Source organism: Pseudomonas sp. EYE_354 (genome assembly GCF_023148575.1).
GTDB lineage: Bacteria > Pseudomonadota > Gammaproteobacteria > Pseudomonadales > Pseudomonadaceae > Aquipseudomonas.
In genome coordinates, this window is record NZ_JAHXNQ010000015.1 from 1 (window position 1) to 55,691 (window position 55,691).

The 55,691-nt window shown below is 62.6% G+C and carries 54 protein-coding genes and 2 riboswitches; of the genes, 23 read left to right on the forward strand and 31 right to left on the reverse strand.

Going from position 1 to position 55,691, the window contains the following annotated elements; genetic code table 11:
* The 5 genes from KZX66_RS19945 to cobW all read right to left on the reverse strand — a co-directional run.
* Nucleotides 1-507: contractile injection system protein, VgrG/Pvc8 family (locus KZX66_RS19945; protein ID WP_248082522.1), on the reverse strand; the 507-nt coding region annotated here is incomplete at its 3' end.
* A gap of 77 nt (nucleotides 508-584) precedes the next feature.
* The gene (locus KZX66_RS19950; RefSeq protein WP_248082523.1) at nucleotides 585-1,220 is read right to left on the reverse strand and encodes a VWA domain-containing protein; all 636 of its coding nucleotides are present in this window, start codon (nucleotides 1,218-1,220) and stop codon (nucleotides 585-587) included.
* A 53-nt stretch (nucleotides 1,221-1,273) separates the two neighbouring features.
* Complete coding sequence (locus tag KZX66_RS19955) at nucleotides 1,274-2,278, reverse strand: AAA family ATPase (protein ID WP_248082524.1); 1,005 nt, start codon at nucleotides 2,276-2,278, stop codon at nucleotides 1,274-1,276.
* A gap of 140 nt (nucleotides 2,279-2,418) precedes the next feature.
* The gene (gene cobN / locus KZX66_RS19960; RefSeq protein ID WP_248082525.1) at nucleotides 2,419-6,180 is read right to left on the reverse strand and encodes a cobaltochelatase subunit CobN; all 3,762 of its coding nucleotides are present in this window, start codon (nucleotides 6,178-6,180) and stop codon (nucleotides 2,419-2,421) included.
* Nucleotides 6,181-6,183: 3 nt separating this feature from the next.
* Nucleotides 6,184-7,245, reverse strand: coding sequence for a cobalamin biosynthesis protein CobW (gene cobW, locus KZX66_RS19965; RefSeq protein WP_282446004.1), 1,062 nt, complete (start codon nucleotides 7,243-7,245; stop codon nucleotides 6,184-6,186).
* A gap of 92 nt (nucleotides 7,246-7,337) precedes the next feature.
* A riboswitch (cobalamin riboswitch) is annotated at nucleotides 7,338-7,538 on the reverse strand.
* 41 nt (nucleotides 7,539-7,579) lie between these two features.
* Nucleotides 7,580-7,797, forward strand: a riboswitch (cobalamin riboswitch).
* Nucleotides 7,798-7,893: 96 nt separating this feature from the next.
* On the opposite strand from cobW, the gene KZX66_RS19970 reads away from it, so the two are divergent.
* The 4 genes from KZX66_RS19970 to cobM all read left to right on the forward strand — a co-directional run bounded on the left by KZX66_RS19970 (nucleotide 7,894) and on the right by cobM (nucleotide 10,004).
* Nucleotides 7,894-8,082 (forward strand): CbtB-domain containing protein, encoded by a 189-nt coding sequence (locus tag KZX66_RS19970; RefSeq protein ID WP_248082527.1) that lies wholly within the window; start codon nucleotides 7,894-7,896, stop codon nucleotides 8,080-8,082.
* 11 nt (nucleotides 8,083-8,093) lie between these two features.
* Nucleotides 8,094-8,798, forward strand: a complete 705-nt coding sequence (locus KZX66_RS19975; protein ID WP_248082529.1) for a CbtA family protein — start codon at nucleotides 8,094-8,096, stop codon at nucleotides 8,796-8,798.
* Nucleotides 8,795-9,187 carry a cobalamin biosynthesis protein gene (locus KZX66_RS19980; protein WP_248082531.1) on the forward strand — a complete coding sequence of 131 codons (393 nt, stop codon included), beginning with the start codon at nucleotides 8,795-8,797 and terminating at the stop codon, nucleotides 9,185-9,187. Before KZX66_RS19975 ends, KZX66_RS19980 begins: the two co-directional genes overlap by 4 nt.
* A gap of 70 nt (nucleotides 9,188-9,257) precedes the next feature.
* Nucleotides 9,258-10,004, forward strand: a complete 747-nt coding sequence (gene cobM, locus KZX66_RS19985; RefSeq protein ID WP_248082533.1) for a precorrin-4 C(11)-methyltransferase — start codon at nucleotides 9,258-9,260, stop codon at nucleotides 10,002-10,004.
* A 186-nt stretch (nucleotides 10,005-10,190) separates the two neighbouring features.
* Here cobM and nfuA read toward each other — a convergent pair whose 3' ends face one another.
* Both nfuA and KZX66_RS19995 read right to left on the reverse strand, forming a co-directional pair.
* Nucleotides 10,191-10,775, reverse strand: a complete 585-nt coding sequence (gene nfuA / locus KZX66_RS19990) for a Fe-S biogenesis protein NfuA (RefSeq protein ID WP_248082535.1) — start codon at nucleotides 10,773-10,775, stop codon at nucleotides 10,191-10,193.
* 94 nt (nucleotides 10,776-10,869) lie between these two features.
* Nucleotides 10,870-13,161 (reverse strand): fatty acid cis/trans isomerase, encoded by a 2,292-nt coding sequence (locus KZX66_RS19995; protein WP_248082537.1) that lies wholly within the window; start codon nucleotides 13,159-13,161, stop codon nucleotides 10,870-10,872.
* Between the two features lie 166 nt (nucleotides 13,162-13,327).
* Between KZX66_RS19995 and metH the strand changes: the two genes are divergently transcribed.
* Together metH and KZX66_RS20005 are read left to right on the forward strand one after the other, a co-directional pair.
* A complete protein-coding gene (gene metH / locus KZX66_RS20000; RefSeq protein ID WP_248082540.1) occupies nucleotides 13,328-17,038 on the forward strand; it encodes a methionine synthase in 3,711 nt (1,236 codons plus the stop codon).
* Between the two features lie 52 nt (nucleotides 17,039-17,090).
* Complete coding sequence (locus KZX66_RS20005) at nucleotides 17,091-17,309, forward strand: DUF2970 domain-containing protein (RefSeq protein ID WP_248082542.1); 219 nt, start codon at nucleotides 17,091-17,093, stop codon at nucleotides 17,307-17,309.
* Here KZX66_RS20005 and KZX66_RS20010 read toward each other — a convergent pair.
* The gene (locus tag KZX66_RS20010; protein ID WP_248082544.1) at nucleotides 17,306-18,373 is read right to left on the reverse strand and encodes an ABC transporter substrate-binding protein; all 1,068 of its coding nucleotides are present in this window, start codon (nucleotides 18,371-18,373) and stop codon (nucleotides 17,306-17,308) included. The genes KZX66_RS20005 and KZX66_RS20010 overlap by 4 nt on opposite strands.
* Before the next feature lie 422 nt (nucleotides 18,374-18,795).
* Here KZX66_RS20010 and KZX66_RS20015 point away from each other — a divergent pair, with 422 nt between their 5' ends.
* Nucleotides 18,796-20,454 carry a nitrite/sulfite reductase gene (locus tag KZX66_RS20015; RefSeq protein ID WP_248082545.1) on the forward strand — a complete coding sequence of 553 codons (1,659 nt, stop codon included), beginning with the start codon at nucleotides 18,796-18,798 and terminating at the stop codon, nucleotides 20,452-20,454.
* Entirely contained in the window at nucleotides 20,438-20,932 is a 495-nt protein-coding gene (locus KZX66_RS20020) for a DUF934 domain-containing protein (protein WP_248082547.1), read from the forward strand. Before KZX66_RS20015 ends, KZX66_RS20020 begins: the two co-directional genes overlap by 17 nt.
* Nucleotides 20,933-20,972: 40 nt before the next feature.
* Here KZX66_RS20020 and KZX66_RS20025 read toward each other — a convergent pair whose 3' ends face one another.
* A complete protein-coding gene (locus tag KZX66_RS20025) occupies nucleotides 20,973-21,377 on the reverse strand; it encodes a MerR family transcriptional regulator (RefSeq protein ID WP_248082549.1) in 405 nt (134 codons plus the stop codon).
* A gap of 71 nt (nucleotides 21,378-21,448) precedes the next feature.
* Between KZX66_RS20025 and KZX66_RS20030 the strand changes: the two genes are divergently transcribed.
* Entirely contained in the window at nucleotides 21,449-22,681 is a 1,233-nt protein-coding gene (locus KZX66_RS20030) for an NADH:flavin oxidoreductase/NADH oxidase family protein (protein ID WP_248082550.1), read from the forward strand.
* Between the two features lie 77 nt (nucleotides 22,682-22,758).
* Nucleotides 22,759-24,483, forward strand: a complete 1,725-nt coding sequence (gene poxB / locus KZX66_RS20035; RefSeq protein ID WP_248082552.1) for a ubiquinone-dependent pyruvate dehydrogenase — start codon at nucleotides 22,759-22,761, stop codon at nucleotides 24,481-24,483.
* 52 nt (nucleotides 24,484-24,535) lie between these two features.
* Here poxB and KZX66_RS20040 read toward each other — a convergent pair whose 3' ends face one another.
* On the reverse strand, nucleotides 24,536-25,093 hold the full coding sequence (locus KZX66_RS20040) for an NAD(P)H-dependent oxidoreductase (protein WP_248082554.1): 558 nt from the start codon (nucleotides 25,091-25,093) through the stop codon (nucleotides 24,536-24,538).
* 228 nt (nucleotides 25,094-25,321) lie between these two features.
* Here KZX66_RS20040 and KZX66_RS20045 point away from each other — a divergent pair, with 228 nt between their 5' ends.
* Nucleotides 25,322-25,558 (forward strand): hypothetical protein, encoded by a 237-nt coding sequence (locus KZX66_RS20045; protein WP_016979714.1) that lies wholly within the window; start codon nucleotides 25,322-25,324, stop codon nucleotides 25,556-25,558.
* Nucleotides 25,559-25,619: 61 nt separating this feature from the next.
* On the opposite strand, the gene KZX66_RS20050 is transcribed toward KZX66_RS20045, so the two are convergent.
* Nucleotides 25,620-25,958 carry a hypothetical protein gene (locus KZX66_RS20050; RefSeq protein WP_248082556.1) on the reverse strand — a complete coding sequence of 113 codons (339 nt, stop codon included), beginning with the start codon at nucleotides 25,956-25,958 and terminating at the stop codon, nucleotides 25,620-25,622.
* A gap of 180 nt (nucleotides 25,959-26,138) precedes the next feature.
* Between KZX66_RS20050 and KZX66_RS20055 the strand changes: the two genes are divergently transcribed.
* Nucleotides 26,139-27,032 (forward strand): LysR substrate-binding domain-containing protein, encoded by an 894-nt coding sequence (locus KZX66_RS20055; protein ID WP_248082558.1) that lies wholly within the window; start codon nucleotides 26,139-26,141, stop codon nucleotides 27,030-27,032.
* On the opposite strand, the gene KZX66_RS20060 is transcribed toward KZX66_RS20055, so the two are convergent.
* The 5 genes from KZX66_RS20060 to KZX66_RS20080 form a co-directional block, all read right to left on the reverse strand.
* Nucleotides 27,029-27,610, reverse strand: a complete 582-nt coding sequence (locus KZX66_RS20060; RefSeq protein ID WP_248082560.1) for a GNAT family N-acetyltransferase — start codon at nucleotides 27,608-27,610, stop codon at nucleotides 27,029-27,031. The genes KZX66_RS20055 and KZX66_RS20060 overlap by 4 nt on opposite strands.
* Before the next feature lie 8 nt (nucleotides 27,611-27,618).
* A complete protein-coding gene (locus KZX66_RS20065; protein ID WP_248082562.1) occupies nucleotides 27,619-29,874 on the reverse strand; it encodes an Orn/Lys/Arg decarboxylase N-terminal domain-containing protein in 2,256 nt (751 codons plus the stop codon).
* An 86-nt stretch (nucleotides 29,875-29,960) separates the two neighbouring features.
* A complete protein-coding gene (gene dnaQ, locus KZX66_RS20070) occupies nucleotides 29,961-30,701 on the reverse strand; it encodes a DNA polymerase III subunit epsilon (protein ID WP_248082832.1) in 741 nt (246 codons plus the stop codon).
* 82 nt (nucleotides 30,702-30,783) lie between these two features.
* Nucleotides 30,784-31,236, reverse strand: coding sequence for a ribonuclease HI (gene rnhA / locus KZX66_RS20075; protein ID WP_003173571.1), 453 nt, complete (start codon nucleotides 31,234-31,236; stop codon nucleotides 30,784-30,786).
* 47 nt (nucleotides 31,237-31,283) lie between these two features.
* Nucleotides 31,284-32,042, reverse strand: a complete 759-nt coding sequence (locus tag KZX66_RS20080; protein ID WP_248082564.1) for a methyltransferase domain-containing protein — start codon at nucleotides 32,040-32,042, stop codon at nucleotides 31,284-31,286.
* Nucleotides 32,043-32,107: 65 nt separating this feature from the next.
* Between KZX66_RS20080 and gloB the strand changes: the two genes are divergently transcribed.
* The 8 genes from gloB (at nucleotide 32,108) to KZX66_RS20120 (ending at nucleotide 42,989) form a co-directional block, all read left to right on the forward strand.
* Complete coding sequence (gene gloB, locus KZX66_RS20085) at nucleotides 32,108-32,875, forward strand: hydroxyacylglutathione hydrolase (protein ID WP_248082566.1); 768 nt, start codon at nucleotides 32,108-32,110, stop codon at nucleotides 32,873-32,875.
* A 98-nt stretch (nucleotides 32,876-32,973) separates the two neighbouring features.
* The gene (locus KZX66_RS20090) at nucleotides 32,974-34,380 is read left to right on the forward strand and encodes a lytic transglycosylase domain-containing protein (protein ID WP_248082575.1); all 1,407 of its coding nucleotides are present in this window, start codon (nucleotides 32,974-32,976) and stop codon (nucleotides 34,378-34,380) included.
* 201 nt (nucleotides 34,381-34,581) lie between these two features.
* A complete protein-coding gene (locus KZX66_RS20095; protein WP_248082577.1) occupies nucleotides 34,582-36,411 on the forward strand; it encodes an extracellular solute-binding protein in 1,830 nt (609 codons plus the stop codon).
* Nucleotides 36,408-38,246 carry an extracellular solute-binding protein gene (locus KZX66_RS20100; RefSeq protein ID WP_248082579.1) on the forward strand — a complete coding sequence of 613 codons (1,839 nt, stop codon included), beginning with the start codon at nucleotides 36,408-36,410 and terminating at the stop codon, nucleotides 38,244-38,246. Before KZX66_RS20095 ends, KZX66_RS20100 begins: the two co-directional genes overlap by 4 nt.
* Nucleotides 38,247-39,320: a microcin C ABC transporter permease YejB gene (locus tag KZX66_RS20105; RefSeq protein WP_248082581.1), complete on the forward strand. Its 1,074-nt coding sequence runs from the start codon at nucleotides 38,247-38,249 to the stop codon at nucleotides 39,318-39,320. It begins immediately after the preceding gene.
* A 1-nt stretch (nucleotide 39,321) separates the two neighbouring features.
* Entirely contained in the window at nucleotides 39,322-40,341 is a 1,020-nt protein-coding gene (locus tag KZX66_RS20110; RefSeq protein ID WP_248082583.1) for an ABC transporter permease, read from the forward strand.
* A 1-nt stretch (nucleotide 40,342) separates the two neighbouring features.
* Nucleotides 40,343-41,944, forward strand: coding sequence for an ABC transporter ATP-binding protein (locus KZX66_RS20115; RefSeq protein WP_248082584.1), 1,602 nt, complete (start codon nucleotides 40,343-40,345; stop codon nucleotides 41,942-41,944).
* A gap of 169 nt (nucleotides 41,945-42,113) precedes the next feature.
* A complete protein-coding gene (locus KZX66_RS20120) occupies nucleotides 42,114-42,989 on the forward strand; it encodes an AraC family transcriptional regulator (protein ID WP_248082586.1) in 876 nt (291 codons plus the stop codon).
* On the opposite strand, the gene KZX66_RS20125 is transcribed toward KZX66_RS20120, so the two are convergent.
* A complete protein-coding gene (locus KZX66_RS20125) occupies nucleotides 42,931-43,518 on the reverse strand; it encodes a LysE family translocator (protein WP_248082588.1) in 588 nt (195 codons plus the stop codon). The genes KZX66_RS20120 and KZX66_RS20125 overlap by 59 nt on opposite strands.
* Nucleotides 43,519-43,679: 161 nt before the next feature.
* Here KZX66_RS20125 and KZX66_RS20130 point away from each other — a divergent pair, with 161 nt between their 5' ends.
* Nucleotides 43,680-44,282, forward strand: a complete 603-nt coding sequence (locus tag KZX66_RS20130) for a TetR/AcrR family transcriptional regulator (RefSeq protein WP_248082590.1) — start codon at nucleotides 43,680-43,682, stop codon at nucleotides 44,280-44,282.
* Here the strand turns inward: KZX66_RS20130 and KZX66_RS20135 are convergent.
* Together KZX66_RS20135 and KZX66_RS20140 are read right to left on the reverse strand one after the other, a co-directional pair.
* Entirely contained in the window at nucleotides 44,279-44,908 is a 630-nt protein-coding gene (locus KZX66_RS20135; protein ID WP_248082592.1) for a ribonuclease T2, read from the reverse strand. The genes KZX66_RS20130 and KZX66_RS20135 overlap by 4 nt on opposite strands.
* A gap of 38 nt (nucleotides 44,909-44,946) precedes the next feature.
* Nucleotides 44,947-45,927, reverse strand: a complete 981-nt coding sequence (locus tag KZX66_RS20140; RefSeq protein WP_248082594.1) for a Gfo/Idh/MocA family oxidoreductase — start codon at nucleotides 45,925-45,927, stop codon at nucleotides 44,947-44,949.
* Nucleotides 45,928-46,055: 128 nt separating this feature from the next.
* On the opposite strand from KZX66_RS20140, the gene KZX66_RS20145 reads away from it, so the two are divergent.
* The gene (locus tag KZX66_RS20145) at nucleotides 46,056-46,418 is read left to right on the forward strand and encodes an NUDIX domain-containing protein (RefSeq protein ID WP_248082596.1); all 363 of its coding nucleotides are present in this window, start codon (nucleotides 46,056-46,058) and stop codon (nucleotides 46,416-46,418) included.
* A 72-nt stretch (nucleotides 46,419-46,490) separates the two neighbouring features.
* Here KZX66_RS20145 and KZX66_RS20150 read toward each other — a convergent pair whose 3' ends face one another.
* The 12 genes from KZX66_RS20150 to KZX66_RS20205 all read right to left on the reverse strand — a co-directional run bounded on the left by KZX66_RS20150 (nucleotide 46,491) and on the right by KZX66_RS20205 (nucleotide 55,041).
* The gene (locus KZX66_RS20150; RefSeq protein WP_248082599.1) at nucleotides 46,491-46,958 is read right to left on the reverse strand and encodes an SCP2 sterol-binding domain-containing protein; all 468 of its coding nucleotides are present in this window, start codon (nucleotides 46,956-46,958) and stop codon (nucleotides 46,491-46,493) included.
* Nucleotides 46,952-47,842, reverse strand: a complete 891-nt coding sequence (locus tag KZX66_RS20155; RefSeq protein ID WP_248082601.1) for a U32 family peptidase — start codon at nucleotides 47,840-47,842, stop codon at nucleotides 46,952-46,954. The genes KZX66_RS20150 and KZX66_RS20155 overlap by 7 nt, the downstream gene beginning before the upstream one ends.
* Before the next feature lie 10 nt (nucleotides 47,843-47,852).
* Nucleotides 47,853-48,848 carry a peptidase U32 family protein gene (locus KZX66_RS20160; RefSeq protein WP_248082603.1) on the reverse strand — a complete coding sequence of 332 codons (996 nt, stop codon included), beginning with the start codon at nucleotides 48,846-48,848 and terminating at the stop codon, nucleotides 47,853-47,855.
* Between the two features lie 9 nt (nucleotides 48,849-48,857).
* A complete protein-coding gene (glp, locus tag KZX66_RS20165) occupies nucleotides 48,858-50,084 on the reverse strand; it encodes a gephyrin-like molybdotransferase Glp (RefSeq protein WP_248082605.1) in 1,227 nt (408 codons plus the stop codon).
* Nucleotides 50,081-50,635, reverse strand: coding sequence for a molybdenum cofactor biosynthesis protein B (gene moaB / locus KZX66_RS20170; RefSeq protein ID WP_248082607.1), 555 nt, complete (start codon nucleotides 50,633-50,635; stop codon nucleotides 50,081-50,083). The genes glp and moaB overlap by 4 nt, the downstream gene beginning before the upstream one ends.
* Before the next feature lie 81 nt (nucleotides 50,636-50,716).
* A complete protein-coding gene (gene pdxH / locus KZX66_RS20175; RefSeq protein ID WP_248082609.1) occupies nucleotides 50,717-51,364 on the reverse strand; it encodes a pyridoxamine 5'-phosphate oxidase in 648 nt (215 codons plus the stop codon).
* Nucleotides 51,365-51,465: 101 nt separating this feature from the next.
* Nucleotides 51,466-51,882, reverse strand: coding sequence for a hypothetical protein (locus tag KZX66_RS20180; RefSeq protein WP_248082611.1), 417 nt, complete (start codon nucleotides 51,880-51,882; stop codon nucleotides 51,466-51,468).
* Between the two features lie 10 nt (nucleotides 51,883-51,892).
* Complete coding sequence (locus KZX66_RS20185; protein ID WP_248082613.1) at nucleotides 51,893-53,083, reverse strand: NnrS family protein; 1,191 nt, start codon at nucleotides 53,081-53,083, stop codon at nucleotides 51,893-51,895.
* A 154-nt stretch (nucleotides 53,084-53,237) separates the two neighbouring features.
* The gene (locus tag KZX66_RS20190; protein ID WP_248082622.1) at nucleotides 53,238-53,720 is read right to left on the reverse strand and encodes a periplasmic heavy metal sensor; all 483 of its coding nucleotides are present in this window, start codon (nucleotides 53,718-53,720) and stop codon (nucleotides 53,238-53,240) included.
* Entirely contained in the window at nucleotides 53,717-54,148 is a 432-nt protein-coding gene (locus tag KZX66_RS20195) for a hypothetical protein (protein WP_248082624.1), read from the reverse strand. The genes KZX66_RS20190 and KZX66_RS20195 overlap by 4 nt, the downstream gene beginning before the upstream one ends.
* Entirely contained in the window at nucleotides 54,145-54,723 is a 579-nt protein-coding gene (locus KZX66_RS20200) for an RNA polymerase sigma factor (protein WP_248082626.1), read from the reverse strand. The genes KZX66_RS20195 and KZX66_RS20200 overlap by 4 nt, the downstream gene beginning before the upstream one ends.
* An 18-nt stretch (nucleotides 54,724-54,741) precedes the next feature.
* Nucleotides 54,742-55,041, reverse strand: a complete 300-nt coding sequence (locus tag KZX66_RS20205; RefSeq protein ID WP_248082628.1) for a YXWGXW repeat-containing protein — start codon at nucleotides 55,039-55,041, stop codon at nucleotides 54,742-54,744.
* A 222-nt stretch (nucleotides 55,042-55,263) separates the two neighbouring features.
* Here KZX66_RS20205 and KZX66_RS20210 point away from each other — a divergent pair, with 222 nt between their 5' ends.
* The gene (locus KZX66_RS20210; RefSeq protein WP_248082630.1) at nucleotides 55,264-55,404 is read left to right on the forward strand and encodes a hypothetical protein; all 141 of its coding nucleotides are present in this window, start codon (nucleotides 55,264-55,266) and stop codon (nucleotides 55,402-55,404) included.
* Nucleotides 55,405-55,691: the final 287 nt, after the last annotated feature.

Genomic DNA, 55,691 nt, shown 5'->3' on the forward strand with positions numbered 1-55,691 from the left:
GACCTGTTCACGCTTGGGGTGTTCGCATGCCAATCTGAAGAAAAAGTCCTGGCCTTCCAGGTCGTGACGACCGCGCAGAATGCTCTCGACGATTTCAGGCACCGACTGATGCTGGTAGATACGGAACTGCCGGCCACGGTCGAGCAGGGTCAGACGTGGCTGCAAGGTAATCTCGTAGACAGCCTGATCGTTGGACCCGGACAGGCGTTTGAAGCCCGTGACCACGCCATACAGCGTACGCAGCGGTTTGATCGGCGGCGGGTTCAGGCTAAACAGCGGCAGCGTTCGGGGCGCGGCGTGCAGGCTGAAACTGGCGTCCTGGCCGAGCAGACTGTCGGCGGCCAGGTCACGTTCGGTGCTGGTGAACTCCACCCGATAAAGGAACGGCTGACTCAGGTGCTCCTGGCCGTCGAAGGCCAGGACATCGAGCTGGGCCGCCAGGTTGCGGACCCACAAAATGTGGCGGGTATGGTCGAAAAAAACGCTTGGTGAAACGCTGGAAGCCATGTCTCCAATCCCTGAGCTGCGAAAGCCCAAAGAGTAAAGATTGGTTATCGGTGATTAATGTCGGAAGATTCGACTTTTTAAGGAGGACGCTTCCCGATCTCGCCCTGGCCCTGGAAGCTGTCGATATGCCGATAGTCCAACTGCAACCCAACCGCCAGCGCTTGCGCCCGCCCCAACCGGATCGGGCCCCGCTCGATATCTACCAGCACCCCCGCACAGTCCAGCGCCGGCAAGCCGTTGATGTGCTTGAGTCGCCCGTCGGTAATGACCAGCACCTTCTGTTGCTCGGCCGGAAAACGCTTGCGCCGCGCCGCCAGCCACTGCTGCGCCTGGGTCAAGGCCGCCAGCAAGGGCGTCCCGCCACCCGCCCCCAGCTGCGCCAGCCAACCCGTCAAGCCTTTGGCCGCCTTGAGCCCTTGCACCTGCCAGGCGGGCGATTGGCCGCTGGCGGTCAACAGCGCCACGCGCGCCCGTTGCCGATAAGCGTCGTCAAACAGCTGGGCCAGCAGGCCCTTGGCATCGGTCAGGGCACGATGTCGTCGCGTGGACGCGGAGGCGTCGACAATCACCAGCCATAACTGATGCTCCGAACGACTGCGCAGGTGAAACCGCAGATCCTCGCGGCAGCGCGGCCGCCCTCCAAGCAGGGTGCCCGGCCAATTGATCGAACCCTGTTGTACGCTGCGAGCCTTGCCTTGCCTGCCTCTGTCCAATCGCCCCGCCTGGGGCCGGGCATCCGCCGCCGTGTCGGGTCGGGGACGAATGCCTAGGGCTTTTTTGGCCAGGTGGGCACCTCGCGGCGCGCCCCTGTAGGCAGGGGCGGCGCGGGCATGTCGCCCCACTGGCCCTGGCCGGGTGAGGTGTCGGAGGGTTGCGGTTGCGGGCGCTGGCCCTGATCCGGCGGGCTGGCCGGTGGCGACGAATCCTGGCGACGATGACGCAACGCAAATTCGGCCACGGCTTCGATGTCTTCCTCCGCGATTTCATCCGCGCCACGCCACGCCGCATGGGCTCTGGCCCCGCGCAGCCAGACGAGGTCGGCCCGCAGCCCGTCGACGCCGGCGGCAAAGCAGCGCTCGGTGATCTGCGCCAGCGCCCGGTCATCCAGGGCAATGCGCTCGAGCCGCGCCCGCGCCGCCGTGCAGCGCTCACGCAACGCGGTTTGTGCGGCCGCCCACTGCGCGCAGAACGCTTGCGGATCGCTGTCGAAATCCAGGCGTCGGCGGATGATCTGCCCGCGCTCGGCCGGCAAGGTTTGCCCACTCAGGGCCACATTAAAACCGAAGCGGTCGAGCAACTGCGGGCGTAACTCGCCCTCCTCCGGGTTCATCGTGCCGATCAGCACAAAACGCGCTGAATGCCGATGGGAGATACCGTCCCGCTCAATCAGGTTGGTGCCACTGGCGGCCACGTCGAGCAACAGGTCCACCAAGTGATCGGCGAGCAAATTGACCTCGTCGACGTACAGCACGCCGCCATCGGCCTTGGCCAGTACCCCAGGCGAAAACTGCGCGCGGCCTTCACTCAGCGCCGTGTCCAGATCAAGGGTGCCGACCAGGCGCTCTTCGGTGGCGCCCAAGGGCAGCGTGACAAACTGCCCGCTGGCCAACAGGTCGGCCAGGCCACGGGCCAGGGTGGACTTGGCCATGCCGCGCGGACCTTCGATCAGCACGCCGCCGATCTTTGGGTCGATGGCGGTCAGGCACAGCGCCAGTTTCAACGCGTCGGCGCCGACCACGGCGGACAGCGGGAAGTGGGGAATATCAGTCATCCGAGCTCTCTTTAATTCTGCAATACAGGCAAACATCCTGGATGAGTGGGCCTTGTGTCATGAGCACACCTTTTGTACGTAACAGGCCTGACGCAGGCACCCGACCCGTTTTTGTGGTGATCGGGCCCGGCATCGCCGCCTCAACTGTCTTCTTCTATATCCAGCAACAGGTTTTCCAGCGCCTCGCGGTACGCCCCCGGCTCCTGCCATTGGCCACGCTGCTGGGCTTCCAGCATGCGTTCAGTCATGTCCCGCAACGCGGCGGGGTTGTGCTGTTGCACAAAGGCCCGAGTGTCCGGGTCGAGCAGGTAAGCGTCGGTGAGCAAGGCGTATTGATGATCGTCGATCAAGCCGGTGGTGGCGTCGAAGGCGAACAGGTTGTCCACGGTTGCGGCCATTTCGAACGCGCCTTTGTAACCGTGGCGCTTCACCCCGTCGATCCACTTGGGGTTGGCGGCGCGGGAGCGGATTACCCGGTTGAGCTCTTCCTTCAAGGTGCGAACCTTTGGTAAGTCCGGCTGGCTATGGTCGCCATGGTAGCTGGCCGCCTTGTCACCGCTGAGGGTTTCCACGGCGGCAAGCATGCCGCCCTGGAATTGGTAGTAGTCGTTGGAATCGAGCAGGTCATGCTCGCGGTTGTCCTGGTTGTGCAATACGGCCTGCACCTGGCTCAAGCGCCTGGCGAATTGGCCACGGGCGGCGGTGCCTTCATCGGAACCGCCATAGGCGTAGCCGCCCCAGTTCAGGTAGACCTGCGCCAAGTCCTCACGGCTTTGCCACAGGCGCCCGTCAATTGCGCCTTGCACGCCGGCGCCATAGGCACCGGGCTTGGCGCCGAAGATGCGCCAACCGGCCTGTTTCGCGGCGGTGTCGACATCCACGCCGGAGGCGAGCAAGGCCAGGCGCTCACTGCGCACCTTGGCTGCCAACGGGTTCATATCGTCCGGCTCGTCCAGCGCCGCCACCGCCTGCACCGCCGCGTCGAACAAACGGATCAGGTTGGCGAATGCATCGCGGAAAAACCCGGACACACGCAAGGTCACGTCGACGCGCGGGCGGTCCAGCAGGCTGATGGGCAGGATCTCAAAGTCATCCACGCGCTGGCTGCCCGTGGCCCACACCGGACGCACGCCCATCAACGCCATGGCCTGGGCGATGTCATCGCCGCCGGTACGCATGGTCGCGGTGCCCCATACCGACAGGCCGAGTTGACGCAAGTGGTCACCATGATCCTGCAGATGCCGCTCCAGAATCAGGTTCGCCGACTGGAAGCCGATGCGCCAGGCCGTGGTGGTGGGCAGGTTGCGCACGTCCACGCTGAAAAAGTTGCGCCCCGTGGGCAGCACATCCAGACGCCCACGGCTCGGCGCGCCGCTGGGCCCTGCCGGCACGAAGCGGCCGCCCAGGGCGTCGAGCAAACCGCGCATTTCCGCCGGGCCGCAGGCATCCAGGCGCGGCGCCACCACGATGCGCAGGCTTTCGATCACCGCCTTCACGTCTTCCCAGCCGGGCTCTTCCAGCTGTTCCAGAGGGCCTTCCAGCGCCTGCTCGATCAACCGTGCCGCATACAACTCCAAGCGCTCTCGGGTGTCCCCGGCCGTGCGCCACAGTTGCGCATCGATACTCTGCAACACCGCCGGACGCGGCCCTGACCAGGGCTCGGCCAGGGCGCAGTCGAGCGGATCGAACCCCAGCGCGAACGCTTTGGCCAGCACCCGCAGCAGGCTCGATTGCGGACCACGGCCGTCGCCACGCGGGATGCGCAGCAAGGCCAGCAAGGTATCGATGCGCAGGCGGCCGGCGGGCGACTCGCCAAAGATATGCAGGCCGTCGCGGATCTGCGATTCCTTCAGGTCGCACAGGTAGGTGTCCAGGCGCGGCAGCCAGATCGCCGCGTCGGCGTCACCATCCAGCTCCAGCTCCTTGTCGATACGGGTTTCGCGCACCAGCTTGAGAATGTCTTTTTGCAGCTCACGGGCGCGGCGCGGGTCGAGCAGTTGTGCCTCGTAATACTCGTCCGCCAACAGCTCCAAGTCCCGCAGCGGCCCGTAGGTTTCGGCGCGGGTCAGCGGCGGCATCAGGTGATCGATGATCACCGCCTGGGTACGCCGCTTGGCCTGGGCGCCCTCGCCCGGGTCGTTGACGATAAACGGGTAGATATTCGGCAGCGGGCCCAACAGCGCGTCGGGCCAGCAGTTTTCCGACAGCCCCACGCCTTTGCCCGGCAGCCATTCGAGGTTGCCATGCTTGCCGACGTGGATCACGCCGTGGGCGCCGTAGGTGTGGCGCAACCAGAAATAGAACGCCAGGTAGCCGTGGGGCGGTACCAGGTCCGGGTCGTGGTACACCGCGCTGGCGTCCACTTGATATCCGCGCGCCGGCTGGATGCCGACGAACGTCAGGCCCAGGCGCAGGCCGGCGATCATCATGCGGCCGTCACGGCACATCGGGTCGTTGTGGGGCGTCCCCCAGCGTTCCAGCACGGCCTGGCGATTGGCCTCGGGCAAGCGCTGGAACATCGCCTCATAGTCGTCCAGGCCCAGGCTTTGGTGGCAGGGGCGCAGGTCGAGGCTGTCGAGGTCGTTGGTGACGCCGCCGAGCAGCTCATGGATCAGGGCCGTGCCGCTGTCCGGTAACGCGTGCGGCAGCGGATACCCTTCGGCTTGCAGGGCCCGCAGGATATTCAGCGCCGCCGCCGGGGTGTCCAGGCCAACCCCATTGCCGATGCGGCCATCGCGGGTCGGGTAGTTGGCCAGCACCAGCGCGATGCGTTTATCCGCGTTCGGCACCCGCGCCAGCTCGACCCAGCGCCGTGCCAGCTCGGCGACAAAATCCATGCGCTCGGGCGCGGCGCGGTAGCACACCACATCCGACTGGCTGCGCTCGCTGCGCCAGGCCAGGTCCTTGAAGCTGATCGGCCGACTGATAATGCGCCCGTCCAGCTCCGGCAAGGCAATGTGCATCGCCAGGTCGCGCGGGCCCAGGCCCTGTTCGCTGGCCTGCCAGCCGGGCTGGTTGTCTTGGGCGCAAATGGCCTGGATCACCGGGATATTGCGGCGAAATGGGCGCAAATGCGGGGCTTCCGGGCTGGACTGGGCAAACCCGGTGGTGTTGAGGATCACCGGCGCGCCGACCTCGTCCAGCAGGTCCTCGACCACCGTCAGGCAGCCGGGCTCTTTAAGGCTGGCCACCGCGATCGGCAACGGGTTGAGGCCCGCGGCCTGCAAACGTTGGCAGAACACGTCAATAAAAGCGGTATTGGCCGCCTGCAAGTGGGAACGGTAGAACAACACCGCCGCCACGGGATGATCGGCCTGCCACTCCCTCTGCCAGTCATTGAGACGGGCATTGGCGCAATGGGGGTGATAAATCGCGGTGCGCGGCAGCGTTTGCGGCTCGGCCCACGGGTATTCGCGCCCCAGATAACCACTGGCCAGGCAGCGGTAAAAATCCAGCGCGTTGGCCAGGCCGCCCTGGCGCAGGAAGCGCCAGAGACGGTCGCGTTGCTCGGCATTGACCGTGCTCAGGCCGCTGAGCTCCGGGTCTGGACGGTCATCCCCCGGCACCAGGATCAGCGTGACGCCGCGCTCGGCCAGCTCGACCAAACGCTCGATGCCGTAGCGCCAGTAGCCAATGCCGCCGTGCAGGGAGATCAGGATGACTTTGGCGTGGCGCAGTACTTCGTCGACGTACAGATCGACCGAGGCATGGTTCTGCACCTGCATCGGGTTGGCTAGGCGCAGGCTGGGGTAATCCTCAGGCAACTGCTGCGCCGCTTCGGCCAGCAGCGCCAGGCTGGAATCGCCGCTGCACAGGATCACCAGCTCGGCGGGGGTTTGGCCAAGGTCGGCAATATTGTCGTCCGCGACGAAACCGCCGGGCTGGGTCCTGAGCAGGTGCATGGCTTAAACGCTGAGCGCGGCGCGCAACTGCGCTTCAAGGCTGGCGGCGTCGAGCGCCTGGCCGATCAGCACCAGGCGTGTGACGCGCGCTTCGTCGGCGCCCCAGGCACGGTCGAAGTGCTTGTCGAAACGCGTGCCCACGCCCTGGATCAGCAGGCGCATCGGTTTGTTCGGGATCGCGGCAAACCCTTTGATGCGCAGGATGCCGTGCTGCACCACCAACTGGTTCAGGGCGTTGAGCAGCATCGCTTCGTCGGCCTGGGGCAGGTCAATGGAGATGGAGTCGAACGCATCGTGGTCGTGATCATCTTCACCGTCGTGGTGATGATCGTGATGGCTGTGGCGACCGTCGATGTGCTCTTCGGAGCCGGCACCCAGGCCGATCAACACGTCCAGCGGCAGGCGACCGCTGCTGGCTTCGATGACTTTTACTGCCGGCGGCAGCTCTTCGGCGACTTCCAGGCGCACACGGGCCAGGTCTTCGGGGCTGATCAGGTCGGCCTTGTTGAGGATCACCAGGTCGGCACTGGCCAGTTGGTCGGCGAACAGCTCGTGCAGCGGCGATTCATGATCCAGGTTCGGGTCCAGTTTGCGCTGGGCGTCGACTTGATCAGGGAACGCGGCGAAGGTGCCGGCGGCCACGGCCGGGCTGTCGACCACGGTGATCACCGCGTCAACCGTGCAGGCGCTGCGGATTTCCGGCCACTGGAAGGCTTGCACCAGGGGTTTTGGCAGCGCCAGGCCCGAAGTTTCGATAAGAATATGGTCGAGGTCGCCGCGACGGGCGACCAGCTCACGCATCACCGGGAAGAACTCTTCCTGCACGGTGCAGCACAGGCAGCCGTTGGCCAACTCGTAGACGCGGCCATTGGCTTCTTCTTCGGTGCAACCGATGGAGCACTGCTTGAGGATGTCGCCGTCGATACCCAACTCGCCGAATTCGTTGACGATCACGGCGATGCGACGGCCCTGGGCATTGTCGAGCATGTGGCGCAGCAACGTGGTTTTGCCCGAACCGAGAAAGCCGGTGACGATGGTGACGGGAAGTTTGGCCAGTGTTTTCATCGGATGCCCTTTGGGGCGGGCATACGGGACGATAGGCCCTGCGGCGCGGCGCAGAAGCGGATTTCGTCACCGGATCACCCCGCCCGGTTGAAGTAGAAAATCGGTTACGAGGCAGGTCTCCTGGCTTCGGGCTTGCGGGTCACAGGACCGGCGCCGACTGCGCCTTCCCGCCGGTTCAGGCAGTGGCGTGGCAGTCGGAAAACCCTTCACAGTTGCGGGGGCAGCCGCGGCTTGAACCGCGTTCCCTTCTTAGCTTCGGCCTGGGCCGAAGAACCTCGAAGGTGCAAGGCTACAGGGGCTCGGCCCATTTGACTACCGCCGTTCTGCATGCTTTCCTACACGCCTTGTTTCGGGTGCCCTTCACAGGGTGAAACGGGAAACCGGTGCGTCATACACCTATGACCAGTCCGGTGCTGCCCCCGCAACGGTAAGCGAGCGAAGCGTCAAATCCACTGTGCATCAGCATGGGAAGGAGACGCTTGATCAGGCCCCACTCCTTCTCAGGAGCGCCCCTCGCAAGCCCGGAGACCGGCCCGAAAAATTCAGATAACAAACCCGCGGTGGGCGGGCGCTGTTCAGAACCCTGCGTGCCTGGCTCGCGGGGTTTTCATGCGCTCGTTTCACCCTGACACCTGATAGGGACGCGCCATGTCGATCATCAGCAGCACCTCGCACACCGCCAGCCAGACCACCACGCTCAGTCAACGCCTGACCGCCGCCATCGGCGCGTCGATCCTCGGCGCGTGCCTGGTGTATTTCGCCGGTTTCTCGCATATCGAGGCGGTGCATAACGCCGCCCACGATACCCGCCACAGCGCCGCGTTCCCGTGCCATTGAGAGCTGACGACATGATCAAGCGTATTGCGCAAACCGCAGGGTTCAGCGGCCTGCTGGCCGCCCTGCTGCTGACCCTGCTGCAAAGCTTCTGGGTCGCCCCGCTGATTCTGCAGGCGGAAACCTTTGAACACGCCCCGGCAGCCGCCGAAGTGGCCCATGATCACGGCGCAGGGGCTGCGACCCACAGCCACGACGCCGAAGCCTGGGAGCCGCAAGATGGCTGGCAGCGCGTGCTGTCCACCACCGGCGGCAATCTGGTGGTAGCGGTGGGTTTCGCGCTGATGCTGGCCGGTCTCTACACCTTGCGCACGCCAACCCGCACCGCTCAAGGCCTGCTGTGGGGCCTGGCCGGGTATGCGACCTTCGTGCTGGCGCCGACCCTGGGCCTGCCGCCTGAACTGCCGGGCACCGCCGCCGCCGACCTGGCACTGCGCCAGAGCTGGTGGATCGGCACAGCCGCCTCGACCGCAGCCGGCATTGCGCTGATCGTGTTCGGCCGCAGTTGGCTGCTCAAAGTGCTCGGCGCAGCCATTCTCGCCGTGCCCCATGTGATTGGAGCGCCGCAACCGGAAGTGCATTCGATGCTGGCCCCGGAGGCTCTCGAAGCCCAATTCAAGATCGCGTCGCAGTTGACCAACGTGGTGTTCTGGCTCGCCCTGGGCCTGATCAGTGCCTGGCTGTTCCGCCGCAACCGCAACGACCAATACTCGGCATGACCTATGTGGTCGGCCTGGGTTGCCAGCGGGGTTGTGACGTGCACACCCTGCTGGCACTGTTTGACAGCGCCCTCGCCGAGGGCGGAATCGAGCGCCACTGCATCAGCGCGCTGGCCAGCATCGATCGCAAACAGGATGAGCCAGGGCTGCTGGCATTGGCTCAACGGCTGGGCCTGCCCTTGCACTGCTTCAGCGCCAAGCAATTGGCTGCTTATGAGGGCCGGCTTAGCCACAAGTCTGCCGTCGCGTTCGCCCATACCGGCTGTTACGGGATCGCCGAAAGCGCCGCTCTGGCCTTGGCCGAACAGCGCGGCGGCGCCCCTGCCCGACTGCTGATTACCCGCAAAAAAACCACGCAGGTCACCTTCGCGCTGGCCTGCGCCGATTAGAATCCCCAGAATCGCCCTTTCCGATCATGAGCAACATTCATGCTCGCCCGCTTTTTCACAGGAATTGTCCATGACCGTCTACTTCATCGGTGCCGGCCCCGGCGACCCGGAATTGATCACCGTCAAAGGCCAGCGCCTGATCCGCAGTTGCCCGGTGATCATTTATGCCGGCTCATTGGTGCCCGCCGCCGTCCTGGAGGGGCACCAGGCGCAGCAGGTGGTCAACAGTGCCGAACTGCACCTGGCGCAGATCATCGACCTGATCAAAGCCGCCCATGCCAACGGCCAGGACGTGGCGCGCGTGCATTCCGGCGACCCCAGCCTGTATGGCGCGATCGGCGAGCAGATCCGCCATTTGCGCGAGCTGGGCATCCCGTTCCAGATCATCCCCGGCGTCACCGCAGTGGCCGCCTGCGCGGCGTTGCTTGAGGCCGAACTGACCCTGCCGGACATCGCCCAAAGCGTGATATTGACCCGCTACGCCGACAAAACCAGCATGCCCGCCGGCGAGGACTTCGCCAGCCTGGCCCGTCACGGCACGACCATGGCGATTCATTTGGGGGTCAACCATCTGCAGAAGATCGTCGCCGAGTTGCTGCCGCACTATGGCGCCGATTGCCCGATCGCCGTGGTGCATCGGGCTACCTGGCCGGATCAGGACCTGGCGATGGGGACACTCGCTGATATCGCCGAGAAAGTGGCGGCCAAGGGGTTTCGGCGCACGGCGTTGATTGTGGTGGGTCGGGTGCTGTCAGGTGACGGTTTCAGTGAGTCGTCGCTGTATCGCGCCGGGCACGCGCACCTTTATCGATCTTGATAAACCACGCGATGTTAATCCGATAACTCGTTGATAGTTATATATAACCTATAAAAATCGTTTCGCCATGCGCGCACGTGGAAAAATCAATCCGATTTATCAAGAAAACCATTTAAACCACTGATTCATAAGCAAAAAAAACGGCGCTCACGAGGCGCCGTTTTTTGCTCGCAGTGAACGCCTTACTCAGTAGTAGGCGTTTTCTTTCTGCGTATGGTCAGTCACATCGCGCACGCCTTTAAGCTCGGGAATACGCTCGAGCAAGGTACGCTCGATGCCTTCACGCAGGGTCACGTCCGCCTGGCCGCAGCCCTGGCAGCCGCCGCCGAACTTCAAGACCGCAATGCCGTCATCGACCACATCGATCAGACTGACCTGACCGCCGTGGCTGGCAAGCCCAGGGTTGATCTCGGTTTGCAGGTAGTAGTTGATGCGCTCGTTGACCGGGCTGTCGGCGTTGACGTTCGGCACCTTGGCGTTGGGCGCCTTGATGGTCAACTGGCCACCCATACGGTCGGTGGCGTAGTCGACGACCGCGTCGTCCAGGAACGCTTCGCTGAAGCTGTCGATATACGCGGTGAAGCTTTTGAGCCCCAGGGCGGTGTCTTCAGGCTTCTCTTCACCGGGCTTGCAGTAGGCAATGCAGGTCTCGGCGTATTGGGTGCCGGGCTGGGTGATGAAGACGCGGATGCCGATTCCTGGGGTGTTCTGCTTGGACAGCAGGTCAGCCAGGTAATCGTGGGCGGCGTCGGTAATGGTTATGGCAGTCATGGAAACTCCTCACAGGCTTGCCGGCAGTTTACGCCAAAATATTACGCAGGTACAAAGTCCGAGTATTTTTGTCGGAAAAGCACCGACCTGCCTGTCAGAGGTTTTCATAGCGATTCATGTCCAGCACACCCTCTTCGACCGGCGTGGTCTCGCGGACGTACCGCGACAAGTCGTGAAAATACTGCCAGAACAGCGGATGACTGCGGCGCACGCCCCAGCGATCAACAATGGCTTCGAACTGGTTGGTGTCCCTGGCCTGCTCCATCTGCGAGACAAATGCCGGCACGTCGTGGACTGGCACATTGAACAGGAAGTTCGGGTAGCTGCTGAGCACGCCTGGGTAGAGGGTCAGGGTGTCCAGGCCTGGCTGATAGCGATACGCCTCACCCAGCAGGAACGCCACGTTACTGTGGGCGCGGTTGCGCAGCAGGCTATAGATCTCACGCTTGCCCCCGGCCGTTTCGATGCGCAGCATCGTTGCTTCGGGCAATTGCTCGATCACCTTGAGCCCCGCCGCCGGGCGCGCGGTCAGGCGACTGAGGGCCTGCTCCGCATCCCGCAATGCCGGGTCAATGCCGTCACGTGAGCAATAGGCCCCCGCGCAGCGGTTGATCGGGTCCGGGCTGGCATTCAGATCGCCGTAACGGCTGAGCAACTGGGTGGCAAAGTCACGCTTGGGGTCTTTTTCGTCCAGGTGCAGGCCGCTGGGTTTGTCGTTATCAATCGCTTCGTAGTCCATCCATAGCTTGATCTTGCCGCTGTTCTGGTACCAATCATCCATAAAGGCGTCGCGGCTATCGGCGGGCATCAGCCGGAGGAAGTTCTGCTCGGCGCCGTTGCGGATCAGGTCGAAATACAGACGAGTCTGGGCCTGGTGCGACACATTGCCGAACACGTCGAAATTCACCGCCAACTGGTAATAGGTGCGCTCCAGCAGCGGGAAATCGAACAGCCACAGCGTCTGCGGTATCTCGCCGATCAGGCCCTTGTTCACCGAAGCACTGTCGAAGTGGCGGAAGATGCTCAGCAAGGCGTTGTCATTGCCCGCCCACAGGGTGGACCAACCGGGTGGCGGCAGGTCGGCGTAGCTGTCGCGGCGCAAGGCCTCGTATTCATTGCGCTTGTCGCGGTATTTGAGCCACAGGCTCAGCACACTGCCGACGTCATCAATCTGCCCCGGCATCGCCAGTAACGGCGTCGTCTGGCCGCGATACCGCGCATCGGTGATGTACAAATCGTGGTCCGGGTCCTGGAACAGGGTCCAGAAGTTATCGCGGATCACGTCCGTGGCGATCTGCCCACGGCACACCGGCCCACGAATAAAGGTGCGCACGAAATATTCGGCATTATCGAGCATGAACTGGTAACGCGCCTTGGCGGGGATAGCCTCGAACGTTTCGAACGGGTTGGCGCGATGGCCCGGCCCGTAACCCGGCAAGGCATTGACCTGCCAGTTATCGGCGTAGAACAACGCCTTGGTGCGTGCCATTTTCTGGGTACTGAACGGGTAAGTGATGTGGGTTTTGTGCACGATCACGCCCTGCACCGGCCATAGACGGTAGTACACGCGGGTGCCGGGGTCATCGTTCGGCCGGCGCGTATTGATCAGGTCGATCGGCTGACCGCTCGGCGTACGCGAGCGCACCCACTGAAAGAAATGCCCCGGTTCGCCGCCCTCAAAGTAGATATGCGCCAGAAACAAATGCTCGTACAGCCAGCGCGCCACCAGGCTTTCACGGGCGCCGGGCTGGTTGAACAGGTTTTCCCATTGCTGCACTTGCAAGGCTTCACCGGCGCTCGGCACCAGGCCCTGCTCGTCAATCGGTGCGCCGGCAGCCAGCCAGCGCTGCAGGGTCTGGTATTGCTGATCCGTCAGGCCGGTGACCGCCAGCGGCATGCCTTCCCTGGGATGGGCGCCGGCGTAGGCGTTGAACTCGCCGGGCATGGCGCACGTATTGTCGCGATTGAGGCCCAATACAATCTCGTCGGGCAGCTTGGCGTTGGGCTGCAACGGCGTGTTATGGCCCAATTCGAGCATGCGCGCCATCAGCGCAGCCTGGGTGCCCTGGGCATCGAGCACTGAGTAAAAACCCTTCTGTTGCCAGGCCTGTTTGCCGAAGGCGTCATAAAACAGTCGAGTGGTCGGCGTCGCCTGGCTGCGTTCCCCGTCATACACCAGCGCTTTGCTCGCGCCGCGTGACGCGCCCTCGGCACTGCCCAGGTTGAGCTGGCAGGCGGAGTCGTAGCACGCGTGGCAGGCCACACACTTTTCGGTGAAGATCGGTTGAATGTCGCGGGTGTAGGAGATCGCCGGGGCGGCGTCCTGGGCCTGTGCAACGCAGGCGAGCAGCGCCAGGACAGCCGTGGTGGTGAGGCGAAGTGACATGTGGCCGGTCCCGATTCAATGCGTGCGCTGAAAAATTGGCGATGATTCTACCGGGCCAGCCCTCCTCGCAACATGAGTGATATTCATGCAAAAGCTGCGCATGCCGCAAATCGGCACAGGTTTGTTATGATCCACGCCCTCCGTAATGCCTGACCAGAGTAGTCCCATGTCCGATCGTAGCGCTCGTCTGCACGCCCTTCACCACGCCCTCAAGGAACGTATCCTGATCCTCGACGGCGGCATGGGCACGATGATCCAGAGCTATAAGCTGGAGGAACAGGACTACCGTGGCAAACGCTTCGCCGATTGGCCGAGCGACGTCAAAGGCAACAACGACTTGCTGGTGCTGACCCGCTCCGACGTGATCGGTGGGATCGAGAAGGCTTACCTGGATGCCGGTGCCGACATCCTTGAAACCAACACCTTCAACGCCACGCGCATCTCCATGGCCGACTACGGCATGGAAGAACTGGCCTACGAGCTGAACGTCGAAGGCGCACGCCTGGCGCGCAGAATCGCCGATGCCAAGACCGCCGAGAACCCGGACAAGCCACGCTTCGTCGCCGGCGTGCTCGGCCCGACCAGCCGCACCTGCTCGCTGTCACCGGACGTGAACAACCCCGGCTACCGCAACGTCACGTTCGATGAACTGGTGGAGAACTACACCGAGGCCACCAAAGGCCTGATCGAAGGCGGCGCCGATCTGATCCTGATCGAAACCATCTTCGACACCCTCAACGCCAAGGCCGCGATCTTTGCCGTGCAGGGTGTATTCGAAGAATTGGGCATCGAACTGCCGATCATGATCTCCGGCACCATCACCGACGCGTCCGGCCGCACCCTCTCGGGCCAGACCACCGAAGCGTTCTGGAACTCCGTGGCCCACGCCAAGCCGATCTCGGTGGGCCTGAACTGCGCCCTGGGCGCTAGCGAGCTGCGCCCGTACCTGGAAGAGCTGTCCAACAAAGCCAACACCCATGTGTCTGCGCACCCTAATGCCGGCCTGCCCAACGAATTCGGCGAATACGACGAGCTGCCCTCGGAAACCGCAAACGTCATCGAAGAGTTCGCCCAGAGTGGCTTCCTCAATATCGTCGGCGGCTGCTGCGGCACCACCCCAGGCCACATCGAAGCAATCGCCAAGGCCGTGGCCGGTTATGCGCCGCGCCCGATCCCGGACATCCCCAAGGCCTGCCGCCTCTCGGGCCTGGAGCCGTTCACCATCGACCGCAGCTCGCTGTTCGTCAACGTCGGCGAACGCACCAACATCACCGGCTCGGCCAAGTTCGCGCGCCTGATCCGCGAGGACAACTACACCGAAGCCCTGGAAGTCGCCCTGCAGCAGGTGGAAGCCGGCGCCCAGGTGATCGACATCAATATGGACGAGGGCATGCTCGACTCGAAGAAGGCCATGGTGACCTTCCTCAACCTGATTGCCGGCGAGCCGGACATCTCCCGCGTGCCGATCATGATCGACTCCTCCAAGTGGGAAGTCATTGAGGCGGGCCTCAAGTGCATCCAGGGCAAAGGCATCGTCAACTCCATCAGCATGAAGGAAGGCGTCGAGCAGTTCATTCACCACGCCAAGCTGTGCAAGCGCTACGGCGCGGCGGTGGTGGTGATGGCGTTCGACGAAGCCGGCCAGGCCGACACCGAAGCGCGCAAGAAAGAGATCTGCAAACGCTCCTACGACATCCTGGTGAATGAGGTGGGCTTCCCGCCGGAAGACATCATCTTCGACCCGAACATTTTTGCGGTCGCCACCGGTATCGAAGAGCACAACAACTACGCCGTCGACTTTATCAACGCCTGCGCTTATATCCGCGACGAACTGCCCTACGCACTGACCTCCGGCGGCGTGTCCAACGTGTCGTTCTCGTTCCGTGGCAACAACCCGGTGCGTGAGGCGATCCACTCGGTGTTCCTGCTGTATGCGATCCGCGCGGGCCTGACCATGGGTATCGTCAACGCCGGCCAGCTGGAGATCTACGACCAGATCCCGGCCGAGCTGCGCGACGCGGTGGAAGACGTGGTGCTCAACCGCACCCCGGACGGCACCGACGCCCTGCTCGCCATCGCCGACAATTACAAGGGCGACGGCAGCGTCAAGGAAGCCGAAACCGAAGAATGGCGTGGCTGGCCGGTGAACAAGCGCCTGGAACACGCGCTGGTCAAAGGCATCACCACGCACATTGTCGAAGACACCGAGGAATCCCGGCAGTCGTTCGCGCGCCCGATCGAAGTGATCGAAGGGCCGCTGATGTCCGGTATGAATATCGTCGGCGACCTGTTCGGCGCCGGCAAAATGTTCCTGCCCCAGGTGGTGAAGTCCGCCCGTGTCATGAAGCAGGCCGTGGCCCACTTGATCCCGTTCATCGAGCTGGAAAAAGGCGACAAGCCGGAAGCCAAGGGCAAGATCCTGATGGCCACGGTCAAGGGCGACGTGCACGACATCGGCAAGAACATTGTCGGCGTGGTGCTCGGTTGCAACGGCTATGACATCGTCGACCTGGGCGTGATGGTGCCGGCGGAAAAAATTCTGCAGGTGGCCAGGGAGCAGAAGTGCGACATCATCGGCCTGTCCGGTCTGATCACACCGTCCCTGGACGAGATGGTGCACGTGGCCCGCGAGATGCAGCGCCAAGACTTCCACCTGCCACTGATGATCGGCGGCGCAACCACCTCCAAGGCGCACACGGCGGTAAAGATCGAGCCCAAGTACAGCAACGACGCAGTGATCTACGTCACCGACGCCTCGCGCGCAGTCGGCGTGGCCACCCAGTTGTTGTCAAAAGAGCTGAAGGCCGGTTTCGTCGAGAAAACCCGCCTGGAGTACGTGGATGTGCGTGAGCGCACGGCCAACCGCAGCGCGCGCACTGAACGCCTGAGCTACGCGGCGGCCGTCGCCAAGAAACCGCAGTTCGACTGGGCCGGCTACACCCCGGTGGTGCCAACCTTTACCGGTGCCAAGGTGCTGGACAACATCGACCTCAAGGTGCTGGCCGAGTACATCGACTGGACGCCGTTCTTTATTTCCTGGGACCTGGCCGGCAAGTTCCCGCGCATCCTCACCGATGAAGTGGTTGGCGAAGCCGCCACCGCGCTGTACGCCGATGCCAGGGAAATGCTCAGGAAGCTGATCGACGAAAAACTCATCAGCGCCCGTGCCGTGTTCGGTTTCTGGCCGGCCAACCAGGTGAACGACGATGACCTGGAAGTCTACGCTGACGACGGCAAGCCGCTGACCACCCTGCATCACCTGCGCCAACAGATCATCAAGACCGATGGCAAGCCGAACTTCTCCCTGGCCGACTTCGTCGCGCCCAAGGACAGCGGCGTCACCGACTACGTGGGTGGGTTTATCACCACGGCCGGCATCGGTGCCGAAGAAGTGGCCAAGGCCTATCAGGACGCGGGCGACGACTACAACTCGATCATGGTCAAGGCACTGGCCGACCGCTTGGCTGAAGCCTGCGCCGAATGGCTGCACCAGCAAGTGCGTAAAGACTACTGGGGTTATGCCAAGGACGAGCAGCTGGATAACGAGGCGCTGATCAAGGAACAGTACAGCGGCATCCGCCCTGCCCCCGGCTACCCCGCGTGCCCGGACCACACCGAGAAAGCCCAGTTGTTCCAACTGCTCGACCCACAAGCACGCGAAATGCAAGCCGGCCGCAGCGGCGTGTTCCTGACCGAGCACTACGCGATGTTCCCGGCGGCAGCGGTCAGCGGCTGGTACTTTGCCCACCCGCAGGCGCAGTACTTTGCCGTGGGCAAGGTCGATAAGGACCAAGTGGTCAGCTACACCGCGCGCAAAGGCCAGGACCTGGCCGTGACCGAGCGCTGGTTGGCGCCGAATCTGGGCTACGACAACTAAGCTCGGCGCGATTGTCTATGCTGTCCCTCACACACCGGGTGTCGAGGGACCTATGGACGATCCAGCCAACAACAAGCCACCGAGTTTCTGGCAGATGCTGCACAGCGTGGTGGCCGCCGCCTTTGGCGTGCAAAGCGGCAAGAACCGCGCCCGCGACTTCACCCACGGCAAGCCCAGTCACTTTGTGATCCTGGGCGTCCTGTTCACGCTGGTATTTGCCTTGACGCTGTTCGGCATCGTCAAGCTGGTGCTGCACCTGGCCGGCGTCTAGCGCAGCAGCAGACTTAGGCTGAAGGGGTAACGGTAGGATGCCGGCTTGCCTTGGGCGGACAACGCGCGAAAGTTCACCGCTGGGGGCGGCCCCAGCAAGCGACGCGCCTGGGGTGGATTGATCAACTGGAATAACGCCCGCGGGCGGTCGCGCCCACCGTGGGCGCCGATATCCAGGCCCTTGGCATCATCATGGATCAGCACCATGGCCCACCCACCCACGGTAAAATGCCCGGCGACCAGGCTCGACAAGCGCCCATCCAGGCGCGCCTCAAGGATCTCGGGCGAGCTGTTAACGGCGCTGAACAGCGTGCCCTTGCCCGGTGTTCGGCCGCTGTCCTGAAGCGCCTGCATGGCGCCCAGTGCCATCTGATCATTGGCCGACCACACCAGCGCAGTGTGCGGATAGCGCTTGAACAGCAGGGTTGCCTGCTCCAAAGCGCGCGCACGGCTCCACTCCCCGTAGACTAACTGACGCAGGCGCACCTCGGGATGCTCGGCCAGGGCTCGGCGCATGCCCTGCTCACGCAGTTGCGCGACCGGGGTGGTCTTGATACCGGAAAACGCCAGCAGATCAAGGGTGTCGCCCGGCGCAACGGGGCCGTGCTGACGCAGCATATCAATGAGCATCAGGTAGCCGGCCTGTTCATCATCGGCGACCAGCGCGCCGATCACATCGATGCCGCTGCGGGCGCCCAGCACCTGCGTCTGGTCAGGGGTCAGCGCGCTGTTCACCAACAGCAGCCTGACCCCGCTGCCCTGGGCCATGCGCAGGATCTGCGGCGCTACGTATTGCTCATTGGCCACCACCAGGTAATCGGGACGCTGACGGCCTTGCAGCGCCTCGCGCGCCTGTATCAGGGTGTTTTGACTGTCGCGCTCGGAATAACGCACACGCAGGTCAAGGCCGAGGTCCCTGGCGGCGGCCTGCATGAACTGCGTATAGCTGACCCAGAAGGTTTCCGTCGACATGCCGGGGTTGAGAAAGAGCACTGAGGTCGCATGGGCGATGGCGCCATACGTCATCCCCAGTGCACACACGCACGTCATCAAAACCTTCAGCATGGTTGTTTGAGCCTTGAAAATTGGCCGCCATGATAATGGCAGTCGGACAACCAATCGAGGCTCAATCAACGTCCTTTATTGATGGCTGACCCAGAACACGGCTGTGCCGACCACCAAGATAATCAAAAACAGAATGGCCCAGGCGTCCACGGTACTGTCGGGTTTACGGGCTTTTGTCGGATTGCTCATCGCATCGCCTCTTGTCGGTTTTATAGGTGATTGCACAAAGACACGAGCACAGTAAAGTCCAGGATTGCCCGCATGACAAATGTGGTTACTCCGATAACCGTTCTCATTAGTCATTTTGGTTATTTGCATATACTCAAACATCACTTTTGCGCATAAACGCAAACTGGTATCGTGCGCCGGCTCCGTTGGGAGTGCGCGGCCGTGCGCGCAGATTTGCCGAGAACAGGACCTATATGTACGTATACGACGAATACGATCAGCGCATCATCGAGGACCGCGTCAAGCAGTTCCGTGATCAGACCCGACGCTACTTAGCAGGTGAACTGAGCGAAGAAGAGTTCCGCCCTCTGCGCCTGCAAAATGGCCTGTATGTTCAGCGCTTTGCGCCGATGCTGCGGGTGGCAGTGCCTTATGGCCAACTGACTTCGCGCCAGACGCGCATGATGGCCAAGATTGCCCGCGACTTCGACAAAGGCTATGCCCACATCAGTACGCGCCAGAACGTGCAGTTCAACTGGCCAGCCCTGGAAGATGTGCCGGACATTCTGGCTGAATTGGCCACCGTGCAGATGCACGCCATTCAGACCAGCGGTAACTGCCTGCGCAACGTGACCACCGACCAATTCGCCGGCGTCGCTGCCGACGAACTGATCGACCCACGCCCCTGGTGCGAAATCATCCGTCAATGGACCACCTTCCACCCGGAATTCGCCTACCTGCCGCGCAAGTTCAAGATCGCCGTCAATGGCTCGACCTCGGACCGTGCAGCGATCGAAGTGCACGACATCGGCCTGGAGCCGGTGTACAACGCCGCCGGCGAACTGGGCTTTCGTGTACTGGTCGGCGGCGGCCTGGGCCGTACACCGGTGGTGGGCGCGTTTATCAACGAGTTCCTGCCGTGGCAGGACCTGTTGAGCTACCTTGACGCCATCCTGCGGGTCTACAACCGCTATGGCCGTCGTGACAACAAGTACAAGGCCCGGATCAAGATCCTGGTCAAAGCACTGACCCCCGAGGTGTTCGCCCAGAAAGTCGACGCCGAAATGGAACACCTGCGTGGCGGCCAGACCACCCTGACCGAAGCCGAAGTGCATCGCGTGGCCAAGCACTTCGTCGATCCCGAGTACAAGGCCCTGAGCAATCAGGACGCGGAACTGGCGGCACTCGACGCGCAGCACCCAGGCTTCGCCCGCTGGCGCACCCGCAATACCCTGGCGCACAAAAAGCCGGGCTATGTGGCTGTGACCCTGTCGCTCAAGCCCACCGGTGTTGCCCCTGGCGATATCACCGACAAGCAACTGGACGCCGTCGCCGACCTGGCCGAGCGCTACAGCTTCGGTCAACTGCGCACGTCCCACGAGCAGAACATCATTCTCGCGGACGTGGAGCAGAACCAACTGTTCACCTTGTGGGGCGAGCTGCGCGAAGGTGGTTTCGCCACGCCGAACATCGGCCTGCTGACCGACATCATCTGCTGCCCGGGTGGCGACTTCTGCTCCCTGGCCAACGCCAAGTCGATCCCGATTGCCGAATCGATCCAACGCCGTTTCGACGACCTGGACTACCTGTTCGATATCGGCGAGCTGGACCTGAACATTTCCGGTTGCATGAACGCCTGTGGTCACCACCACGTCGGCCACATCGGCATTCTGGGCGTGGACAAGAAAGGCGAAGAATTCTACCAAGTGTCCCTGGGTGGCAGCGCCAGCCGCGATGCGAGCCTGGGCAAGATCCTCGGCCCGTCCTTCGCCCAGGAAGCCATGCCGGAGGTGATCGGCAAACTGATCGATGTGTACATCGAACAGCGCACCGAAGATGAGCGTTTCATCGACACCTATCAGCGCATCGGCATTGACCTGTTCAAGGAGCGCGTCTATGCAGCGAATCATTAAGAACAACGAAATCGTCGACGAAACCTGGCACCTGCTGCCCAAGGACGCGAGCTTCGATGGCATCTCCAACTGCGACGACCTGATCGTGCCGCTGGCGCTGTGGCGCGAACACGCCCACGCCCTCAAGGCCCGGGATGGCGGCCTGGGTGTGTGGCTCGACGCGGATGAAGAAGCTGAGGAAATTGGCGAAGACGTGGCGCACTTCCAGGTCATCGCCCTGAACTTCCCGGCCTTCACCGACGGGCGCAACTACTCCAACGCACGTCTGCTGCGTGACCGCTACGGCTACAAAGGCGAGTTGCGCGCCATTGGTGACGTGCTGCGCGACCAGTTGTTCTATCTGCATCGCTGCGGGTTCGATGCCTTTGCCTTGCGCGCCGACAAAGATCCGTATGAAGCACTCGAAAGCCTCAAGGACTTCTCGGTGACGTACCAGGCGGCAACGGACGAACCGCTGCCGCTGTTCCGTCGTCGCTAAGCCCCGGCGTCTGAAAAAGCCCTGGTATGCCAGGGCTTTTTTACGCCTGGATTTTGATCGAAGCCAACACCTGCTTCTGTCCCGCGGAGCACGGCACGCCTTCAGGCTGCGCCCGCACCGCGTCAATCACGCTCAATAACTGCGCCTTGTTATGGGCCAGTTGTGCCTGCATCGCTTCGATCTGCGCCACCTTACGCTCCAGCGCGTCGATCAGCTCTTCGCGTTTGTGCTCGCCTGGCGCCGGCATCAACGCCTTGAGCTCCTGCAGGCTGAACCCCGCCTGTTGCGCGCTTTGAATCAATTGCAGGATCTGCAAGGCCTCAGGTGCGTAACGCCGATAGCCGTTGGGCATACGCTCGACCTGGTTGATCAGCCCTTCGGCCTCATAAAAGCGGATACGCGACGCCGCCAACCCGCTCTGTTTTGCCAGCTCACCAATATTCATCGCCATTCCCGCTTGACATTAAAGTTAACTTTAAGCTTAGCCTGAGGCCTCCCCCGCTCAGGAGTCAATCCATGTCACCTTTTGAAGCCCTGCAACTGCCCAATGGCCAAGTCATCGCCAACCGCATCGCCAAGGCGGCGATGGAAGAAAACATGGCGGACCTTGATCAGGCGCCTTCCCGTGCGCTCAAGCAGTTGTACAAGACGTGGGCCGAAGGTGAACCCGGCCTGCTGATCACCGGAAACGTGATGATCGACCGCCGCGCCATGACCGGCCCCGGCGGCGTAGTCCTGGAAGACGAACAGCACTTGGAGAGCTTCCGTGAATGGGCCGATGTGGCCCGAGGCAAAGGCGTGCACTTTTGGATGCAGCTCAGCCATCCGGGACGCCAGACCATGGCCAACTTGGGTCAGCAAGCAGTGGCGCCCTCAGCCGTTGCCCTGGACCTGGGTGGATTTTCCAAGATGTTCGCCAAGCCCAAGGCCATGCGCGAAGACGATATCCAGGAGGTGATCCAGCGCTTCGCCACCAGTGCGCGCCTGGCCGAGAAGTCGGGCTTCACCGGTGTGCAAATCCACGGTGCCCATGGCTATCTGCTCAGCCAGTTTCTGTCACCCCTGAGCAACAGGCGCACCGACCGCTGGGGCGGCCCCCTGGAAAACCGCGCACGCCTGTTGCTGGAGGTCATCCGCGCCGTACGCGCCAGCGTCAGCCCGTCGTTTTGCGTATCGGTCAAACTCAATTCGGCGGATTTCCAGCGCGGCGGTTTTGATGAAACCGACTCGCAGGCGGTGGTCGAAATGCTCAACGCGCTGCCCATCGACCTGCTGGAGTTGTCCGGCGGCAGCTACGAAGCCCCGGCCATGCAAGGCGAAGCGCGGGACGGCCGCACCCTGGCCCGCGAGGCGTACTTCCTGGCATTTGCCGCGCAAATGGCCAGCATCGCCACCCTGCCCGTAATGGTCACCGGCGGCATACGTCGTCTGCCGGTCGTGCAGCAGGTTCTCGACAGCGGCATCGCCATGGCGGGCATTGCCACGGCCTTGACCCTGGAACCGCAATTGATCAAACACTGGCGCGCCGGGCGCGACCTCAACCCGCAGTTGGCACCCATTGACTGGAAGCGCAAACCGTTGGCCTCACTCGCCACCCTTGCTGTGGTGCGTGACCAGATGCGTCGCCTCAGCCGTGGCCGCCTGCCCAACGCCAAGACCGCTCCCTGGCTGGCGCTGGTGCGTGACCAATGGTTCATCGCACGACGCACCCGGCAATACCGTGCGGCCATGACGCAATCTTCACATTAAAGACGGAGCATTCGCCGTGATCGAACTGTCCCCTACTGATCAGCAGTTTTTAACATCACTGACGATTGGAGTGCTTCATGGCGAAAATCAACCTGGCTCAACAACTGGCGACCACCCTTGAACAGGCGGGCATCAAGCGCATCTGGGGCTTGACCGGCGACAGCCTCAATGGCCTCACCGACGCGTTGCGCAGCATGGACAGCATCGAGTGGATGCATGTGCGCCACGAAGAAGTCGCCGCCTTCGCCGCCGGAGCCGAAGCGGCCGCCACTGGCGAGCTGACGGTGTGCGCCGGCAGTTGCGGGCCGGGCAACCTGCACCTGATCAATGGCCTGTTCGACTGCCATCGCAACCATGTGCCGGTACTGGCAATTGCCGCGCAGATTCCGTCCTCGGAGATCGGCCTCAACTACTTCCAGGAAACCCACCCCCAGGAACTGTTCAAGGAATGCAGCCACTTTATCGAGCTGGTGACCAACCCCGAACAAATGCCTCAGGTGCTGCACCGCGCCATGCGCTCGGCGATCCTCAATCGCGGCGTGGCGGTGGTGGTGATTCCAGGGGACGTGTCGCTGCTGGAAGTTGAAAAAACGCTCAAGCCCTGGCCGGCCCTGCACGCGCCGCGCACGCTACCGGCGCAAGCCGATCTTGAGCTGTTGAGCGAAATCCTCAAGAGCAGCGAGAAAGTCACCCTGCTGTGCGGCAGCGGTTGCGCCGGTGCCCACGCGCAGGTGGTAGCCCTGGCCGATACGCTCGGCGCGCCCGTGGTGCACGCGCTGCGCGGCAAGGAACATGTGGAATGGGACAACCCGTTCGACGTGGGCATGACCGGCCTGATCGGCTTCAGCTCCGGCTATCACGCCATGCTCGATTGCGACACGCTGATCATGCTCGGTACCGACTTCCCCTATCGTCAGTTCTACCCCACCGACGCCAAGATCATCCAGGTTGACCGCAACCCGCAGGCGCTGGGGCGTCGCGCCACCCTGGACCTGGGCATCGCCGCCGACGTGAGCGAAACCATCGACGCCCTGCTGCCGCGCCTGACGCGCAAGACCGACCGCAGCTTCCTGGAGACCTCACTCAAGCACTACGAAAAAGCCCGCCAAGGCCTCGATGATCTGGCGCAGCCCTCCAAAGCCAACCGGCCGATCCATCCACAGTATGTGGCGCGCTTGCTCAGTGAGCTGGCGGACGAGGATGCGATCTTTACCGCCGATGTCGGCTCGCCCACGGTGTGGGCCGCGCGTTACTTGAAGATGAACGGCAAACGCCGCCTGATCGGTTCGTTCAACCATGGTTCCATGGCCAACGCCATGCCCCAGGCCATCGGCGCGCAAGCGGCGTTCCCGGGACGGCAGGTGATCTCCATGTCGGGCGACGGCGGTTTTGCGATGTTGATGGGCGACTTCATCTCTCTGGCACAGCTGAAACTGCCGGTCAAAGTCATTGTGTTCGATAACTCATCCCTGGGCTTCGTGGCCATGGAAATGAAGGCCGCAGGTTACCTGGATGCCGGCACCGAGCTGAAAAACCCGGACTTCGCGGCCATGTCCAATGCCATGGGCATCCTCGGTATTCGGGTGGAGCAATCCGAAGATCTCGAACCGGCGTTGCGCCGTGCCCTGGCCCATGACGGGCCGGTGCTGGTGGACGTGGTGACCGCCACCCAGGAACTGGTGATGCCGCCGAGCATCAAGCTGGAACAGGCCAAGGGGTTCAGCCTGTACATGCTCAAGGCGGTAATGAGCGGGCGCGGTGATGAGGTGATCGAACTGGCGCGTACGAACTGGCTGCGTTGATCTGAAAAACCGTGGGAGCACCTCCGCTCCCACGGTCTGGCATAGGCGAGGGTCAGCCCTTGTGTTTTTCCACCCACTGCCCGTAGGCATCGATGAACGCCTGCAAAAACGGCCTGGTCTTTTCCGACAGCTTGCCGGACTCATCAAACACGTTACCCGCGCCGCCCAGGTACGCTTCCGGTTGCTGCATGCACCACACATCCAGGAACACCAGGGACTGGCGCAAGTGGTGGTTGGCACCAAAGCCGCCAATGGCACCCGGCGACACGCTGATGATCGCGCCCGGCTTGGCGCTCCAGGCACTTTGCCCGTAAGGGCGCGAACCCACGTCGATCGCATTCTTCAGCGGCGCCGGTACCGAGCGGTTGTATTCCGGGGTCACGAACAGCACTGCGTCGGATGAACTCACCTGCTGACGGAAAGTACTGTAGGCTGCCGGCGGTGAAGCACCGTCGATGTCTTCGTTATAGAGCGGCAGATCGCCAATTTCGACAATGTTCAATTTCAGGTTGGCGGGGGCCAGTTCGGCCAATGCCAGCGCGACTTTGCGGTTGATCGACTCTTTTCTCAAGCTGCCAACCAGGACGGCAATCGTGTAGACCTTGCTCATTGAGGTTTTCCCGACGTCTGATTAAAGGAGCTGTTAGTTATAGAGGCTTCGCGGCAGGTTCACCAGCAGGTTTTGAGATTCCTCCCGGCATTTATCCCGCGCTTCAATGCGTAGGAAGCGTCTCAAAAAACCAACGAATAGTATTTTTTTTGCGTAGGCAAACTACCTCTCTTTATGACGGTCTACACAACGGTATATCGAGTGTTTATCTCCAGAGGTTCTAAACAGATGGCAGCAGTACTTGTCGGACAGTTCCATGCCAGAGACGCGGAAGGTCGCGTGTATTCAGTGCATGAGTTCCAGGAATCCAACCCGGCGCAAGGCGACCTGGCTGGCTCGGCGCCCACCACTACCTACAAGCTGGCCATTGGCGACCGTGTAGAAAAACTGGAAGGCGATGAATTCAAACTGATTCAATCCGGGACGATTCTGGTCCGCGAATCGCAAACGACCCTCGCCTCATAAGATCGCGCCCCAATGACCTGCTCAGTCCTGGCCATTGACGGCATCGACTGGGCTGGCGTGATCAAGGGCTGCGGATCTCCGTGACTTCGATCCCCTGCTCACCCCGCTTGAGCGTGACCATCAAGCGCCCCCGCTCGCCGTCCACGGCGTACATCGAGCGCGTGTAACCCGATGTGTTGTACGCGGGATACGCCTCCACCTGTCTGACCAAGGTAATACCCAGCACCGCCCCCACCTGTTCGCCTACCTGTTCCTGGGAACGGATAAAGGCTTCAAGTGCCAGGTTTTCCGGATTGGTTTCGTCAGGGTTGCTCAACAGATAAGCAGCCGCACAGCCGACGGTCACCAAGACCGCAAGTTGCTTGGCCGTTACCCCGAATAAGTGCGAGGGAATCGGCATATGGATCAGACCTGTTTTTGTTGTATGTGCCGGTAAACGGCATTGGTCGCTAATGATCAGACGAGCCATTCTAGTGAGGTCGTGGCCGAACGCCAGCGACAGAGGCGACCCACACAGTCTTTTTTGCGCACAATCGCCTGCGCCATTGAATCCCCCACGCGCTGCACATAGACTCCGGCGATGCGTTTACGTCATCTCGAAGTGATTCAGGCCATCTTGCAGACCGGACACCTCGGCACGGCCGCCGAATGGTTGCAACTCCCCGTGGGCGATGTGGACACGGCGCTCAAAGAGGCCGAGTTGCAACTGGGCTTTATGCTGTTCGCCAGTGTGCGCGGGCGCTTGCAGCCGACCCGGGAAACACTGGCGTTGCAGGCCGAAATCGCCGGTGTGTATGAAGCGCTGGAGCCCGTGCAGCGCCTGGCCAGCCGCCTTAAACACCATCACGCCCCCACGTTACGCGCGCTGTGCACCCCGCCGCTGGCCAATCAGTTGCTGCCGCAAAGCATTGCGGTGCTGCGCCGGCGCTTCCAGGACACGCCGTGCAACCTGTCGAGCCAGCCAACCCGGGACATCGTCAGAAGCCTGTTGCTGCATGAGGCCGACGTGGGCCTGAGTCTGCATGATCCGGAGCACCCGCAAATCCTCGGCAGCGTGCTGGCTCAGGGCAAACTGCAAGTACTCGCCCCCCACGGCTGGCTCAAACCCAGGCAAAAGTACATTGCGCTGCAAGACCTGGCCGGGCAGTCGATGATCGGGCTGGAGGGCCATGACCCGCTGAGTCGCCTGCTGGATGCCAAACTGCAGGCCTTGCGCCCGCTGCCGGTGGTGCAGACGCGGGTGCAGACCTACCAGATGATGCGCAGCATGGTGGAAGCGGGAGAAGGCCTGGCGATTGTCGACCCGTTCACCGCGTGCGGCGCACGCGAGGCCGGGCTGGACGCCTGCCCGGTGTCGCCGCCGATCATGGTCAGCCTGTATGCGCTGACGCTCAGGGATGGCGCGACCTCACCCGCCTTGAATGCGTTGCTGGAGATTGTCACGCAGAAGGCTGAAAGCCTGTTGCTGGGTTAAGCCTTGTTGACGTCGCTCTTGAACAGCCGGTACCAGAAGATCGCCACTTCGCGGGTCTGCGGGTCGATGCCGCGATAGCGCAGGTGGTCGATCCCGCCCATCACGTAACCGCAACGCTCGTATAAACGGCATGCCCCAAGGTTATTGTTCTGGGTTTCGAGCATCATGCCCGGCAGGTTTTTCTTGCGGCTCCAGAACTGCGCTACATCGAGTAACGCCTTGGCCACACCGTGGCGCCGCGCGGGCAACGCCACGGCCAACTCATCCACATGGGCAAACCCGTTCCAGTTGGTGCTGACCACCACGTGCCCCACCGGGCGGTCGTCCAGGTAGGCCATGAAAATCGCACTGTCTGGCGCATCACGAAAGCTGGCGAACTCCTCCGGGTCAATCCCATAGCACTTGCGGTACGGCACGATGCGCTCCACCGGCCACTGGTCGACGCGCGCGCCCATCTGCGGCACACCATAGGCGCTGACCTCAAAACTGAAGTCATTGCCCCACACGTAGGCATCAAAACCTTCGTCGGCGACCCTCACACTGAGCCCTGGATACTTCGGGTTCATTACAGCTTGCATAAACTTCCTTAAGCCTTGATGCAATCAACGGTGTAACAACGACCACTGCCGTCATCTTCGTGTTGTAAGCCGTGAACATCGGCGACAAAACCGGGGAAACTGCTGTCGAACGTGCGGGCAAATGCCAGGTAGTCGATGATCGATCGCGTCGACTCGGTGAAGCGTTCACCCGGCATGATCAACGGAATGCCCGGCGGATAGGGCACCAGCATCACCGCTGCGATGCGCCCAGGCAACGCATCAATCGACACGGCCTCCACCTCGCACCTGACCATCTGATCGTAGGCATCGGCCGGTTTCATCGCAATCTCCGGCAACACTGTGTACATCCGTTTAAGGTGCTTGGCGGTGGCGTTGCTACGGTAACAGCTATGCAGTTGATCGCACAGGTCGCGCAGCCCCAGACCCTGATAGCGCGACGGCCCTTGGGCGAACACTGAGGGTAGACAACTGGCCAGGCTGACATTCGCGTCGTAGCTGCGCTTGAACTCCAGCAGCTCGGTGAGCAAGGTGCTCCATTTGCCTTTGGTGATGCCCATCGAGAACAACACCAGAAAGGAATACAACCCGGTCTTTTCCACCACCAGCCCGCGCTCCCAAAGGAATTTACTGACCACCGCAGCGGGAATCCCGCAATCGCTCAAGGCCCCGCCGGCGTTGAGACCGGGCATCACCAAGGTGACTTTTATCGGGTCGAGCAACACGTAGTCTTCGGCCACATCCCCAAAGCCATGCCAGTCATCCTGTGGTTGCAGCAGCCAGTCCGCTGTGACAACACGGTCGATGCCGGCCACCGAGGGCGGCTGCCAGATGGAGAACCACCAGTCCTCAGCGGCGATATGCTGGCGCAGATTGGCCAGCGCACGGCGAAAGCTCAGGGCTTCGTCGAACATTTCCTGCAGCAACGAACGCCCGGCCGGGCCTTCCATCATGGCCGAGGCCACATCCAGCGAGGCGATGATGCTGTATTGCGGCGACGTGGAGATGTGCATCATGAACGCTTCGTTGAAACGATCGCGGTCCAGTTGGCGCGCGCCACCGTCCTGCACATGGATCATCGAGGCCTGGCTGAACGCAGCCAGCAGCTTATGGGTGGAGTGGGTGGTGAACACCAGCGGGCTGTCCGGGGTACGCGAGGTGCCCATGCCGTAGCGCCCGGCGAAGAACTCATGAAACGCCGCGTAGGCGTACCAGGCTTCGTCAAAGTGCAGCACCTCGACGCTGTTGCCCAATTGCTGCTTGATCAACTCGGCGTTGTAGCACAGGCCGTCGTAGGTGGAATTGGTGACCACGGCCAGTTTGACTTTCGGCGCACGGCCACGGGTCAGCGGGCTCGCCTCGATCTTGGCGCGGATCGAGTCGGGGCTGAATTCGCTCAGGGGAATCGGGCCGATAATCCCCAGTTCATTGCGCTCCGGGCACAGGTACAACGGGATCGCGCCGGTCATGATGATCGAGTGCAACACCGACTTGTGGCAGTTTCGGTCCACCAGTACCAGGTCGTCGCGGCCGACCATCGAATGCCAGACAATCTTGTTGGCGGTGGAGGTGCCATTGATCACGAAGAACGTGTGATCGGCGCCAAAATTAAGCGCGGCACGGGCTTCGGCCGCGGCCAAGGGCCCGGTGTGGTCCAGCAACGAGCCCAGCTCGGGCACCGATACGGATAAATCCGAACGCAGGGTATTCTCCCCAAAGAACTGATGAAACGCCTGCCCCACCGGGCTTTTGCGATAAGCCACGCCGCCGCCATGACCGGGGGTGTGCCAGGAATAATTGGAATCGGCGGTGTGCTGCACCAGGGCCTTGAAGAACGGCGGCAACAGGCCGTTCAGGTAAGTGCGAGCGGCCCGCGCCACTTGCCGGGCCAGAAACGGCACGGTGTCTTCAAACAAGTAGAGAATGCCGCGCAGCTGGTTGAGTTCGCTCATGGCATCGGCCGGAGCGTTTTCCAAGGTGACTTGCTCACCCAAGGCAAAGATCGGCAGGTTGGGCGCCCTCACCCGCGCCAGACGGATCAGTTCGACCATGTTTTGCAGCAGATGGGTATTTTCGCCGGCGCCTTCGGCGGCGATCAGCATGCAGGCCAGGCCGTGATGGGTGGACGCGACCAGCCGGCCCTCGGCGTAGTCCACCGCGCAGAAGATACTGAAGCCCTCCTGCTCCAACTCCCGCGCGATGCCGCGAACCCGGTCGCCAGCGACGGTGTCAGCCTTGATGTCGCGGTGCACGATAAGGACAGGGAACTTCAGGTCTTTATACATGAGGGCGTCTAGTCCTGAGGGCTATGCACTCAAGGGTAGAAGCTGGGAGCAGATGTGGCGAATGAAGATTTTGCCACCCCCCGAAATTACTGTTGGGTCAGTTGCGTCCACAGCGCCGGCGCACCGGCCGACTTGGCAATGGCTTCCAGGCGCTGCGCATGCTCGAGCATGTCCTGCTCGCTGGCACGGATGATGGTGGTGGGTCTGCGATCAGCCGGCAGGCGGCGGATTTCCGAAGGGCGATTGCCGGAGCCTTCTGCCGAACCACTGCCGTCGGACGCGTTGCCGGCCAGGGACAGACTGGTTTGCCCGCCGGTCATGGTCAGATAAACGTCGGCGAGAATCTCCGAGTCGAGCAAGGCGCCGTGCAGCTCACGGCCGGAGTTGTCGACGCCATAGCGTTTGCACAACGCATCGAGGCTGTTGCGTTGGCCCGGGTGGCGCTCACGGGCCATCATCAAGGTGTCGAGAATCGAGCAGTGCCGGGAAATGTCGGCTCGGTCGGTCTGCCCCATCAGGGCAAATTCATTGTTGATGAAGCCGACGTCGAACGCCGCGTTATGGATGATCAGTTGGGCGCCATTGATGAATTCGAAGAACTCATCGGCCACTTCGGCAAAACGCGGCTTGCCCTTGAGGAATTCGTCGGTGATGCCGTGCACGCCGATCGCGCCCTCGTCACTGTCGCGGTCCGGTTGCAGGTAGACGTGGAAGTGACGCCCGGTGAGACGCCGACCCATGAGCTCGACACAGCCGATTTCAATGATCCGGTGACCGTCGGTCACTGGCATGCCGGTGGTTTCGGTATCGAGTACAACAGATCGGATGGCCATCAGGGTTCAGCTCTCAACGGGGTGGTGTGCAGTGCGGTAGGCGTCAAAGGGCGCGATGTTAACACGTCGGTCGGGATCAGCTCTGCTTGTAGCCCCGCACTTCGTCCACGCCACGGTTGGCAAGCTGGTCGGCGCGTTCGTTGCCGGGGTGGCCGATGTGACCGCGCACCCATTTCCAGGTGATGTCATGGCGATTGCATTGCTCATCGAGCAACTGCCAGAGGTCGGCATTCTTGACCGGTTCCTTGGCCGCGGTTTTCCACCCGCGCTTCTTCCAGTTGACCATCCACTCGTTGATGCCCTTCATCACGTATTGCGAGTCGGTCACCAGCAGCACATTGCAGCGACGCTTGAGCTCTTCCAGACCGCGAATGGCCCCCATCAGCTCCATGCGGTTGTTGGTGGTATTGGCTTCGCCGCCCCACAGTTCCTTCTCGACACCCTTGCACACCAGCAAGGCGCCCCAGCCGCCAGGGCCCGGGTTGCCCTTGCAGGCGCCATCGGTGAAGAGTTCAACGCTATCGGTCATCGGTTACATCCATCAAAACAGGCGGGTCTGAAATCAAAAAAGAGGTGTTACGGTTCGCTTTGCTTGCGGTTGACCTTGGCCATCGGCATCGGCACCAGCTTGCCCATGGGTTGGCGCACTACCTGGCGCACCGGTCGCAGCCCGACCACGATCTTGCGCGCCACCAATAGATAGAAGCCACCTCCGGACAACTGCCAGGCGCCTGCGCGGCGTTCCCAGCCGGCCAGGCGGCCCTGCCACTTGGTCGAGGCAAGCGGCGGACGATAGCACCCGAAGCGGCGTTTCTCCAGCGCGAAGCCCAGCAGGTTCAGCCAGTCCGCCACCCGCGACGGCGAGATGCAGCGCGCCTGACCCAGGCCATCATGGGCGAACACATGGCGCAGGCCCCAACTGCTCCAGGGGTTGATACCAACAATCAGCAGATGACCACCCGGCCGCACGCTGCTCGCCGCTTCGCGCAGCAAACCGTGGGGTGACAGGCAGAAATCCAGGCCATGCTGCAACACCACTACGTCGGCGGCGTGCTCGCTCAATGGCCAGGCCTGTTCCTCGCAGACGATCTCCACACCCGGCAACGGCGCGCCGAGGCGCACATTGCGTTGCACCTGCGGTGCGGACGGCGGCGTCTGTGCGGAGGGGCCGTAATGCACCAGGTAACCGCCGAAGAAACGCCCCAGCTCGTCTTCGAGCATGCGTCGTTCTTCGTCCAGCAGAAATTGCCCGACAGGCCCGGACAACCATTCGCGGGCCGCGCCGATCAAGGCCAGCCATTCAGGATCGGCCTGGGCGAACGCTTTATCAGTCATTGCATTCTCCAACTCGCCTAGACGTTCTAAGATGCACCAATGTGTTCAGCTTGGCGAATCGAAGAATGATACAGATCAGTGCCCTGCCCGCCTTCACCGATAACTACATCTGGTTGTTACAGGATGCGCAGACCCGGCGCGTCGCCGTGGTCGACCCTGGCGACGCCGCGCCAGTACTGGACTGGCTCGAACAGCACCCGCAGTGGACCTTGAGCGACATCCTGATCACCCATCACCACCACGACCACGTGGGCGGTGTCGACCAACTGAAAACCGTGACAGGTGCCAAAGTGTATGGCCCTGCCAGCGAAAAAATCCCGGCACGGGACGTCGCCCTGCACGACAACGACCGTATTACTGTGCTGGGCTGGGACTTCGACGTTTATAGCGTGCCCGGCCATACCCTGGGCCACATCGCCTTTTATCACCAGGGTGTGTTGTTCTGCGGCGACACCCTGTTCGCCGCCGGCTGCGGCCGCCTGTTCGAGGGCACACCGGAGCAGATGCACAGCTCGCTGACACGTTTGGCCGCACTGCCCGCCGAGACGCTGGTGTACTGCACCCACGAGTACACACAAAGTAACCTCAAGTTTGCCCAGGCGGTGGAACCGCATAACGCCGATATCGCCGAACGGGTGGAAAACGTCCGCCAGTTGCGGGCTCGCGGCGAGATGACGCTGCCCTCCAACCTGGCCTTGGAGCTGCGCACCAACCCCTTTTTGCGTACCACCGAAACATCTGTTAAACAAAAAGCGGACGAACGGAATGGACGCGACAATCGGGCTGGGGCCGAGGTGTTTGCTAGCTTGAGGGCATGGAAAGATAAGTTCTAAGACGACGCGATCTGATACGTAATTTCTGAATGGTTGACCGGAACCAAAGCGCTTTCTAGAATCGCCCGACATTTTTGCCCGGAACTTACTTCCAGCCAATGTCGTCATCTATTCGTAAATCCAACCATTCAGACGCATTGACCCGCCTGGCTCAAGCTGTGGCGGTGGCTGTCTCCGCAACGCTGGCGGGCTGCCAATCAACAAATTTCGCCGCACAATCCACCGTGCAACCCAAACCCAATCTTGCCGCCAAGATCAAGCAAAAACCCATTTGGCTCTCAGAGAAGCCCACCCCCGAAGTGCCCCAGGATGTCTGGGAGCGCATGCGTCGGGGCTTTCAATTGCAGGACGACGTAGGCGTCAACCCGCGCATCGAGCAACAGCGCCTGTGGTTCGCCAGCAACCCGTCCTTTCTGGAGAATGCCGGTGAACGCGGCAGCCTCTACATTCATTACATCGTCGAACGCCTTGAAGAACGCAACATGCCCCTGGAGCTGGCGCTGCTGCCGGTGATCGAAAGTGCCTACAACCCAATGGCCTATTCGCGCAGCGATGCAGTCGGGCTGTGGCAGTTCATCCCCTCCACCGGCCGCTACTTCAACCTGCGCCAGACCCGTGCCTACGACGGCCGCCGCGACATCACCGCCTCCACCACCGCCGCCCTGGACTACCTGACCCGCCTGCACGATATGTTCAACGGCGACTGGCTGCTGGCGCTGGCCGCCTACAATGCCGGCGAAGGCACAGTGAGCCGGGCCATCGAGCGCAACGAAAAGCTCGGCCTGCCCACCGACTACTGGAACCTCCCCCTGCCCCAGGAAACCAAGGACTACGTGCCCAAGTTCCTGGCGCTGTCCCAGGTGGTGCTGGCCCCCGAGGCCTACGGCGTCAACCTGAACCCGATTGCCAACACACCTTACTTCGAAGTGGTGGAAGTCAAGCAAAGCATGGACCTGTCCCGGGTCGCCGCGCTGGCTGAAATCGACGAAGACGAGCTGTTCCAGCTCAACCCGGCGCTCAAGCAACGCACCACCCTGGATGGCCCGCAGCATCTGCTGGTGCCGAGTTCCAAGGCACAATTGCTCACCAGTACCCTCTCGACAATGAAGCCTGAAGAGCTGCTGGCGATGCGCCCGAAAAAACAGGTCTTCGACGAAGTCGAGACCGCACGGGTGGCCGGCCGTACCCGCACCTACAAGGTGCGCAGCGGCGATAACCTGACGCTGATCGCCAAGGCCAACAAGGTCGATGTGCATGACCTGCAACGCTGGAACCAGCTCAACGGCCAGGCCCTGAAGGTCGGCCAGACCCTGGTGATGCAGGACACCCGCCGCGCGGTAGCCAGCAGCAAGAAGCCGGTGCAGTACAAGGTCAAGAAAGGCGATTCGCTGTACATCGTCGCCAAGCGCTTCAATGTCGAGATGCAACATCTCAAGCGCTGGAATCCGCGCACCGGCCAGGCGCTGAAGCCTGGGCAGATGCTCGTAGTGTCCGGACCGCGCTGATCGGCAAAATCGTGCAAGCCCGCGAGCGGTGGTGGCGAGCGTGCTGAGGTCAGCAGGCTTGCCCCGCGCCGGGCAAGCCCGCTCACCCCGCAGGCGAACAAACCCGTGATTTACTGCCGTTTTCAAGATGCTTTTTCCAACCGGAACAAGCTGTTACTGTACCGACCATAAAGCCCAAGCCGCCTGGATCGGATCTCTGACTTGAAGCGTCCCCTCCTTCTACTAATAAGTCTGGTCTTGAGCTTTTCCGCTAACGCGACGATAACCGAGAGCCACGGTTATACGCAGTTCGGCGTGCTCAAGTACCCGGCCAAATTCACCCACTTCGACTGGGTAAACCCTGCAGCGCCGAAAGGCGGAACATTGCGGGTTATGGCATTTGGCACCTTCGATACCCTGAACCCTTATACCTTCAAGGGTTCGAGCCCGGTTTCCACCCCCAATTTCCTGCAATACGGCGTCAATGAGCTCAATGAGCCGCTCATGGTCGGCACTGGCCAGTACGCGCCCTCCGGTGATGAGCCGACCTCCAGCTACGGGCTGATCGCCCAATCGGTGGAATACAGCGAAGATCGCAGTTGGGTGGTATTCAATCTGCGACCGCAGGCGCGGTTTCACGACGGCAAGCCGATCACCGCCTATGACGTGGCGTTTTCCTACCGCACCCTGCTGACCGAAGGCCATCCGCAGTACCGCACCAACTTGCAGGAAGTGGCGCGGGTGGATGTGCTCAATCGCCACCGTATCCGCTTCGTCTTCAAGCGCGCCGGCAACCCGTTGCTGATCCTGCGCCTGGGCGAACTGCCCGTGTTACCCCAGCACTATTGGAAAAACCGCGATTTCAAGGCCACCACCTTCGAACCGCCGCTGGGCAGCGGGCCCTACCGCATCAGCAAGGTCACCCCTGGGCGCCAATTGGTGTTCGAGCGCGTCAAGGATTACTGGGGCAAGGACCTGCCGGTCAACCAGGGCTTCTATAACTACAACAAGGTCGAGGTGGAGTTCTACCGCGACAGCGACGTAGCGTTTGAAGCCTTCAAGGCCGGTGAATTCGACATCTACATCGAGCACCAGGCCAAGAACTGGGCCAATGGCTACAACTTCCCGGCGATAAACCGTGGCGAGGTGATCAAGGCACAGATTGCCCACCAGATTCCGACGCAGAGCCAGGGCCTGTTCATGAACACCCGGCGGCCGGCCTTCAGCCAAACAAAGGTGCGCGAAGCACTGGGGCTGATGTTCGACTTCGAGTGGACCAACCGCACCCTGTTCAGCAACGCCTACAAACGCACCTTGAGCTACTACCCCAACAGCGAGTTCGCCGCGACCGGCGTACCGGTGGGCCGTGAGTGGCTGATGCTCTCGCCGTACCGCGAGCAGTTGCCGGCCAACCTGTTCACCCAAGCATTCAGCCTGCCCCAGACCGACGGTCGCGGCATCCCCCGCGCGACCATGCGCCGCGCCCTGGCCCTGCTGGGTGAAGCCGGCTGGACACTCTCCGGGCAGCGCTTGCTCAACAAAGACGGCCAGCCGCTGCGCTTCGAAATATTGCTGGTCAACCCGAACTTGGAGCGCATCCTGCAGCCCTATGTCGAGAACCTGATCAGCATCGGCATCGACGCACGCTTGCGCACCGTCGACCGTGCTCAGTACAAGCAGCGCCTGGATCAGTTCGACTTCGACATGATCCTGATCACCCTCAACCAGACCTTGAGCCCCGGCCTTGAACAGTGGCAGTACTTCCACTCCAGCCAGGCCGCGATCAAGGGCAGTAAAAACTACGCAGGCATCGCCAACCCCATCGTCGATCACCTGCTCGAGCAACTGCTCGCGGCCCAGACCCGCGAAGAACAACTGGCTGCCGGCCGCGCACTGGACCGGGTGCTGCTGTGGCAGCACTACAGCATTCCCAACTGGTACCTCAACTATCATCGCTTGGCGTACCGCAACCGGTTCGCCTTTGTCACCACGCCGCCCTACAGCCTGGGCCTGAGCGCATGGTGGCTGAAAGCTTCGGAGAAAGCCCAATGATGTATTTGCGTACTTCACTGTTTGCCGGCCTGTTGCTGTGCAGCGCAGCCCAGGCGGCACCGCAGCATGCGCTGACCCTGTACAACGAGCCGCCCAAATACCCGGCCAATTTCAAGCACACCGACTACGTCAACCCGGACGCCCCCAAGGGCGGCACGTTCCGCGAATCGAGCCTGTCCGGCTTTGACAGCTTCAACCCATTTATCAGCAAAGGCGTACCCGCCGACAATATCGGCCTGATCTACGACACCCTGGCCACCCAAAGCCTGGATGAGCCGTTTACCGAATACGGCCTGGTGGCCGGCAAGATCGAAAAGGCCCCGGACAACAGCTGGGTGCGCTTTTATCTGCGGCCCGAGGCGCGTTTCCACGACGGCCACCCCATGCGGGCCGACGACGTGGTGTTCAGCTTCCAGACCTTGATCAAGGACGGCACCCCGCTCTACCGCACCTACTACGCCGATGTCGACGAAGTGATTGCCGAAGACCCACTGCGGGTGCTGTTCAAGTTCAAGCGCACCAACAATCGCGAATTGCCGCTGATCCTCGGCCAATTACCGGTACTGCCCAAACACTGGTGGGCCACCCGCGACTTCAGCAAGGGCAACCTGGAGATTCCGTTGGGCAGCGGCCCTTACCGCGTCGCCGAGGTCAAGGCCGGGCGCTCGGTGAGCTATGAGCGGGTCAAGGATTACTGGGGCAAGGACCTGCCGATCAACAAAGGCCTGTACAACTTCGATCGGCGCGTGACCGACTATTACCGCGACGCCACCGTTGCACTCGAAGCCCTCAAGGCCGGGCAGTTCGACTATTGGGCGGAGTTCAGCGCGAAGAACTGGGCAAATGCCTATAACGTGCCCGCCGTCGCGCAGGGCCGGCTGATCAAGGAAGAGATTCCCAACGGCAACCCCACCGGCATGCAGGGCTTTGTGTTCAACCTGCGCAAGCCCATGTTCCAAGATGTGCGGGTGCGCAAGGCCATCAGCCTGTTGCTCGACTTCGAGTGGAGCAACAAGCAACTGTTCAACGGTGCGTACACCCGCACCCGCAGCTATTTCGAAAACTCCGACATGGCCGCCACCGGCTTGCCCAGCCCCGATGAGCTGAAAATTCTCGAGCCGCTGCGTGACAAAATCCCGCCCCAAGTGTTTACCGAAGCCTTCGAGCCGGCCAAAACCGACGGCAGCGGCATGATCCGCACTCAGCAGCGCGAGGCTTACCAACTGCTGCAGGAAGCCGGATGGAGGATCGTTGACGACAAGATGGTCGACACCACCGGCAAACCGGTAACCATCGAATTCCTGCTGGCCCAGACCGAGTTCGAACGCATTCTGCTGCCGTTCAAGCGCAACCTGGCGGACTTGGGCATCGACCTGGTGATACGCCGGGTGGACGTGTCCCAATTCGTCACCCGCCTGCGTTCGCGGGATTTCGACATGCTGGTGGGCAGTTTCCCGCAATCCTCTTCGCCGGGTAATGAGCAGCGTGAGTTCTGGAAATCCACCAGCGCCGACAAGCCTGGCAGCCGCAATTACATGGGTCTGAAAGATCCGGCCGTCGATGAGTTGGTGGAGCAACTGATTGATTCCGACACCCGCGCCAGCCTGATCGCACACGCCAAATCCCTGGATCGCGTGCTGCAATTTGGCTACTACGTGATCCCCAACTGGCACATCAAAACCTTCCGCGTGGCCTACTGGAACAACCTGGGCCATCCTAAAGTGTCACCGCTGTACGACGTCGGCATCTCCACTTGGTGGAGCAAACCCAACGTACCTCCGGCCGTGGCCCCGGACACTCAAACGAGCGCCGATCCGGCGAGCGGAGGCGATTAAATGCTGGCCTATATTGTTCGCCGTCTGTTGCTGATCATCCCCACCCTGTTCGGGATTTTGCTGATCAATTTCATCATCATCCAGGCCGCCCCCGGTGGGCCCGTGGAGCAGATGATCGCCAAGCTCGAAGGCTTTGACGGCGCCAGCAGCCGCATTGCCGGCGGCGGTGCCGAAGTGGCGGTGGCCGGCTCCAGCTACCGCGGCGCCCAGGGCCTGGACCCGGCGCTGATCAAGGAAATCGAAAAGATGTACGGCTTCGACAAATCAGCGCCGGAACGCCTGTGGATCATGGTCAAGAACTACGCCCGGCTGGATTTTGGCGACAGTTTTTTCCGTGACGCCAAGGTCATCGACCTGATCAAGGAGAAAATGCCGGTGTCCATCTCCCTCGGGTTATGGAGCACGTTGATCATGTACCTGGTGTCGATCCCGCTGGGCATCGCCAAGGCCACGCGCCACGGCAGCCACTTCGATGTGTGGACCAGCTCGGCGATCATCGTAGGCTATGCGATCCCGGCCTTTCTGTTCGCCATCCTGCTGATCGTGGTGTTTGCCGGTGGCAGTTATTTCGACTGGTTCCCGTTGCGCGGGCTCACCTCCAACAACTTCGACGAGTTGAGCTGGGGCGGCAAGATCCTCGACTACTTCTGGCACTTGGCCCTGCCGATCACCGCGCTGGTGATCGGTAACTTCGCCACCATGACCCTGCTCACCAAAAACAGCTTTCTCGATGAGATCAACAAACAGTACGTGGTCACCGCCAAGGCCAAGGGCCTGACCAACCACCGCGTGCTCTACGGCCATGTGTTCCGTAACGCCATGCTGCTGGTGATCGCCGGCTTCCCATCGGCCTTCATCGGCATCTTCTTCACCGGCTCGTTGCTGGTGGAAGTGATTTTCTCCCTCGATGGCCTGGGCCTGATGAGCTTTGAAGCGGCGATCAACCGCGACTACCCGGTGGTGTTCGGTACGCTGTTTATCTTCACCCTGCTGGGGCTGATCGTAAAACTGATCGGTGACCTCACCTACACCCTGGTCGATCCGCGGATCGACTTCGCCAGCCGGGAGCATTGAGATGAACCTGTCCCCCCTCAATCGCCGCCGATTCGAGCGGTTCAAGGCGAACAAGCGTGGCTGGTGGTCGCTGTGGCTGTTCCTGGTGCTGTTTGTACTGAGCCTGGGCGCCGAGTTGATCGCCAACGACAAACCGCTGGCGGTGCACTACGACGGCGGCTGGTATTTCCCGGCGCTCAAGCGCTACCCGGAAACCACCTTTGGCGGCGAGTTCCCCCTGGAGGCCAACTACAAAAGTCCGTACATCCGTGAGCTGCTCAAGGCCAAAGACGCCTGGACGTTATGGGCGCCGATCCCGTTCAGCTACCAGAGCATCAACTACGACCTGAAAGTGCCGGCCCCCGCGCCGCCGTCTTCGGTGAACCTGCTGGGCACCGACGACCAGGGCCGCGATGTGCTCGCGCGGGTCATCTACGGGTTTCGTGTGTCGGTGTTGTTTGCCCTGACGCTGACCGTGCTCAGTTCGATCATCGGCGTGATCGCCGGGGCCCTGCAGGGCTTCTATGGCGGCTGGGTCGACTTGGCGGGGCAACGCTTCCTGGAGATCTGGTCCGGGTTGCCGGTGCTGTACCTGCTGATCATTCTCGCCAGCTTCGTGCAGCCCAATTTCTGGTGGCTGCTGGGGATCATGCTGCTGTTCTCGTGGATGAGCCTGGTGGACGTGGTGCGCGCCGAGTTCCTGCGCGGGCGCAACCTCGAATACGTGCGTGCGGCCAGGGCCCTGGGGATGCAGAACGGCGCGATCATGTTCCGGCATATCCTGCCTAACGCGATGGTCTCGACCATGACCTTCATGCCGTTCATTCTCACCGGCGCCATCGGCACCCTCACCGCCCTGGACTTCTTAGGCTTCGGCCTGCCGGCGGGTTCACCGTCGCTGGGCGAGCTGGTGGCCCAGGGCAAGTCCAACCTGCAAGCGCCGTGGCTGGGCATGAGTGCCTTTGCCGTGCTGGCGATCATGTTGAGTTTGCTGGTGTTTATCGGCGAGTCCGCTCGCGATGCCTTCGACCCGAGGAAATGAGATGAATCAGGACAATCTGATCGAAATCCGCGACCTCAGCGTCGAGTTCGTCACCGGCGAGCATCACCACCGCGTGGTCAACAACGTCAGCTTCGATATCAAGCGCGGCGAAACCCTGGCCCTGGTTGGCGAAAGCGGTTCCGGCAAATCGGTGACCGCCCACTCGATCCTGCGCCTGCTGCCCTACCCGCTGGCGCGGCATCCGAGCGGCACCATTGAGTACGCCGGGCAAGACCTGCTGACTCTCAAGGAAAAAACCCTGCGTCATATTCGCGGTAACCGTATCGCGATGATCTTTCAGGAGCCGATGACCTCGTTGAACCCCCTGCACTCCATCGAGAAGCAGATCAACGAAGTGCTGGGTCTGCACAAGGGCCTCACCGGCAAGGACGCCACCCGGCGCACCCTGGAACTGCTCGAACTGGTCGGCATCCCCGAACCGCATAAACGCCTCAAGGCCCTGCCCCATGAGCTGTCCGGCGGCCAGCGCCAGCGGGTGATGATCGCCATGGCCCTGGCCAACGAGCCGGAGCTGTTGATCGCCGATGAACCGACCACCGCCCTCGACGTCACCGTGCAGTTGAAAATTCTGGAGCTGCTCAAGGAGCTTCAGGCACGCCTGGGCATGGCACTGCTGTTGATCAGCCATGACCTGAACCTGGTGCGACGCATTGCTCATCGGGTGTGCGTGATGCAGCAAGGCTGCATCGTCGAGCAGGCGGACTGTGAGACTTTGTTCCAGGCGCCGCAACACCCCTACACCCAGGAACTGTTGGCGGCCGAACCCAGCGGTGGCCCGGCCGGCAATCCGGTGGGACCGCCGCTGCTGGAGGTCGATGACCTGAAAGTGTGGTTCCCGATCAAGAAGGGCTTTTTGCGCAGCACCGTCGATTACGTCAAGGCGGTCGATGGCATCAATTTCAGCCTGCCCCAGGGCCAGACCCTGGGTATCGTCGGCGAAAGCGGCTCGGGCAAATCCACCCTGGGCCTGGCGATTTTGCGCCTGATTGCCAGCAAAGGCGCGATTCGCTTCGAAGGCCAGCAACTGGACCGCCTGACGCAGCAACAGGTACGCCCCCTGCGCCGGGAAATGCAGGTGGTGTTCCAGGACCCCTTCGGCAGCCTCAGCCCGCGCATGTGCGTCAGCGAGATCGTCGGCGAAGGCCTGCGCATCCACAAGATGGGCACCCCGGCCGAGCAGGAAGCGGCGATCATCGCCGCGCTCAAGGAAGTGGGGTTGGACCCCGAGTCCCGCCATCGCTACCCCCACGAGTTCTCGGGCGGTCAGCGCCAGCGCATCGCCATCGCCCGCGCCCTGGTCCTCAAGCCACGCCTGATCCTGCTCGATGAACCCACCTCGGCACTGGACCGCACGGTGCAACGCCAGGTCGTGGAATTGCTGCGCAGCCTGCAGGCCAAATACAACCTGACCTACCTGTTTATCAGCCATGACCTCGCGGTAGTGAAGGCATTGAGTCACCAACTGATGGTGGTCAAGCACGGGCAAGTGGTGGAACAAGGCGATGCACGGCAGATTTTTGCCGCGCCACAGCACGCCTACACCCGCCAGTTGCTGGAGGCCGCTTTCCTGGTGCCGGCTTAGGGTCCGCCTTCGCCGCCCCTGCGCGCGTGGCTGACACAAGCCACGCACTTGCAGGAATCGAGACGGCACGACGCCCGGCGCTTGCGCAACGCTGAAGCTTGAACAATTGCGGTTTTTGTATAAGGCTGCTCCCCGACACATCCAATCACCGCGCTGGGAGCGCCTGCCCATGACCGCCGCGACCGCACCGCTGTTCTGGCGTGATCCTGCCCTGGCCTTTATCGAAGCCCGCACCATCGCCGACGGGCGCAAGGTCACGTACACCCGGCATGCCCACGAGCATTTTTCCATCGGGGCGATCACCGCCGGGCGCAGTTATTACCACTACGGTACGCAGACCTTTGAGATCAGCGCCGGCACCGTGGTGCTGATGAATCCTGGCGATGTGCATGCCTGCAACCCAATCGAAAATGCGCATTGGTCCTACCACATGCTCTACCTCGACACGCCCTGGCTGACCGACCTGCAGTACCAGTTGGGCTTCAGCACCGACCAGGGTTACCGGCCGTTCACTACCCCCCACACCCGCGACCCGGTGCTGTACCTTGGGTTGCTGCAGCTGTACCGGCTATTGGTGGATGAACGCGCCGAACTTCTGCAAAAACAAAGCGCACTGGTGAGTTATTTCAGTGAAGTGCAGCAGCGCCTGAACCCCTCGCCCGCGCCCCTGCGCGAGGTCAACCACAAGCTGGAACGAGCCGCCGACTACATCCACGAACACTGCACCGAGGCCCTGAAGCTGGATGACATTTGCCTGGCCGCAGAGCTGTCGCCGTCGTATCTGATCCGCGCGTTCAAGCAGTATTACGGGCTCACGCCCCATGCCTTCCTGGTCAATCGGCGCATCCAGTTTGCCCGCAGCCAATTGCGCCAGGGCGAGCTGATCGCCGACGTGGCCCTGGCGGCCGGCTTTGCCGACCAGGCGCACTTCCAGCGCACCTTCAAACACCATTTCGCCGCCACGCCGGGGCAGTACCGCGATTGGCTCAAGCCATCAGTAAATAACCCACACTGGCCACCAGCAACGCGGCCATTGAGCGGTTGAACAGGCGCACCCCCCGGGGGTTGCTCAGGTAGCGTCGCAGAAAGGTCCCGGCGTAGGCCCAGCAGGCCACCGACAAGTAGCAGATCACCAGATAGAGGCTCGCAAACAGCCACACTTGACCCGCGTCGCCATCGGCGGCAAATAAGCCCATCCCCGCCACGCAGGCCAGCCAGGCCTTGGGGTTGAGCCACTGCATGACGGCGCCGTAGAGCATCGACGGCGCGGTGGCACTGCCATCAGCGTCCAACTGGCCGTTGTCCGTCGCCAGTTTCCAGGCCATATACAGCAAAAAGGCGACCCCGCCCCACTGGATCACTTGGGTCAGGACGGGCCAGCGCACCAGCACCTCATGCAGGCCCAGGCCGATCAGCACCAGCAACAGGGTAAACCCCACGGCGGCGCCGACCACGTGTTTCTGGCTGGCGACAAACCCGAAGCGTGCGCCGGAACTCAGCGCCACCACGTTGACCGGTCCCGGCGTGATGGAAGTGGCCAACGCGAACGCGGCCATGGAAATGATAGAGCTCATTGCGGTTCCCTTTTTATGATGATGCCTACTGAGGGCTCCACGGTATAAGGCCCGGCCAAACCGGTATTGAACAAAATCACCCTCGGCCGATCGCCACTCCCTGTACTCTGTCGGCGCGCCGCGGTGGCGCGCTTTCCATTTCCAGTCCCATCAGGATGCCAATGCCCAACCCGATCCCAAGACGACGCGATGCCGCCGTCAGCCGCGAAGCGATTTTGTTATCTGCGCGCAAGGTGTTTGCCCAATCGGGCTATGAAGCTGCCGACCTGAGTGAAATCGCCGCTGGCGCGGGGGTCACGGCAACGCTCATCAACCGCTACTTCGACTCAAGGGAGCAGTTGTTCACCGAAGTGCTCGCCGACTGCATGGTCGGCCCGGCGCGCGTAGCGCCAGGCACCCTCAGCGCGCACAATTTGGGACGCACCCTCGCCACGGCACTGGTCAGCCTCACCGAAACCGGCGATTTGCCGCTGAACGGTTTGCTGATCTTGCTGCGCTCGGCGTCGAGCAAACGCGCGGCAATCATCGGCCGCGCGGAACTTGAGAAAGGTCCCCAGGCAACCGTGGCGGCAGCGCTCGAGGGGCAGCACCACGAAGAACGCGCGGCGCTGATCATGGCGCTGGTATCGGGCTTCCAGGTGATGCGCCAGACGCTGGAAGTGTCTGCGCTGGTCAAGGCCGATCCCCAGGTGTTGATCGACCTGCTGACGCCGCTGTTCCAGCAGTTGGTGGATGGCGCCAGCACCGAGGCCTTAACGCCTTAACGCTGCGCGGGAATGCGGATATCGCCCTCGCGGCACTGGGTCTTCACGCTACGCGGGCAGCCGGCGAAGGCCAGGTCTTTGGTCAGGCACACGCGCACCTCCGACAACACTTTGCCTTTGCAGATCACCGCCAGGCCATGGTTGCCCATGCGCGGGTTGCTCTGGCGAAACAGCGCCTCGATCTCACGCGCAGGCAGCGACGGCGGCGTGTTGAACGGCTGCAACTGCTGCGGAATCACCACCGCCCCCAGCGCTGCATCAGTTTTTTCAAGGTATGCCAGCGGCTCAAGTCCGCTGCAGGTACCGTGCTTGGCCCATTCATGCTTGAGCAGTGAACGGGTGGGGAACAGCGCTGCGCCCTTGTCCAGGGCCTCAGGCGACAAGCGCGACTGAGCATCACACGACGCCGGCCAGCCGCCCCGCGCGTACTGCGGCCACAAACCGTGCAGCACAAAACCGTAGCCCTTGCCCGAGCACTGTTCGTTGTTGGGGTGCGTCAGGCAAAACGTCGGCGACCATGACAACGACAGCACATAAAAATCAAATTGCCCTGGCGTGCCTTGCTGACGCGGGGCGGCCATGGCGCTGGTGGCGATGACCAGCCACAACGCGATCCAGTACTTCATCCGTTTATTCCTTGAAAAAAAAAACCAGTCAATCACGACTAACCGGGATGAAAGGGGTTACGTTGCAGCACCTTGTCGAGGATCCGATCGGTCTTCAGTGCCTCGATCGCCAGCGACGGATGCTCGGCCTCACCCCGGATATGCGCGTTCATGGCCAACACGTGGTGCCATTGGATATGCGCGTGGCAGGGCACGTCGAGCACTTCAGCGGTCTCGCCTTCGAGGTACAGCGGCTGGTCTTCGAAGACCGAGAATTGGATGCGCCCTCGACTGCCGACCAACTCGACCCGATCCTCGCGCCGATCCGCGACGAAATTCCAGCAGCCCATGCCGAGTGCGCCGCTGCTGAACGTCCAGCAGGCGGTCACCGCATCTTCAGCGGCATAGCGCCCGGCCTGGCGCGCGGTAAAACCCGAGACTTCAACGATGTCCCCGGCCAGGTACTGGAACAGGTCAAAACCATGGCTGGCCAGGTCGGCAAAATAGCCGCCGCCGGCAATTTGCGGATCGGTACGCCAGTTGGCGGCGCTGGCATCGTCGGCGCCCGGCGGTTTGCACAAGGTCCAGGTGAGGTGGCGCAGCTCGCCGATGCGCCCGTCCCGCAGCCAGTCGCGCACTTGCTGAAAACGTGGCAGCGAACGCCGGTAATAGGACACGAACAGGTGCAGCCCGGCACGCTCGAACGTGCGTTGCATCAAGGCGCTCTGCTCGGCGTTCAGCGCCATGGGTTTCTCGACGCAGCAATGCTTGCCGGCCGCAGCCACCATGAGGCTGTATTCCAAGTGGCTGTCGGGCGGTGTGGCGATGTACACCGCGTCCACCTGCGGGTCGTCTATCAGGGCTTGGGCATCGGTGTAAAAGCGCGAGATACCGTGGCGTGCCGCATAATCGCGCACCGCCGCTTCACGGCGCCCCATCACGGCCACCAGGGCCGAACCTGGCGCTTTGTAGAAAGCGGGTCCACTCTTTAACTCAGTGACACTGCCACAGCCGATCATCCCCCAGCGTACGGTGCTCATCTGTTGTCCTCGTGCGTTTTCATCAATCGGGCAGTATCCACATCCCCACGCCGACGCGCCATAACCACTTAGCATGACAATTGCATTACACTTTTGTGACACTCATCCCGCTGCGGGGGCAGCAGACGATGAAAATCAGGGCAACGGTCATTTGCGAACACGAGGGGCATATCCTCTTCGTGCGCAAGGCCAGATCGAAATGGGCCTTGCCGGGCGGCAAGGTCGAACGCGACGAACGTCCGGTGGGCGCCGCCGAACGCGAGCTGGAAGAAGAAACCGGATTGAACGTCGACGGGCTGCTGTACCTGCAGGAGCTGAAAGCGCGCGACACGCTGCATCACGTGTTCGAGGCCTCGGTGATCAATATCGACGATGCGCGCCCGTGCAACGAAATCGTCGACTGTCAATGGCACGCCTATGGCGCCCTGGACCAACTGGACACCACCGACGCCACCCGGCACATCGTCAAGTCCTTTCTGCGCCGCCTCTAGCCCTGCGCGCCGCGCTTTGCCTTCTGCCGTTCGACAAAGGATTTGACGACCGCGGCGGCGGGCCTCACGCCGTCAGACTGCCAAGCCCCGCCCTGCCCGCTCCAGCCCGCGCCACAACCAGCCAGGCAACACGTCAGGGTCAAGGCTGTCGATCAAGTTCTTCACCCCCAACCCCAGTTCCGTGTCCCCCTCAATCACCAGGCGCCGACGGAAGAACAAGGTGTCCGGGTCTTCCTGCCGACTGGCCAGCAACAGGAACTCGCGCCAATTGCCGCTGATCGTCACCTGAGCCGTGGCCTGCTGCGCAATGCGCAAGCCGTCCCGCGCGAGCGTCAGGTACCAGCACAAGCCCAGGTCAGGGATACGCAAACACAGCCAACGCCCACGCAGCAGGTCAAAGCCGCCATCGCGCAAGGGTTCGGCCAGGCAATGGTTGAGCGCCTGCTGCAGGGCCAGGCGTTGCACCGCGAACGGCACACGGCGAATCAGCGGCAGCACACGGTCGGCGCTCTTGAGCAGCCACGCTTTACGCTTCAGCAAAGGCCCACCTCCTCGACCCGCAACATGCCGGCCTGACCGTGCCAGTAGCCGTTGCATCCTTCGACAAACAGCGGTGGCGTGGCGCCGTGGCGCACCTGGTCGAAGGCGCGCACCACCTCGGCCATACCTTCGGCCCGTGGGCTCAGGCGCAGCAGGTCGGCGCCGCCACTGACCAACGCGGGGTAATCGGCGAGCAAGTTGGTGACTTCGGCCGACAGGGTTTGTACGCCATTCAAGGTGAACAGTGGCTGCCCCTCCTGGCTGCTCAAGGCCATGCCGTCGGGGTAGTTGAGGCAACAGAACCGGCAGTCATCCTTGGGCCGGTTTTCCGCGCGGGCGGTAAAGCAGCGCGCCGAATAGGCCAGGGGCAGATGGCCATAGGCGAAGATTTCCACCTCGGGCAGCGGTCGGCCCAACTTGCCCACTTGCTCCAGTACATCGGCGATCAGCGCGTGGGAGCACTCCACCGGCGGCACCCACCGTTGCAGGCCGGCATCGAGCAGTTGCACCAGGGCGTGACCGTTATAGAGGTTGAGTGCCGGCCCGCCGACGAACGGCAGGTTGCGTTCGATCAGCAGCTGTACCGCGCCCATGTCGTTGGCTTCCACCCAAAACTCACCGTTGTCGCACAGGCGCCGCAGGCTGGAGAGTTCCGAAGCGGCTTCGATCAGGGTCAGGCTCGACAGCACGATCTGCGCCGAGCTGCACGCCTGCAATTCACGGCCCAGGCCCAGCCAATGATCGAGGGAAAACGCACGGCGCTTTGAGCACACGGTTTCGCCCAGGTAAATCACGTCCAGGGGCAAGCCGGCCATGTCGGCGTAGAAGCGTCCCAGATGTTCCTTGTCCCAATAAAACAGCACCGGTCCGAGGCTGAGTTTCATAGGTAATTCCTCACTGCCATGCACGGTGGTAGGCACCCAGGGTGGTCTGGCTGCCTTCGGAAAGCCCGGCGAGCACCTGCCGCCATGGCGCCTGCACCACAAAACTGGCCGGGGCGCTGCGGTAAGCGTCGAGCGCCGCGCGCCACACACGGGTGACTTGTTCCACGTAGGCCGGGCTGCGCTGGCGGCCTTCGATTTTCACCGCTGCCACGCCAATGGCGCTGAGTTCGGGCAGCAGGTCCAGGGTGTCGAGGCTGGTGGGCTCTTCCAGCGCGTGGAAACGCTTGCCGCCCACCAGGAAACGCCCCTTGCACAGGGTCGGGTAACCCGCAGGTTCATCGGGGGTGTAGCGGTCGATCAGCACTTCACTCAGGCGCGCACTGAGGCCGTCGGCGTCGTCGCTCCAGCGCACCGCCTTGGCCGGTGAACACACGCCACACAGGTTGGGCGACTCACCAGTGATATAGGACGACAGGTGACAACGCCCTTCGGCCATGATGCACAGGCTGCCGAAGCCAAACACTTCAATCGGCACCGGGCTGCTCGCCGCGACCTGCCGGACCTGCGCCAGGGATAACACCCGCGGCAACACCGCACGGCGAATACCGTAGCGCTCGGCGTAGAACTTAAGCGCCGTCGCATGGGTGGCCGAGCCCTGCACCGACAGGTGCAAGGCCATCTGCGGATGACGCGCGGCGGCGTAGCCCAGCACACCGGGGTCGGCGGCGATCAGCGCGTCCACGCCATGGTCAGCGGCGCGATCCACGGCGCGTTGCCAACGCGACCAGATCTTCGGCTGCGGGTAGGTATTGACCGCCACATACAGCTTGCGCTGGTGCTGGCGGATATGAGCGACGGCCGCGTCGAACTGCTTGTCGTCCATGTTCAGCCCGGTGAAATGCCGGGCATTGGTGTCATCGCGAAACCCCACGTACACCGCATCGGCGCCTTGGCGCACCGCGGCTTTGAGGGCGGGCAGGTTACCTGCCGGGCAGACCAGTTGCATGACGACTCCTTATGCAAAATCGGCAAATGATAGAAATGGCACCGGCGCGCCCTTGAGCACTTGCTGCTCGCGTTCGACGATCACCAGGCCGTCGGCCCAACAGGCCGCCGTGAGCATCGCCGAGCTTTGCTGGGGGTGCAGGACCGCGCGCAGTTGCCCATCCACGCCGGGGTTCAAGCGCGCGCGCAGGTACTGGCGACGTTTGTTGGGCTTGAGCCATTCAAAACCGGCCACCACGCTGATCGGCACTGGCAGCACGCGCTCGGCGCCTTGGGCACGCAACAGAAACGGACGCACCACCACCATCGCCGTGACCAGCGCGGCGCTGGGGTTACCCGGCAGACCAATCCAGGGTTTGCCGGCCACCGCACCAAAGGCCAGGGGCTTGCCGGGCTGAATCGCCAGGCGCCAGAACGCCACACTGCCCAGTGCCTGGATCGCCTGTTTGAGGTGGTCCTCCTCGCCCACCGACACCCCGCCGGTGGTCAGCAGCAGGTCGCATTCGGAAGACGCCAACAGCAGCGCATCGCGGCTGGTCGCCAGGGCGTCGGCCATCACGCCGTAGTCGAGCACCTCGACGCCCCAGCCGCGTAGCAAGGCCGCGACCAGATGACGGTTGCTGTTGTAGATCTGCCCCCGTGCCAGCGGCTCGCCGGGTTCACGCAGTTCGTCGCCGCTGCTGAGCAGGCACACCCGCAGTGGCCGGTAGACCTTGACCCGGGGGATGCCCGCCGCCGCCAGCAGGCCAATATCCTGGGCGCGCAAGCGTTTGCCGGCGCTCATGACGCGCTGGCCGCGTTGCAGCTCTTCGCCGCGTTTGCGCACGTGCTCGCCCAGGCGCAATGGTGGGCACCAGATACGCTCGCCGTATACCCGGCAGCGCTCCTGGGGCACCACGCTGTCGGCGCCGGGCGGCAGTGGCGCACCGGTAAAAATCCGCACGGTTTGCCCGGCCAGCAACGGCACATCGCTGCACTGCCCGGCGGCAATGCGCCCGGTCAGCACCAGATAGCCGCCCTGCTCCGGCACATCGAAGGCGCGCAGGGCATAGCCATCCATGGCGCTGTTGTCCCAACCCGGTAGATCAAGGGGCGAAAACACCTCCTCGGCAGTCACCCGGCCCAGCGCCTGAGCCAAAGGCACCACCTCGGTGGACGGTGGCGACGGGGCCTGGGCCAACAGCTGGTCGATGGCCTGTTCGACCGGCAGCAAGTCACCGCTGTCGCAGACGTTCATGGGCGTGCCTCGCAGGCGCTGAGTGTTTGATCCAGCTGGGGCTTGAGGTGCGGCACGAAGTTGCAAGGGCCGGCGCGGCTGTCCAACTGGCTGAGCAGGATCTGGTCCCAGGCGGTGCGACAGGCTCCCGGCGAGCCTGGCCTGCAGCACACCAGCACGCCGTTGCTGATGCCGGCCAGCGCACGCGACTGCAAGGTCGACATACCGATTTCGGCCAGGGACACCTGGCGGAACAGCTCGCCAAAGCCGTCCACCTGCTTGTCCAGCAACGGCAGCACGGCTTGCGGAGTGTTGTCGCGCGGGGTGAACCTGGTGCCGCCGGTCATCAATACCACCTGCACGCGGGGGTCGGCGATCCACTGCGAGACGCGTGCGCGGATCTGGTAGATGTCGTCCATCACGATGCCGCGGTCGATCAGCCAGTGTCCGGCGTCTTGCAGGCGGTCCACCAGGGTTTGTCCTGAGGTGTCGGTGTCGTAGGTGCGGGTGTCGCTGATGGTCAGCACCGCGATGTTCAGCGAGACAAACTCGCGTCGGGTCAGATGGGCCATGATCAAGGCTCCAGGATTCAAAGAAGCGCTCAGCCTGCGCCGCAAAGGGCGCAGGGCCTATTCCTCGGTGGAGGTATACCGTTAGGGGGCCAGCCGCGTGCGCTGCCACTGACCGTTGTGCAGGCGGTAGTCAAGACGGTCGTGCAGACGGTCAGGTCGGCCTTGCCAGAACTCGATGCGGTGCGGTTGCAGGCAGTAACCGCCCCAGTGCTCGGGACGTGGCGGCTGGCGACCGGCGAAACGCTCGGTGACCTCGCGCAAGCGGCTTTCCAGCTCGCTGCGATGGCCCAGTGGCTGGCTTTGCGGTGACGCCCAGGCGCCCAACCTGCTGGCGGCGGGACGCGCATCGAAATAGTCGTCCGACAGTTCGGCATCCGCCCGCGCCACCGGGCCTTCGATGCGCACCTGGCGCTCAAGCCCTGGCCAGAAAAACGTCATGGCCGCGTGGGGATTGCTCGCCAGCTCCTGGCCTTTGGCACTCTGATAATGGCCAAAGAAGAAAAACCCGTCGGCGCTGAAGCCCTTGAGCAAGAGAATGCGGCAATGGGCGTGCCCGTCACGGTCGACCGTGGCCAGGGCCATGCTATTGGCCTCGGCCGGGGGCACTTCGGTCTTGCGTGCCTGATCGAGCCACTGGCCAAACAGCACCAGGGGATCGTCCTGCACCAGGTCGTCCCGCAAGCCATAGAGGGTGTAGTTGCGGCGCAGTTGCGCAAGAGACAAGGGCATGACGCGGTCCTCCGGAAAGTTCGCCACAGTGTGGGAACTGGCGGCGCGTCAGCCCTTGACCACGATCAACACTCGCCCGCGGCATGACGCCGCACGGCCACCTACCACAAGGATTTGGCCAGGATCACGATCAGCACCATGTGCGCCAGGATGCTGCGACGGATCCATAGCGCCCGTTTGGGGCTCAGGCGTTTGTGGTTCAGCAGATACGCCACCAACAGGTAATGGCCGATGATGCTCAGGGCCAGGGTGATTTTCAGGCCCAGCAGCAGCGCGAATCTGCCGGTCCAAGGCATGCTCCAGTAGTGCCAGGCCAGGCCGATGCCGGCGCCATACAGCACCACCACCACGCCATGCAGCACCCGGCGTGAACGCCGCGCAATCGCCTGCTCGGACATGAACTGCGCGGACCAGACCAACTCTTCACGGGCGCTGTGCCAAATCACCACCTCGAAAAACAGCGTGCCGATAAAGGCGATAGCCGCCAGCAGGTGCACGATCAACAACCCTGAATACATGGGCGTCCTCCTAACCGGGGTGGCCGTCGACGCGGGCCCGCCACAACATCGGCCCGTAGCGCCACAGATACAGGCCCAACCCGACGGACCAGCACAGCCCCGCCAGCCACAACGCCGTCACGGGCCACACCAGTACCAGTAACACCCGGCACACACACGCCAGGTTCAGCAGCGCGAAGGCCAGAGTCATGCCACCCGGCGACTGCAAGGGACGACCGGTATGGCCCAGGCTGACCCGCGCGATCATCGCCAGAATCAAGCCGCCCATCGCGCCCACTGTGAGCGCATGCACCGCCAGGCTCGGGTTGAGCGGCACACCGAAGTGCCACAACGCCATGCCCAGACAGGCCAGGGCCAGCCAGGCATACGCCAGGTGCAGCGACCACAGCAGCGGCACGCGCCACAAGCCACGATCATGCCAGCGCGCCAGCCGCAGCAGATGGCCGAGGCCAAGGGCGGCGAACAAGGCCCCCAAGCCAAGGCTGGGTGCTGCCGCGCCCCCTGCGGCACAGGCAAGCGCCACCAGGATCGCCCCGCCCAGCAACAGGCGGTCGAGCCACGGCCAGGGACTTACCGCAGCGTTGCGGCCCAGTCCGCGCGCAGTGAAAAACGGAATTACCCGGCCGCCGATCAGGCCCATCATCGCCGCCACCAGCCACAACCCGGTAAGCACCGACTGGCGCTGCCAGCCTTCGTCCTGGCGCCACAGCCCATACAGCGAAATGCCATCGGCCACGGCCAGCAGCGCCAACACCAAGACAATCGGGTAGTTACGGGTTTGCCGCACTTGCCACAGTGTCCAGCCCATCACCCCGGCCACGGCCAACGGGAAGCTCAGCTCAAGTACCGCGAGCAACGGCAATGGCAGGTTCGTCAGCCAACCCAGGCGCGCCGCCAGCCAAAGCGCGGCCAGCAGCGCCAGAGGCGTACCGCTGAGGCCGGGGCGACCGGTCCAGGTCTGCACCGCCGTAAGCAGGAACCCGGCGATCACCGCCACGCCAAAGCCGAACAGCAGTTCATGCCGATGCCATGCCAGCCAACCGCCCGCCGGCTGCCAACTGCCGGTGGCGCCACCCAGGGCCAGCAACCACAACGCAATGGCCAGTATCGCCAACAGGCATGCACCGAGAAAAAAAGGCCGGAAGGCCAAACGAAACAACGGGGTAATCGACATTGCCTTGCGCCGATCCAGTACCTGCATGCCATGGCTCCTCACTCAACGTTGCGCAGAGTGTGTGCCTATGGCAGCCCGCGGTTCTTGTCCTGGATCAATCCCGACCACAGAGCTGGGGGATTAACCCTGAGCCCTCGCCACACGTGCCGTGCCGAGTTCGGCGCTGGGGGATTTTCGCCGCTCAATGCGCCGTTTCACGCGCCGGCCCGGCTTTGCCTTTCGCCGGCCCGCGCACGTACAACGCCTCCACCAGTTTTTGCCGCTCATCCCAGGGCAAGCCGCTGGCAAACTGCGCCAACGTCGAATCGACCAAAGCCCTGAGCGCCGCGTCCGCCTCGCGCGCCTTGGCCAGTTCGGCCACCAGCACGTCGCGGTCCAGGGTCGGCGCCTGCAGTTGTCTGATCACGCCCATGCGCGCCTCACGCCCCGCCATTACCAGCGGCTGGCTGTCGGCGCGGTTATGCCGCAGCAGTTGGCGCAACTCGCGGCGCCGCTCCGGCGGCAGCTTGAACATGGCCTGGCGCAGCCCGTGCTGGTTGACCACCGCTTCAGCCGTTGGCGTATTGGCCTTCCAGTGATAAAGGCCACCGCCTACCCCGCCGATTAAAAACACGTTGAGCAACACCGATACCAACAGCCACGGTTTGAGGGGTCTGGTGGTCATTGTTCGGCTTCCTCTGCATTGACACTGAATACGACCTGCGCATCGCCCTGATCGAAGACACTGGGCAGCCCCTCGGACAACGCGCTCGGCAACGGCATGTTCAGGGACATCACCAACATGCCCGTGACGACACCGGCAATACCCACGCCCACCAGACCGACCGGCGATAACCAGTTGGCATAGCGCGACCAAAACGAGCGGCGCAAGGGCGCTGACCGGCGAATCTGGCGCGCCAGTGCCGGGTCGGCGAAGCGCGCTTGATGGCCGTCCAGTTGCGCATCGAGCCACGTCGCCTGCGCCAGGGCCTCCCGCGCATGGGGGTGGCCGGCGTCCAACAAGGCCTGGGCCGCACCGCGCTCGGCGACGGGCCAACGTCGCAGATCGGCGCCGTAGGCATCGGCCAGGCAGGCAAAGCGTTCGGGTGTCATGGTGTTCCCCTTCCTGGGCGGGCAAGCCCGGGTGTGTCGGCAAGTCTGTTGCGCAATTGGCGTCGGGCCCGCGACAGCAGGCTCTCCAGTGCCTCGACGCTGATATTCATCAGGGCCGCGGCGTCAATGTTCGACAGCTCCTGGTAGTACTGCAACACAATGGCTTCGCGCTGGCGCTCGGGCAGTGCCGCCAACGCAGCGGCCATGCGTGCGCTGCGTTCGGCGGCTTCGAGCGTTTCATCGGCTGAGGGCGCAGTGTCCGCCAGTTCAAGCACAGCGTTATCGTCCAAAGGGCGCTCTTTACGCCGGCGTAAACGGTCGTGGCACAGGTTGAGCGCCACCCGGTGCAACCAGGTGTCGAAGCGCGCTTCGCCGCTGCGCCAATTGGCGGCGTGACGCCAGATGCGCAGGAAGCTTTCCTGTGCCACATCCCTGGCCTCGTCGGCGTCGCCCAGCAGGCGACTGGCGAGCGCAAGCAAACGCGGCAGCTTGCGCGCCACCATTTCATTAACGGCGGCAGGTTCGTTGTTGCCGATGCGCGCCAGCAGCTCAACGTCCGGATCAGTGTCTTTCAATCGAGCGATTCCAAAAAATCAGCGGATCCAATGCCCTTCACGCCAGTACCAGTTGGGGCCATGGGCTTCCCAGTGACCCGGCTCCCAACGCGCGTTGCGCCGCACCGGCTGCCAGTGGCCAGGCACCCAGCCATAACCGCGCCCTTCCCAGCGCCAATGGCCTTGGTCCCAGGCGTAGCCGGGCCGTTCGACCGGGACCATTTCCACCCGCGGCGGCGGAGGCGCCTGGCGGATGATGATTTCGGTCTGGGCAAACGTCGGGGTGCTGACAAACGCGGCAAAGGCCAGCGGAGCAAGCAAGGCATAGCGCAGTCTCATGGCAACTCCTTCATCGGCGTGCACCCATGCACGCTGTTGATGGGTTGAACGGCACGCGACGGAAAATCCGTCGCGACGGCATTTGGTTTTTTTCAGGAGGGGGTCGAGGCCAGTATTGCGTAGCTGTTGGCGCGACTTGATGAAAGGTTTGAAAGGATCGCGACGGATTTACCCAGGGGCCGCGTTCAAGGAGTGACGTCGCACACACTAAGAGGAAATACCATGTCCCGTCGCCTGTCCCTCTGGGTTGCCGCCCTGTTGATCGCCAGCCTCAGCGGCTGTGTGATCGTGCCCGAACACCGACATTGCTGCTGGCGCTATTACGGCGCGACCGATGCGCCAACCCACACCGTCAACGGCTGACCGAGCGCCGCGCAGCCCCGGCACATGGCGTTGAATTGGTTGCGCGATTCGCCAACTGGGCTTGAGATGCAACGGATGCTGCCCAGGCCCTCAGCGGCGAAGGTCAAATCGCGGGCAAAAAAAATCCCAAGTAGCTGATGGAAACTTGGGATTTAAAAATGCATAAACCGTGGGAGGTGAACGCCGGGCTATATTAACCAGTGTCAAAATCTGTAACAAGATTATTTTAATCCTTTCGTCGGATTAAAAGGGCCGTAAGTCCTTCAATAACCACATATTTTTTAAGG

What these genes read in the sequence shown, in the direction of transcription:
- KZX66_RS19955 (WP_248082524.1), bottom strand. Translation starts at nt 2,278, where the DNA reads ATGACTGATATTCCCCACTTCCCGCTGTCCGCCGTGGTCGGCGCCGAC.
- cobN (WP_248082525.1), bottom strand. Translation starts at nt 6,180, where the DNA reads ATGCACCTGCTCAGGACCCAGCCCGGCGGTTTCGTCGCGGACGACAAT.
- cobW (WP_282446004.1), bottom strand. Translation starts at nt 7,245, where the DNA reads ATGAAAACACTGGCCAAACTTCCCGTCACCATCGTCACCGGCTTTCTC.
- KZX66_RS19970 (WP_248082527.1), top strand. Translation starts at nt 7,894, where the DNA reads ATGTCGATCATCAGCAGCACCTCGCACACCGCCAGCCAGACCACCACG.
- KZX66_RS19975 (WP_248082529.1), top strand. Translation starts at nt 8,094, where the DNA reads ATGATCAAGCGTATTGCGCAAACCGCAGGGTTCAGCGGCCTGCTGGCC.
- KZX66_RS19980 (WP_248082531.1), top strand. Translation starts at nt 8,795, where the DNA reads ATGACCTATGTGGTCGGCCTGGGTTGCCAGCGGGGTTGTGACGTGCAC.
- cobM (WP_248082533.1), top strand. Translation starts at nt 9,258, where the DNA reads ATGACCGTCTACTTCATCGGTGCCGGCCCCGGCGACCCGGAATTGATC.
- nfuA (WP_248082535.1), bottom strand. Translation starts at nt 10,775, where the DNA reads ATGACTGCCATAACCATTACCGACGCCGCCCACGATTACCTGGCTGAC.
- KZX66_RS19995 (WP_248082537.1), bottom strand. Translation starts at nt 13,161, where the DNA reads ATGTCACTTCGCCTCACCACCACGGCTGTCCTGGCGCTGCTCGCCTGC.
- metH (WP_248082540.1), top strand. Translation starts at nt 13,328, where the DNA reads ATGTCCGATCGTAGCGCTCGTCTGCACGCCCTTCACCACGCCCTCAAG.
- KZX66_RS20005 (WP_248082542.1), top strand. Translation starts at nt 17,091, where the DNA reads ATGGACGATCCAGCCAACAACAAGCCACCGAGTTTCTGGCAGATGCTG.
- KZX66_RS20010 (WP_248082544.1), bottom strand. Translation starts at nt 18,373, where the DNA reads ATGCTGAAGGTTTTGATGACGTGCGTGTGTGCACTGGGGATGACGTAT.
- KZX66_RS20015 (WP_248082545.1), top strand. Translation starts at nt 18,796, where the DNA reads ATGTACGTATACGACGAATACGATCAGCGCATCATCGAGGACCGCGTC.
- KZX66_RS20020 (WP_248082547.1), top strand. Translation starts at nt 20,438, where the DNA reads ATGCAGCGAATCATTAAGAACAACGAAATCGTCGACGAAACCTGGCAC.
- KZX66_RS20025 (WP_248082549.1), bottom strand. Translation starts at nt 21,377, where the DNA reads ATGAATATTGGTGAGCTGGCAAAACAGAGCGGGTTGGCGGCGTCGCGT.
- KZX66_RS20030 (WP_248082550.1), top strand. Translation starts at nt 21,449, where the DNA reads ATGTCACCTTTTGAAGCCCTGCAACTGCCCAATGGCCAAGTCATCGCC.
- poxB (WP_248082552.1), top strand. Translation starts at nt 22,759, where the DNA reads ATGGCGAAAATCAACCTGGCTCAACAACTGGCGACCACCCTTGAACAG.
- KZX66_RS20040 (WP_248082554.1), bottom strand. Translation starts at nt 25,093, where the DNA reads ATGAGCAAGGTCTACACGATTGCCGTCCTGGTTGGCAGCTTGAGAAAA.
- KZX66_RS20045 (WP_016979714.1), top strand. Translation starts at nt 25,322, where the DNA reads ATGGCAGCAGTACTTGTCGGACAGTTCCATGCCAGAGACGCGGAAGGT.
- KZX66_RS20050 (WP_248082556.1), bottom strand. Translation starts at nt 25,958, where the DNA reads ATGCCGATTCCCTCGCACTTATTCGGGGTAACGGCCAAGCAACTTGCG.
- KZX66_RS20055 (WP_248082558.1), top strand. Translation starts at nt 26,139, where the DNA reads ATGCGTTTACGTCATCTCGAAGTGATTCAGGCCATCTTGCAGACCGGA.
- KZX66_RS20060 (WP_248082560.1), bottom strand. Translation starts at nt 27,610, where the DNA reads ATGCAAGCTGTAATGAACCCGAAGTATCCAGGGCTCAGTGTGAGGGTC.
- KZX66_RS20065 (WP_248082562.1), bottom strand. Translation starts at nt 29,874, where the DNA reads ATGTATAAAGACCTGAAGTTCCCTGTCCTTATCGTGCACCGCGACATC.
- rnhA (WP_003173571.1), bottom strand. Translation starts at nt 31,236, where the DNA reads ATGACCGATAGCGTTGAACTCTTCACCGATGGCGCCTGCAAGGGCAAC.
- KZX66_RS20080 (WP_248082564.1), bottom strand. Translation starts at nt 32,042, where the DNA reads ATGACTGATAAAGCGTTCGCCCAGGCCGATCCTGAATGGCTGGCCTTG.
- gloB (WP_248082566.1), top strand. Translation starts at nt 32,108, where the DNA reads ATGATACAGATCAGTGCCCTGCCCGCCTTCACCGATAACTACATCTGG.
- KZX66_RS20090 (WP_248082575.1), top strand. Translation starts at nt 32,974, where the DNA reads ATGTCGTCATCTATTCGTAAATCCAACCATTCAGACGCATTGACCCGC.
- KZX66_RS20100 (WP_248082579.1), top strand. Translation starts at nt 36,408, where the DNA reads ATGATGTATTTGCGTACTTCACTGTTTGCCGGCCTGTTGCTGTGCAGC.
- KZX66_RS20105 (WP_248082581.1), top strand. Translation starts at nt 38,247, where the DNA reads ATGCTGGCCTATATTGTTCGCCGTCTGTTGCTGATCATCCCCACCCTG.
- KZX66_RS20110 (WP_248082583.1), top strand. Translation starts at nt 39,322, where the DNA reads ATGAACCTGTCCCCCCTCAATCGCCGCCGATTCGAGCGGTTCAAGGCG.
- KZX66_RS20115 (WP_248082584.1), top strand. Translation starts at nt 40,343, where the DNA reads ATGAATCAGGACAATCTGATCGAAATCCGCGACCTCAGCGTCGAGTTC.
- KZX66_RS20120 (WP_248082586.1), top strand. Translation starts at nt 42,114, where the DNA reads ATGACCGCCGCGACCGCACCGCTGTTCTGGCGTGATCCTGCCCTGGCC.
- KZX66_RS20125 (WP_248082588.1), bottom strand. Translation starts at nt 43,518, where the DNA reads ATGAGCTCTATCATTTCCATGGCCGCGTTCGCGTTGGCCACTTCCATC.
- KZX66_RS20130 (WP_248082590.1), top strand. Translation starts at nt 43,680, where the DNA reads ATGCCCAACCCGATCCCAAGACGACGCGATGCCGCCGTCAGCCGCGAA.
- KZX66_RS20135 (WP_248082592.1), bottom strand. Translation starts at nt 44,908, where the DNA reads ATGAAGTACTGGATCGCGTTGTGGCTGGTCATCGCCACCAGCGCCATG.
- KZX66_RS20140 (WP_248082594.1), bottom strand. Translation starts at nt 45,927, where the DNA reads ATGAGCACCGTACGCTGGGGGATGATCGGCTGTGGCAGTGTCACTGAG.
- KZX66_RS20145 (WP_248082596.1), top strand. Translation starts at nt 46,056, where the DNA reads ATGAAAATCAGGGCAACGGTCATTTGCGAACACGAGGGGCATATCCTC.
- KZX66_RS20155 (WP_248082601.1), bottom strand. Translation starts at nt 47,842, where the DNA reads ATGAAACTCAGCCTCGGACCGGTGCTGTTTTATTGGGACAAGGAACAT.
- KZX66_RS20160 (WP_248082603.1), bottom strand. Translation starts at nt 48,848, where the DNA reads ATGCAACTGGTCTGCCCGGCAGGTAACCTGCCCGCCCTCAAAGCCGCG.
- glp (WP_248082605.1), bottom strand. Translation starts at nt 50,084, where the DNA reads ATGAACGTCTGCGACAGCGGTGACTTGCTGCCGGTCGAACAGGCCATC.
- moaB (WP_248082607.1), bottom strand. Translation starts at nt 50,635, where the DNA reads ATGGCCCATCTGACCCGACGCGAGTTTGTCTCGCTGAACATCGCGGTG.
- pdxH (WP_248082609.1), bottom strand. Translation starts at nt 51,364, where the DNA reads ATGCCCTTGTCTCTTGCGCAACTGCGCCGCAACTACACCCTCTATGGC.
- KZX66_RS20180 (WP_248082611.1), bottom strand. Translation starts at nt 51,882, where the DNA reads ATGTATTCAGGGTTGTTGATCGTGCACCTGCTGGCGGCTATCGCCTTT.
- KZX66_RS20185 (WP_248082613.1), bottom strand. Translation starts at nt 53,083, where the DNA reads ATGCAGGTACTGGATCGGCGCAAGGCAATGTCGATTACCCCGTTGTTT.
- KZX66_RS20190 (WP_248082622.1), bottom strand. Translation starts at nt 53,720, where the DNA reads ATGACCACCAGACCCCTCAAACCGTGGCTGTTGGTATCGGTGTTGCTC.
- KZX66_RS20195 (WP_248082624.1), bottom strand. Translation starts at nt 54,148, where the DNA reads ATGACACCCGAACGCTTTGCCTGCCTGGCCGATGCCTACGGCGCCGAT.
- KZX66_RS20205 (WP_248082628.1), bottom strand. Translation starts at nt 55,041, where the DNA reads ATGAGACTGCGCTATGCCTTGCTTGCTCCGCTGGCCTTTGCCGCGTTT.
- KZX66_RS20210 (WP_248082630.1), top strand. Translation starts at nt 55,264, where the DNA reads ATGTCCCGTCGCCTGTCCCTCTGGGTTGCCGCCCTGTTGATCGCCAGC.